This window comes from Nocardia violaceofusca NBRC 14427, assembly GCF_963869435.1.
Classification (GTDB): domain Bacteria; phylum Actinomycetota; class Actinomycetes; order Mycobacteriales; family Mycobacteriaceae; genus Nocardia; species Nocardia aobensis.
Map to the genome: position 1 here is coordinate 57,046 of NZ_CAWMPM010000039.1, position 47,644 is coordinate 104,689.

The window sequence follows — 47,644 nt, forward strand, 5'->3', positions numbered from 1 at the left end:
GTCGGACTCCTCACCGGTCGCCATCTTGACCAGCGGCGGCCCGCCGAGGAATACCTTGGAGCGTTCCTTGATCATGACGGTGTAATCGGACATGCCGGGAATGTAGGCGCCACCGGCGGTGGAGTTTCCGAAAACCAGTGCGATGGTGGGGATTCCGGCCGCGGAGAGCCGGGTGAGGTCGCGGAACATGCGACCACCCGGGACGAACACCTCCTTCTGCGTCGGCAGATCGGCACCGCCGGATTCCACCAGGCCGATCACCGGGAGCCGGTTCTCCAGCGCGATATCGTTCATGCGCAGGTTCTTGCGCAGCGTCCACGGATTCGACGTGCCGCCGCGCACGGTCGGATCGGGGGCCACGATCATGCACTCGACACCCTCGACGATGCCGATGCCCGCGATCACCGAGGCTCCCACGTGGAATTCACTGCCCCAGGCGGCCAGCGGCGCCAACTCCAGGAACGGCGAATCCTCGTCGATGAGCAATTCGATGCGCTCGCGCGCGGTGAGCTTGCCGCGCTTACGGTGGCGCGCCATCTTGTCCGGGCCGCCGCCCGCGATGTTCTTGGCGTATTCGGCCTCGACCTCGGCCAGTTTCTCGGTCATGGCGTCGGCGGCGGTGCGGTAGTCCGCCGAATTCGGGTCGATGGCTGTACGGAGAGTGCTCAAGATTGGTACCCCAATCGCTTGGCCGCGAGGCTGGTCAGGATTTCGTTGGTGCCGCCGCCGATGCCGAGGATGCGCACATCGCGGTAGTGGCGCTCCACCTCGGATTCGCGCATGTAACCCAGGCCGCCGAACAACTGAACCGCTTGGTGGGCAACCCATTCCGCGGTCTCCACGGCGGTGTTCTTGGCGAAGCACACCTCGGCGATCAGATCGGTTTCCCCGTCCGCCGCGCGTTCGGCCACGTGCCGGGTGTAGACGCGGGCGACGTCGATGCGCCGGGCCATCTCCGACAGCGTGTTCTGCACGGCCTGCCGGCTGATCAGCGGGCGGCCGAAGGTCTCGCGGTCGCGGCACCACCGCAGGGTCAGATCGAGGCAGCGCTGCGCATGCCCGTAGGCCTGCACCGCCAGCCCCACCCGCTCGCTGACGAAAGCCTGTGCGATCTGGGCGAATCCGGAGTTTTCGGCGCCCACCAGATTCGATACCGGCACCCGCACGTCGACATAGGACAGTTCGGCGGTGTCGGAGGCCAGCCAGCCCATCTTCTCCAGTTTGCGGCTGACCGTGAATCCCGGCCGATCCTTCTCGACCAGCAGCAACGACACCCCGGATGCGCCGGGGCCACCCGTGCGCACGGCGGTCACCACGTAGTCGGCGCGCACCCCGGAGGTGATGAAGGTCTTCGCGCCGTTGACCACGTAGTCGTCGCCGTCGCGCACCGCGCTGGTGGTGAGATGGCCGACGTCGGAGCCGCCACCGGGTTCGGTGATGGCCAGCGAGCCGATCTTCTCCCCCGCAAGAGTGGGCTTCACCCAGCGTTCGATCAGTTCCGTGTTGCCGGACGCGGCCATGTGCGGCACCGCGATACCGCAGGTGAACAGGGAGGCGAACAGTCCGCCCGAGCAGCCGGCGTAGTGCATCTCCTCGGCCACGATGGCCGCGTCGATCCCGTCTCCGCCCGCACCGCCGACCGCCTCCGGGAACTGGATGCCGAGCAGTCCGAGCGCACCGGCCTTCTTGTGCAGTTCACGGGGAATCTCACCGGCACGCTCCCATTCGTCCAGACCGGGCAGCACCTCGCGCTCGGCGAAACCGCGGACGGTAGCGCGTAATTCACGCCGCTCGGGCGTATCCCAGACACTGCTCACGGTAGTAACTCCACGGGTATGTCGATGTGGCGGGACCGCAGCCATTCGCCGAGTCCCTTGGCTTGCGGATCGAATCGGGCCTGGTAGGCGACGCCGAGGCCGAGCAGGTCCTCGACGATGAAGTTGACCGCCCGCAGGTTCGGCAGCACGTGCCGGGTGACGGTGAGCTTCGCGGTCTCGGGCAGTAGCGCCCGCAGCGTGTCGACGGTGAGGGTGTGCACCAGCCACCGCCACTGGTCGTCGGTGCGCACCCACACTCCGATATTGGCGTTTCCACCCTTGTCGCCGCTGCGGGCCAGAGCGATGGAACCGAGTGGGACACGGCGTGTTTCACTCGCCGGAAGCGGCTTCGGCAGCTCGGGTTCGGCCACCTCGTCCAGCTCCCGGGTCCGCGCGGGCGGGGCGATCGGCACGCGCGTTCCGTCGGGCAGTACCGCGGTGTGCGCGACCTCGGTCGCGTCGACATAGCCCGCGGTGTAGACGCCGTAGGGCGCACCGTTTCCGGGCGGGGTGGTCATGGTGAAGCCGGGATAGCTGGCCAGCGCCAATTCGACTGCGACACTGGAGAATGCGCGTCCCACCTTATTGGGATCGGAGTCGCGGACCACGCAGCGCAGCAGGGCGCTGGCCTGTTCCTCGGTCTCGGCGTCGGGACGGTCCAGCCGCGACAGCGACCAGTCCAGTTCGGCCGGGCGCACCGGCAGCCAGCTCTCCAATTGCCGCTGTGCCAGTGCGGCTTTGGCCTCGATGTCGAGACCGGTCAACACGAAGGTCATCTCGTTGCGGAAGCCGCCCAGGGTGTTCAGCGAGACCTTCAACCGCGGCGGCGGCGCCTCACCGGTCACGCCGCTGATCAGCACCCGGTCGTCACCGTCGGCGGCGAGCCGGATGCTGTCGAGGCGTGCGGTGACATCGGGTCCGGCGTAGCGCGCGCTCTGGATCTCGTACATCAGCTGCGCTTCGACGGTATCGACGGTGACCGCGCCACCGGTGTTCGCGTGTTTGGTGATGACGCTGCTGCCGTCGCGGCGGACCTCGGCGATCGGGAAGCCGGGACGGTCCGGATTCTCGATCTCGGTGAAGAACGCGAAGTTGCCGCCGGTGGCCTGGGTACCGCATTCGATGACGTGCCCGGCTACCACCGCACCCGCCAGGGCGTCGAAATCGTCTCGGGCCCAGCCGAAGTGGGCTGCCGCCGGTCCGACGACCACGGAGGCGTCGGTGACCCGGCCGGTGACGACGATATCGGCTCCGGCGTTCAGCGCCTCGGCGATACCCCACGCGCCCAGGTAGGCGTTGGCGGTCAGCGGTGCGCCCAAGCCCAGTTCCTGGGCGCGCGGGAGCAGGTCGTCTCCTTCGACGTAGGCGATCTTCGGTGTGAGGCCGAGCTTTTCGGCCACCTCGGCGATCCGCTGCGCCAATCCCGCCGGATTGAGTCCGCCCGCGTTCGCGACGATGCGCACGCCGCGCTCGAGCGCCAGGCCGAGGCAGTCCTCGAGTTGCCGGACGAAAGTCTTGGCATAGCCGAGGGAAGGATCCTTCATCCGGTCGCGGCCGAGGATCAGCATGGTCAGTTCGGCGAGATAGTCACCGGTGAGCACGTCGAGTTGCCCGCCCTCGAGCATCTCGCGCATCGCGCTCAACCGGTCGCCGTAGAAGCCGGAACAGTTGCCGATCCGGAGGACCTCCGGATCGACGCCGAGACTCGTCATCTGCGCGGCGCCTCCTCATGCGACGTGCCTGCCGCAGCGGCTGTGCTGCGTCGGGTTCCAGGTTCACATCGGGTACAGAAAAAATCAAGCCTGCGTGCTTGTTAATTGCCGAAAGCGCAGGTAGAAACTGCGCCGGCCGACCCGGCCGCTATCGCGAACCGGCCGAACCGGCCGGTGTCCGGTGCTCTCGAGCCACCGGGCAAGATGGCAGGGTGTCCAATTCCGTGATCGTCGTACTCCTGCTGGCCGTGGCCGGATTCCTGGTCGGCGGCGCCTTCACCATGTGGAAGAACTCCCGGGTGCTGTCGGTGATGCTGGGCGTCTGCGCGGTCCTCGCGGTCGTCGGCGTGGTCACCTGGTGGTAGACCGCCCGGCGCCTAGTCTCCGGCGAGGCGGAAGATGCGCATCCCCTCCGGAACGCCGTTGAGCGGTGCGGCGAACATGCTGCGCCGATAGGGCTTGGCCGCGACCTCGAGTTCCTTCAGCGTGCTCGGCTCCAGCGCTTCGAGAGTGGTCTCCGAGATCATCGTGTTGCCGTTGCCGCCGGCCTCCATCACCCGGGCGGCGATGGTGACGTCCACCCCCAGCCAGTCGCCGCCGATCTCGCGCGGCGTCCCGGTGTGCAGACCCGCCCGCATACGCGGCCGATATCCCGCCACCTCGACCCGGTCCAAGTTCTTCTTCGCGGTCAGCACCGCACGCACCGCACTGTCCGGGGAGGCGAAGACCGCCATCACCCCGTCGCCCATGCGCTTGACGACCTGACCGCCCCGATCGACGATCGGCGGTTCGATGGCTCGCGCCACCCGCCGCAGCAACTCCAGCGTCGCCTCGTCACCGGCCGACAGCGACCATCGCGAGAACGCCACGAGGTCGGTGAAGACCACCGTGATCTCCGCACTACCCTTCCCGCGGCCGACGCGCTCCAGCATGGCCTGCCAGACCTGCAGCGCGCCCAGACCGAGCTCCTTGGCCGCGCTGGGATTGTCGCCCACGATCTTGTCGGCCGCGCGGGCCACCGCCCGCGCACCGCCGGGCCCGGACAGCGACAGCGGGTCGCCGAATGCGGGATCGCCGGGCAGGCTCTCGCGCGCCTTGCGAATCACGCCGATGACGTCGGCGCGCTGATTGGCCGCGGCCATCAGCGAGGACAGCTGATCGGATCGGCGCCGGCCGAACGAGCGCAGGCGAGATTCGGCCTCGTCGGCCGGCGTGAGCGGAATCACGATCTCGACATCCGGATCGAGCCCGGGATCGACGCCGGATTCGGGCCGGTCGACCGGCAGCACCGTATCGGCTCGTGTCGTGTCGCCGTTTCGACGGTTGTCCGCACCGGAACCGGTCCCCCTTTTGCCCCGCCTACCGGCGGTGCCGTTGCGACGCGACCCCGAACCGCCCGTGCGGTTTCGCGCATCTCCGGGACGGGCTGCGCGGGACGCGTTTTCGCCGTCGCCGGAAGGTCTTTCGCTCACATCCCGAGCGTAGCCAATGATCGCCACCTGCCACCTCTCTATCGGACGGAGCGGGCACAGCGCTGGGTCCGCCGATGGATAACGTGTTGGTTGCCCGGCCGATGTTACCCACCGGCTCTTCCACACGGAAGGTCCAACGGGGCTGTTAACCAAGGCTTTGCACACAGCACACCGGCCTGATGCACAGCGCGAAACGGCTGCACATCAGGCCGGTGATCGTCACATTCGCCGGGCAGTGGCGGCTGTGACCGGGATAGCAGTCCCCCGACAGGACCGCCCTCCCGCTCCCGGGCTTCGCGAGGGTGAGCGCCCGGGAACGGGCAGGTATCAGGTTGTGGATCAGGCGTCGCGGCGGTCGACCACGATGAGCGCGGCACCGAAGACGACCGCCACGAAGACGATGAAGTAGACCAGCCCTCCCCACGGCCCCCAGTGCCAGTGCGCCGCGGAGGTGCCCTCCCCGAGGAACCGGTTGATGTTGGCGAAGGGCAGGAACGGCTGCACGCTGCGGCCGAAGCTGCCGAAACTACCGAGCAGCGTCTCGATCAGCAAGGGCCACAACACGATCAGCGAAATCGCCGCGGCCGACTGCCGCACCAGGGCGCCGACGCCGACCGACAGGATCACCGCCAGGAAGGCGTAGATCGCCAGTCCGTAGAGCGCGCGCCAATCGGCGTCGGAGTTCAGGCTCATCTGCCGCCCCGCATCGCCGGCCAGCGGTTTCGCGATGAGATAGGCCAGCAGACCCAGCACGAAGGTCAGCACCGCCGCGTAGGCGCCGGTCAGCAGGGCCTTGGTGGTGAGGACCAGGGACCGGTTCGGGGTCGCCTGGAAGGTGGTCCGGATGATGCCGAAGCGGTATTCACTGGTCACGGTGAGGGCGGCCATGATCATCAGAACCATGACGCCGAAGCCGGAGACACCGACCATGGCGCCGGCCGTGGTCAGCGTCGATTCGTTCTCATGGCCCATGCTGGCCCGCGAGACGCCCGCGATCAGGGCGGCCAGACCCAGGCCCAGCGCCACGACGATCGCCGAGCACCACCATGGTGACCGAGTCGAGGTGAGTTTGATCCGCTCCGCGGCGACGATACCCATCAGAGCGCACCTCCCATCGCCTGCTCGACACCCTCACCGTGGTACTGCACCGCACCTCCGGTCATCCGCATGAACGCCTCCTCGAGCGAAGCCTGTTGCGGCGCAAGCTCATACAGGGTGATGCTGTTCGCGCCCGCCAATTTGCCGATGGCGTCGCTGGTTTCCCCGACCACCACCAGCGCGGGGGCGGTGTCGGCCGATCCTTCCCGGTCGGCCGCGCTGCCGTCCTCGCGCACGGTCATCCCGTTCGAGGTGAGCAGGCTGCGCAGCTCGTCCAATTGCGGACTGCGCACCCGCACGGTCGATTCCGACGACTTCGCGATGAAGTCCTTGGTGTCGGTGTCGGCGATCAGTCTGCCGCGCCCGATCACGACCAGATGGTCGGCGGTCTGCGCCATTTCCGACAGCAGATGGCTCGACACCAGCACGGTGCGCCCCTCGGCGGCCAGCCGCTGCATGAACCGCCGGATCCACAGAATGCCCTCGGGGTCCAGTCCGTTGACCGGTTCGTCGAACAGCAGCACCGGCGGATCGCCGAGCAGCGCCCCGGCCAGGCCGAGCCGCTGCGACATGCCGAGCGAGAATCCGCCGGCCTTCTTGTCGGCGACCTCGGTCAAGCCCACCAGCCGCAGCACCTCTTCCACCCGGCCGGCCGGAATGTCGTTGGCGGCGGCCATCCAGCGCAGATGCGAGCGAGCCGACCGGTTCGGATGGACCCACTTGGCGTCCAGCAGGGCGCCGACCGCGCGCAGCGGATGATCCAGCTCGCGGTAGCGCTTGCCCTGGATGACCGCCGTCCCGGCCGTGGGCTGATCCAGGCCGAGGATCATCCGCATGGTGGTCGACTTACCGGCGCCGTTCGGGCCGAGGAACCCGGTCACCTTGCCGGGTGTGACCGTGAACGACAGGTTCTCGACGGCAACGGTCGCACCGAAGCGCTTGGTAAGACCTCTGCATTCGATCATGGGCACCAGTCTCCCCGAGAACGCGGCACGCGACCATCGCTCACAGGTCGCGAGTCCGGTCATCCTCGAGGATGAGGGGGACCCCTAGGGTCCCGGTGAGCTCACCCAGCCCCGACCTGGGGACATCCCCGTGTTCACACCGCGGGAGAGGAAGCCTGGGCCCAGAACCGCTTGGGGATACGCCCGGCGTGGCGGGCCAGGTGACCGGCCTGCACCGCGGCGGCCATCGCCGTCGCCATCCGGGCCGGATGCCGGGCACGGGTGACGGCGGTGGCCAGCAGGACGGCCGAACAGCCCAGTTCCATCGCCAGAGCGGCGTCGCTCGCCGTGCCGATTCCCGCGTCCAGCACGACCGGAACCCCGGCGGCCTCGACGATCATCTCGATATTGTGCGGATTGCCGATGCCCAGCCCGGTGCCGATCGGCGAACCGAGCGGCATGACCGCGGCACAGCCGGCATCCTCCAAGCGGCGCGCCAGGACCGGATCGTCGGTGGTGTAGGGCAGCACCACGAAGCCGTCGTCGACCAATTGCTCTGCGGCCGCGACCAATTCGATGGCATCCGGCAGCAGGGTGCGTTCGTCGGCGATGACCTCGAGTTTCACCCAATCGGTTTCCAGCGCCTCGCGCGCCAGCTGCGCGGTGAGGACCGCCTCGGCGGCGGTGCGGCAACCGGCGGTATTGGGCAGCGGGGCGATGTCGAGGCGTTTGAGCAGATCGAGCACGCCCGTTCCGCCCGCGGCGTCGATCCGGCGCATGGCGACGGTGGTCAATTCGGCACCGGAGGCGACCAGCGCCTCCTCGAGCACCGCCAGATTCTCCGCACCACCGGTGCCCATGATCAGCCGGGAGCCGAATTCGCGATCGGCGATGCGCAGCGGCTCGACCGGCCGCGATTCTGTGCCCGGAATGTCAGCCACCCTGCACCGCCGTCAGGACCTCGATCTCCCAGCCCCGGCCGACCGGCTCGTCCCACCGCGACTTCGGGAACAGTGAACCGTCCACCGCCAGGGCCACGCCGCGGCACGGCAGTTCCAGACGCTCGAGCAGTTCCCGGACGGTGAGCGGCTCCGCGAAGACGTGCTCGGTGCCGTTCACCGTGACGCCGACGGGAATCGATGGGGACGCGGAACTCGGTTGCGCGGTCACTGGTTACCTCCTGATGATGATGCGGGAGTAGCGGTTTCGGCGGTGGCGAAACGGTGCGGGTCGGCGGCCTTCGCCTCGGCGAGGACGTCGTCTGCCAGCAGCGCCGCCACCGCGTCGACGGTGATCGGTACGCCGAGAATGCCGTTGCGCCCGTGCCCGGTGGCGGCGATCACCCGATCCGAGAGCCATCCGATCAGCGGCAGATTGTCGGGGGTGCCGGGACGTCCGCCCGCGGCGGCCTCCGCCAGTTCGTATTCGCCGAGGGCCGGCCACACCGCTTCCGCGTCGGCGATCAGATCGCGGACCCCGGCCACGGTCACGGTGGTGTCGAATCCGGCCTCGTACTGCGTGGCCCCGACCACCAGGCCGTCGGCGCGCGGAACCAGATAAACCGGCCGGCCGTGCACCCGCGCGCGGATCACCGAGGACGGCGGCGGCGGAGTGCCCGAGCGCCGGCGCAACCGCAGGATCTCGCCCTTGACCGGGCGCACCGGCAGCTCCCACAGTCGCGCGCTGGCCGACCCCGCGGCCAGCACGATCCGGTCGTGGTCGAGTTCGTCCACAGCCGTCACGGGTGTGGGATCGATGTGCACACCGGCCTGTTCACATCCGCGGCGCAGGGCCGCGAGCAGCAGGCGATTGTCCACCGCCGGCTCGTCCACGGCCAGCAGACCGGCCCGGACGGTGCGCGAGAGCCCGGCCTCGGTCGCGCGGACCCCGGCCCGGTCGAGCACGCGCATCGCATATCCGTGGCCGGCGCAGAAGTCGGCGATCGTGCGCAGGTCGGCGGCATCGGCCGCGTCCAGTGCCAGGGTGAGGGTCTGCCGGGCCACGAAGACGTCCACCCCGGTGGCCTCTCGCAGCCGGGCGCCGAATTCCGGCCAGCGCCGCAGCGACGCCGCACCGAATTCGAGCAGGTCGTCCTCACCGGGCCAGCCCTCCGAGAGAGGAGCGAGCATGCCGCCCGCGACCCAGGACGCGCCGGACCCCACACCGGGATCGAGAATCGTCACCGACCAGCCCTGTTCGGCGGCCCGCCAGGCCACCGACAGACCGATCACACCCCCACCCACGACGGCCAGACTTCGCATCACTCCACCTCGCTCGGGTCCCGGACTCGCACGGACCGCGCCGTGCACGGCCGACACCGGGAAATCGGCGTTCCCGCGCGGCCGCCATCGCTGCGGGAATGCCCTCTTGTTTCGCCTCTCCACGGTAGCGCGGCTACGGTCGAAGCCGTGCAACCGTCCCAACCGCAACGCCCGATGGCACCGCGCGAACGCCTGGCCTCGGCCCGGCTCTACCTGTGCACCGACGCCCGGCGCGATACCGGTGATCTGGCCGCATTCGCCGAGGCGGCGCTCTCCGGTGGTGTCGACATCATCCAGCTGCGTGACAAGGGTTCGGCCGGCGAGGCGAAGTTCGGGCCGCTCGAGGCCGGCGCCGAACTCGGCGCGCTGGCCGAACTGAAGGCCGCCGCCCGCCGCCACGGCGCGCTCGTAGCGGTCAACGATCGCGCCGATATCGCACTGGCGGCCGGCGCCGATGTGCTGCATCTGGGCCAGGGCGATCTACCGCCCTGGTACGCCCGCCGGATCGTCGGGCCGGATGTGGTGATCGGCCGATCCACCCACAATCGCAACCAGGCCGGGCTCGCGGTCGTCGACGAGCACATCGACTACTTCTGCACCGGGCCGGTGTGGAATACGCCGACCAAACCGGGCCGCACCGCGGCGGGTATCGAGTTGGTGCGCTCGACCGCGGAGTCGCATCCGACCCGGCCGTGGTTCGCGATCGGCGGGATCGATCGCGACCGCCTGCCGGAGGTGCTCGCGGCCGGCGCCGACCGGGTGGTCGTGGTGCGTGCGATCACGGCGGCGCGCGACCCGCAGGCCGCCGCCCGCGAACTCAAACAGCGGTTGCTGGAGAACGCGGCGAACTGATACACAGCCGTACACATGGGGAGGACACGGCTATTCACATACGGCGTTCAGTCCAGTACCTGGTCCAGGGTCAGCACCAGCGTTTCCTCGTACTGCGCGTACCCACCGGATCCGTTCTCGCCGGATCCGTTCTCGCGCTGCGCGATCCGGGCGGTCGGCGCGGCGACATCGTGCGTGTCGAGCCACAGGAAGCCCCGATCGGCGAGGTCGATCGTGCGCGGCAGCACCGCCGCGATGGCGGCCGCCTCGGCCAGTCCGTCCAGTTCGAGCCGGGCCGCGGCCGCGCGCAGCCCGGGCCACGCGACGGCGAATCCGGGATGCAGCGGCCGGGCGTCGACCTCCTCCTCGGGGACCCACGCCAGTTCCGCGCTTTCGCGATTCGCGGTGGTCGCCAAGGTTTCCGACACATCGGCCACCACGGTGGTGTAGGTCCAGCCGGAGTCCGCGGTACTCGTCACCCGGCTGCCGCGCACCCGGACCGCCTCCGGATCGATTCCGGCTTCTTCCTGCGCCTCACGGACCGCAGCGTGCACGCTGGTCTCATGACTGTCGCGTGCACCACCGGGCAGCGCCCACGTTCCACCCTGATGGCTCCACGGCGCCCGGTGTTGCAGCAGCACCAATGCGCCGCCGCCCTGCCGGGGTGCCCGCAGCAGCAGTCCGGCGGCCCCGAACAGGCCCCACTGCCGCGTCCCATCGGGGCTTTCCAAGAAGCCGTCTCCGTCACCGCGCATGCTCCGCCTCGTCCCGATCCGCGCCGGCGTCCTGACCGCCGGCCTCCGGTACCGCCGTCGTGACCGACACATATCGGGCGGTACCGGTACGACCACAATAAGCTCAGTCCGCACAATGCAACCCGCTGAACGAACGGAGGTGGGCATGGCTCGAATCGGGCATTCGCAGCTCGACGAGCTGTCCCCGCGGGCCGCGGCTGCCGCCGTGCGCAGCCGGCTCGACGCGACCGATGTCCGCGCGTTCGCGCGCTCGTCCCCCGCCCGGCTGATCGCGCTGGGCCTGTTACTGCTCGGGCTGTGCCTGATCGCCGGCGCCGTCACCTCCGCAGAGGTGGGCCACCGCCAGCACGCCCTGGACTATCTGCTCGACGAGGCCGAACCGGACGCCAATTCCGCACAGCATCTCTACACCTCGCTGTCGGTGGCAGATGCCGCCGCAGGCACCGCCTTCATCTCCGGGGGGCTGGAGCCGAAACCGGTGCGCGATCGCTACGACCAGGCGGTCGGCGAGGCAGCGGCGGAGCTGGTGGCCCAGTCCGACAACGCCGGCACGCCCGGCTCGGTCACACCCGATGCCGACACCCGGCTGCGCACCGGTGTGGCCACCGAACTGCCGGTCTACACCGGCCTCATCGAGACCGCGCGCGCCAACAACCGCGAAGGCCATCCCGTCGGCGCCGCCTATCAGAGCGAGGCGTCGAATCTCATGCAGACCACCATGCTTCCGACCGCGCAGGAGTTGCAGGAGCACCGGTCCGCGGCGATCGCGGCGACCCAGCGCCAGCACGTGCGGCCGCCGTGGGCGGCGATCGTGCTGCCGATCCTGACGCTCGCCGCACTGGTGGCGGCGCAGTTCTATCTGGCCCGGCGCTGGCATCGAGTGCTCAACCCGGGTCTGCTGGTGGCCTCCGGCATTCTGCTGATCCTGCTGGCCTGGACGGTGATCGCCGGATCGTTCTCGGCGGTGGCGACCACCTCGGGACGCGACGACGGCGCGGTGCCGGGCGCCCAGCTGACCGAGAGCCGCATCCTGGCCCAGCAGGCGCGGGCGGCGGAGACGCTGAAATTGGTGCGCCGCGATGCCAGCGGCGACTACGACCACACCTACGACACCGCCACCGCACGGCTCGACGATCTGCTCACCCACTATCCGGGCGGCGCACCGGGCGCCGACGATGTGCGCAATGCGCATGCGGCACTGGGCCGTTGGCGTTCGGCCCATCAGCGGATGAACGACGCGCTGGGCCGCGGCGATTTCCCGGCCGCCACCGCGGTGGCGATCGGCGCGGATCCGGCGCAGGCCAGCGCGGCGGTCGACACCCTCGACAACGCGCTCGCCGCCGGTATGGGTGAAACGCGGAATACGTTGCGCGGGGAGATATCCGATGCCGCGCGGTCGCTGGATTTCCTGGCCCCGGGCGCACTCACCCTGGCCGCGCTGGCGGCGGTGTTCGTGGTGGCCGGGCTGTGGCCGCGTTTGAGGGAGTACCGATGAGAGCGAGGCGGGTCGCGGCAGCGACATTGGCGGCATCGGCCCTGCTGGCCGGCGGTTGCGGCGGTGCGCCGAGCGCCCCGCGCACCGGCGGCAGCGGCACCTACACCGAACCGCCACTGCCGGCCAATGCCGTTGTGACACAACCACAGTCGGCACCCGCCCCCGCACTCGAACCACAATGCGGTAATCCCACCGCCAGCCTGCGTCCCGGCGCCGATCACGGGCCCGCCCTCGACGCCGTCCGCGCGCGCGGGCGATTGCTGGTCGGGCTGGATCCCGGCAGCAATCTGTTCAGCTTCCGCGATCCGATCAGCGGCACCCTCGCCGGCTTCGATGTCGACGTCGCCGCCGAGATCGCGCGCGATCTGTTCGGCGATCCGCGCCGCATCGAGTACCGGATCCTCGGTTCGGCGGATCGTGAACGGGCACTGCAGGATCACAGCGTCGACGTGGTGGTGAAGACCATGACCATCACCTGCGACCGACGCCAGCGCGTCGATTTCTCCACCACCTACCTGATGTCGCATCAACGCGTCCTGGCGGTGAAGGGATCCGGCATCACCTCGATGGCGGATCTGGGCGGTAAGCGGGTCTGCGCGGTGGGCGGCACCACCTCGCTCGACCGGATTCGGCACATCCAGCCGACGGCCGCGATCATGACGGTGCCGACCTGGGCGGACTGCCTGGTGGTATTGCAGCAACGCCAGGTCGACGCGATCAGCACCGATGACGCGCTGCTCGCCGGGCTGGCGGCGCAGGACCCCTACGCCGAGGTGGTGGGCCCCGCCCTCAGTGACGAGCCGTACGGCGTCGGCGTTCCGAAGGGTAACGACGATATGGTCCGATTCGTGAACGCCACCCTGCAGCGGTTGCGCACCGACGGCACCTGGGATCGGCTCTATCAGCATTGGCTGGCGCCCGCGCTGGGCCCCGCGGCCGGACCGCCGGAACCGACCTATCGGGACTGATCCATGTCCGAGCACCACGACTTCCCCGAACCCGAGTACCCGCCGGCATCTCGCACGCCCGCACCGGAATCCGATGAGGATCCGACGACACCGCAGGCCCGCCACGACCCGGAATCGCCGGAGACCCGGAAAACTCCCGGGCCTCGGCAGATCCATGGGACGCAGCACATCCATGGAACTCAGCGCGCCGACCTGCCCACCGCCGCAACACCTTTCACCGTGTCGGATACCGCCGCGGCCACGGCCGGCACCGGCGGGCCCGACACCTCGTCGTATCCGAGCGAGCCGAGTCGCCCCACCGGACGCAGCGGGCGCACGGTCCGCTCCCGCCCCACGGTCCGTCGCCTGGGCGCCGGTCTGGTGCCGATTCCGGCTGTGCCGCAACTGGATCCGATGGTGGCGGTGCTCGCCGATCCGGTGGTGGCCGAGGGACGGCGGTACTGCTGGCGCTGCGGCCGGCCGGTCGGGCGCACGACGGCCGCACACGCCGCCACGGCCGTCGGCATCTGCGACAACTGCGGCGCACCCTACGATTTCCGCCCGTACCTGCGGGCCGGCGATCGCGTCGCCGGGCAGTACGAGATTCAGGGCTGTATCGCGCACGGCGGGCTCGGCTGGATCTATCTCGCGATCGACCGCAATGTCAGCGACCGCTGGGTGGTGCTGAAGGGCCTGCTGCACGGCGGGGATGCCGAGGCCCAGGCCGTCGCCGTGGCCGAACGCCAATATCTGGCCGAACTGGCCCATCCGAGCATTGTCAAGATCCACAACTTCGTCGAACATCCCGGTCCCGGCGGCTCGCCGATCGGCTACATCGTCATGGAGTACGTGGGCGGTCGCTCACTGCGTGATCTGCTCGACAGCCATCCGCGGCCGGAGCGGATGCCGGTGCCGGAAGCGATCGCCTACATCCTGGAGATCCTGCCCGCGCTGGAATACCTGCACGCGCTGGAACTGGCCTACAACGACCTCAAGCCCGACAACATCATGGTCACCGAGGATCAGGTGAAACTGATCGACCTGGGCGCGACGGCACCGTTCGACTCCTACGGAAATCTGTACGGCACCAAGGGTTTCCAGGCACCCGAGATCGCCACCACCGGCCCCACCGCCGCCACCGACATCTACACCGTCGGCCGCACCCTCGCGGTGCTGACCGTGAACATCCCGATGGTCGCCGGCCGCTACACCGACGGCATTCCGCATCCGGATGCCGAACCGGTCCTGGCTCGCTACGAATCCCTGCATCGGCTGCTGCTGACCGCGACCGATCCCGATCCGGACCGCCGGTTCCCGTCGGCCCGGGTGATGACCACTCAGCTGGCGGGTGTGCTGCGCGAGATCCTGGCCGCCGAGACCGGTACCGAACATCCGCAACTGTCGACGCTGTTCAGTCCGCCGCGCACCAGTTTCGGCACCGACGAACTGATCGGCCAGACCGATGTCTACGCCGACGGCGTGGTCCGCGGCAAGAACCTCACCGCCCGCGATATCGCCGCCGCCCTGCCGGTCCCGCTGATCGATCCGGCCGATCCGTCGGCCGCGCTGCTGGCCGGGACCGCGCACTCCGAACCGGAACACGCCCTCGACGCGGTGCGGGCCGCGCGGCGGCGAGCCGAGACCGCGCCGGGTGGTGCGCCGGACAGTTTCGCCGCCGAGGCCACCCTGGCCGAGGTTCGCGTCCACCTCGATCTCGACCAGCCGGCCGCGGCCCGCGAGCTGCTGGACAACCTGGACCACCTGGGCGAACACGATTGGCGCACCGACTGGTTCCAGGGCCTGATCGCGCTGCGCGAGCAGGACTACGAACGCGCCTACGACAGTTTCGACGCGGTGCTGTGTGCGCTGCCCGGTGAGATCGCGCCCAAACTCGCCATCGCCGCGACCGCGGAACTGGTTCTGCAACAGTGGGATTCGCCCGACCCCGCGCAGTGGCGGCACTGCGCCGAGAAGTTCTACGCCACGGTGTGGCGGACCGACCGCGGCGTGGTGAGCGCCGCCTTCGGGCTCGCGCGGCAATTGGCCGCCGACGGCCGGGTCGCCGCCGCGGTCGCGGCCCTGGACGACGTTCCCTCCGCCTCCCGCCACTACACCGAGGCGCGGCTGACCGCGGTCCTGCTACTGCTCACCGCACAACCCGCCGAGCCCGGTGATCCGGAGTCCGGGGACGTCGAGACACCGCAACCCGCACAGGTCGACGCCGATCGGCTGGAGGAGTCCACCCTGCACGTCGCCGCGGCACGGCTGCAGGCCCTGCCCGCCGCGGAACGCCGGGTCGCGCAGCTGCGGGTCCTGGTTCTGGGCACCGCGCTCGCGTGGCTGCAGGCCGGTCACCGCCCACAAGCGTCCGGCAGCACCCTGCTCGGGCAGCCGTTCACCGAACGCGGGCTGCGCCGCGGGATCGAATCCGGGCTGCGCGCGCTGGCCCGCACCGCCCCCGGCCGGACCCACCGGTACGCGCTGGTGGATCTGGCGAACGCGATCCGCGCCAAGAGCTGGTTCTGAGTCCGGTTCAGCCCACCAGCGCAGCGGCCGCCCGGGCGATGGCCAATTCCTCGTCGGTCGGCACCACCAGCACGGCGACCTCCGTGCCCGGCGGCGAAATATGGCGCGCCGCACGATCTTTCGCGGCGTTGCGCGCGGGATCCACCGCGATGCCGAAGCGTTCCAGGCCCGCCAGCGCATCGGCGCGCACCTGCGCGTTGTTCTCCCCCACTCCGGCGGTGAAGGTGATCGCGTCGACCCGGCCCAGATCCACCAGATAGGCGCCGATGTAATGACGCAACCGATGCACGTAGACGTCGTAGGCCAGCCGGGCCGCGGCATCCCCGGAATCGATCAGGTCGAACAGTTGCCGGAAGTCGTTGACCCCGGACAGGCCCTTGATGCCGGAGCGGCGGTTGAGCAGTTCGTCGATGCCGTCGATATCCAGCCCCGCGGTCCGCGCCAGATGCAGCGGAATGCCCGGGTCGATATCGCCGGATCGGGTGCCCATGACCAACCCCTCCAGCGGCGTCAGTCCCATGCTGGTGTCGACCGCCCGGCCGCCGCGAATCGCCGACGCCGAGGCGCCGTTACCCAGATGCAGGACGATCTGGTTGTGCGTGGCCGGGTCGCCGCCGAGCAGTTCCGAGACCCGCCCGGACACGTACTCGTGCGAGGTGCCGTGGAACCCGTAGCGCCGGACGCCGTGCGCGGCGGCGATCCTCGCGTCGATGGCGTAGGTCTTGGCGGCGTCGGGCAGTCCGTGGAAGAAGGCGGTGTCGAACACCGCGACCTGCGGTGTTTCGGGCAGCAGGTCGCGCGCGGAGCGGATGCCGGTGACGTTGGCCGGATTGTGCAGTGGCGCCAGAGCGGAGAGCTTGTCGATGGATTCCACCACGGCATCGGTGATCAGGGTCGGTTCGTAGAAGATCTCGCCGCCGTGCACGACCCGATGGCCGACCGCCGAGAGCCCCTCGCCGCTCAGATCGTGACCGCTGCGGGCGAACAGGTCGAACACCACCCGCAGACCCGCGGCGTGATCGGCGATCGGCCCGGTGTGCTCGAATTTCTTTCCGTCACTGTGATGTTCGACGGTCACCTCGTCCTCGGACACCGGTTCCCCGATGCGCGACACCAGCCCGGAGGCCGACACGTTCGCCGAAACCGGGTCCAGCAGTTGATATTTGATCGACGACGACCCCGAATTGATCACCAATACCTGCATCAGCCCTCCAGTGTCCTGCGGGGCACCCGCACCCGGTCGGCACAGCGAGCCGCTGCGCGATTGTCGCTCACCGTGCCTCCTGCTTCTGCGCCTGGATCGCCGTGATCGCCACGGTGTTCACGATGTCGGCCACCAGCGCTCCGCGCGACAGATCGTTGACCGGTTTGCGCAATCCCTGCAGCACCGGCCCGATCGCGACCGCGCCCGCACTGCGCTGCACCGCCTTGTAGGTGTTGTTACCGGTGTTGAGGTCCGGGAAGATGAACACCGTCGCGCGCCCGGCGACATCGGAATGCGGCAGTTTGGTGCTCGCGACCGTCGGTTCGATCGCGGCGTCGTACTGGATCGGCCCCTCCACCGGCAGATGCGGTGCCCGCCGATGCACCAGTTCGGTTGCGGCCCTGACCTTGTCGACGTCGGCGCCGGAGCCGGATTCGCCGGTCGAATACGACAGCATCGCCACCCGGGGTTCGATCCCGAACTGCCGCGCGGTGCGGGCGGAGGAGATCGCGATATCGGAAAGCTGTTCGGAGGTCGGATCCGGCACCACCGCGCAGTCGCCGTAGGCCAGCACGCGATCGGCCAGGCACATCAGGAACACACTCGACACCGTCGAGACGCCGGGTTCGGTCTTGATGATCTCGAACGAGGGCCGGATCGTATGCGCGGTGGTGTGCGCGGCGCCGGAGACCATGCCGTCGGCGATGCCCCGATACACCATCATGGTGCCGAAATACGAGATGTCGGCCATGAATTCGCGGGCCCGCTCGACCGTCATCCCCTTGTGCGCGCGCAGCCGCGCGAATTCCTCGGCGAACTCCGCGCGCAGCTCGCTGGTACGCGGATCGAGCACCTGGGCGGCATCGATGTCGACACCGAGTTCGGCCGCGCGGGCGCGCACGGTGGCCTCGTCACCGAGGATGGTCAGCTCCGCGATCTTGCGTTGCAGCACGCGCCCGGCCGCCCGCAGGATGCGATCGTCGTCGCCCTCGGGCAACACGATCCGGCGCGGATCGGCGCGCGCCCGTTCCACCAGCTGATATTCGAACATCTGCGGCGTGACCACCGACGGCACCGGAACTTCGATGAGATTCAACAGCTTCCGGCCGTCCACCCGCTGCTCCATCAGCGCCAAGGCGGTGTCGATCTTGCGCATACTGCTGAGCGAGACCCGCCCGCGGGTGTGCGCGGCGGCGCTGGCGGTGTCGAACGTGCCCAATTGCGTGGTGAGGATGGGCAGTTTCGGCTTGAGGCCCGCCATCAGGCGCGCGATCGCCGGATCCGGCAACATGCCGCCGTTCATGATGATGCCCGACAACGACGGAAATCCCTCCGCCTCGTGCGCGTTCACCAGCGACAGCAGGACGTCGGAACGGTCGCCCGGCACGATCACCGCGACGCCGTCGCTGAGCCGCTCGAGAATGTGCTCGGCGGTCATCCCGCCGACCATCACCTTCAGCGCCTCGCGCTGCAGCAGCTCCGGATCGCCCGAATAGACGGTGCCGTCGATGGCCTCGCACAGCTCGTTCATGGTCGGCGCGGTGAGCAGCGGCACCTCCGGCATCGTCCACGACGGACAGGGCAGCACACCCATCGCGTCCCGCACGTCTTCGAGCCGCTCGGGATCACAGCGGTTGACGATGATCGCCATCAGCTGGGCGTGCTCGTGTTCGAGTTCCGCTTCGCAGACCCGGGCGACCTGCACGACCTCGTCGGGGCTGCGCCCGGCGCCGCGCAGCACCAGCAGCACCGGCGCGCCGAGGTTGACCGCGATCCGGGCGTTGTAGCGCAGTTCGCTCGGCCCGGCGACATCGGTGTAGTCGCTGCCGACCACCACCACGGCGTCGCAGACCTTGGCGACCTCGTGGAACCGCATCACGATCTCGCTGATCGCGGCGTCGGGATCGGCGTGCACCTGCTCGTAGGTGACCCCGACCGCCTGCTCGTAGTCGATATCGGCGGTGCAGTGTTCGAGCAGCAGCTCGAGAATGTAGTCCCGGCCGTGGTTGGAGCGGGTGATCGGCCGGAAGACGCCCACCCGCGGCGTCGTCGCCGAGAGCATCTGCAACATGCCCAGCGCCACGGTGGATTTGCCGGTGTCACCTTCCAGTGACGCGATGTACACGGTGGACGGTGCGGGTTCGGCCATGGTCCCGAGCTTAGTGAGCGGATATCCGCCGGAGGTCGCACCTACTGCCGGTTGCCGACGAAATCACAGCCGGTCGTATGCGCGGCCGCGGCCGACACCCATCCGTGAGGCGCGGCCGGTGCGGTGTTCGGAGTGACCACAGCTGCCCGGACCGGGCACGACGACCGCGCCGTGACGGCGACCGGACCAGAGGGATGAGCGTTGCGGACATGGGTCTGCGTCTTCCGAGCATTCAACGGCTCACATTTCGTCCGTAATGTCGGCACCATGCGACTCGGCACCTTCCTCCCCACGTCCACCCCCGATCCCCAGCGGCCGATCCTCGGCGATGTCGGCGCCGCGGCGCGGTTCGCCGAGGAGGTCGGCCTCGATTCGGTGTGGTCGACCGACCACCTCGTCGCCAGCGCGCCGATTCTGGAGAGTTCGGTCACGCTGGCGACCGCGGCCGCGGTGACCGAACGAATTCACATCGGCTACGGCGTGCTGCTGCTCGCACTGCGCCCGGCCGCGTGGGCGGCCAAACAGGTGAGCGCACTGCAGTACGTCTCCGGGAATCGGCTCTTGCTGGGCGTCGGCACGGGCAATCCCGCCCACGGCGATATCGGCTGGCGCGCGGCCGGGTTGCCGTTCGCCGACCGGGGCCGGCGCACCGACGAGAATCTGCGCGTGCTGCCCGATCTGATCGCCGGCCGCCCCGCCGTGCTGCCGGACGGCACCGAGGTCACGCTCGCCCCCGGCGCGACGGTTCCGCCGATTCTGGTGGCCGGCGACGGACCGCGCGCCCGGCGCCGCGCGGCCGAATTCGCCGACGGCTGGCTCGCGATCGGCCTCGCCCCACAGGAAGTGGTCACCGCCACAAAGGAATTGACCGAATCCGCCGCCACGTTCGGGCGCAGCACACCCACCGTCTCCGTCGTCACGCCGCTTCCCGCCGACCTCGGCGAGGCCCGGGAACTGTTCGACGCCTACGCCGAGGCGGGCGTCGACCACCTGCTCACCGCACCGCGTGACGGTGACTGGCGCAAGGGATACGAATTCGTGGCCGCGGTCCGGCGGTAAACGCGCTCACCCGCCCGCGCGACCCCGGCCCGAGCCCTAGGATCACTGTCCATGACGGCACAGTTTCCGGATCGGCAGTGGGGTTCGCGGACCGGTCTGCTCGGGCGAACCGCGAGCGCGTTCGCCGCGACGAAATTCGGTTCGCTCGTGGTGCGCACCCTCACGCCGCTGGATCGGAAAGTGTTGCAGCGCACCGGTGCTCGCTACACCGTGCTCGGCCCGATCGGCGCCCCGATCGTCCTGCTCACCACCATCGGCCGCACCTCCGGGCAGCCGCGCACCTCACCGCTGCTGTACGTCCACGACGGCGACACGCTGTACGTGATCGGCAGCAACTTCGGTCAGGCCCGCCATCCTGCCTGGACCGCCAACCTGCTGGCACATCCTGAGGCGACGATAACCCTTGCGGGACAGAGCATTCCGGTGCACGCCCAGCTGGTCGAGGATCCGGAGCGTAAGCAACGGATCTTCGACCGGTTCGTGGAGACGACCGAGGCCTATGCCGCCTACCGCAGCCGGACGACGCGTGATCTGCGCATCTTCGCCCTGACCAAGGCGTGAGGGTTTCACACGATCCGGCTGTGGGCCAGATACACCCGGCCGGCGAAGGTACGGATCGGGCTGCTGCCGAAGTCGAGTGACCACACCGGTTGCTGATTCTTCCCGGCCGCGACGACCGTGATCGCGCCCTGACCGCCACGCGCGACGGTGACCACCCTCGTTCCATCGGTGGCCCAGGGCACCTGGTTGTCCGGCAGTACACCGCCCTCGGCCGTGTACGCGTCGAACCAGGCGTAGGCGAGCTTGTATTTGTTCTCGAGATAGTCGGAGCCGGTTTCCGCGGTGGTGTCCCAGCGAATCAGTATCTTGCTGCCGATTCCGGCGACCGACACACCGTGGCTGTAACCGGCTTCCTTCGGCAGTTGCCTGGACCAGAGCATGGATCCGGTCGCGGGATCGAAGGCGGCGAACATGCCGCGGTTCGTCAGCACCGGCAACGCGGGTGCGGTGTCCGGTTCGGAGTAGCGCTTGTCATTGCCGTTCGGCGCCGGATCGTCACCCTGGGTGGCATACGGCTGGCTCGCGACGACCCGCCAGCCGGGACCGGCGCTCGCGCGCTTCGTTCCGTCGAGCGCGAAGAAGTCCGCACCAACCGCGAATCCGCCGGAGTAAGCCAGCCAGTCCGGAGCCCACACGCTATGAGGCTGAACATGGTCCGGAGCCACCTGATACACGACCTTGCCGGTTTCGATATTGCGCAATTCGAAGCCGGCCTTCGAGAACGGATCATCGGACACGGGGTTCTTCTGCAGTGACAGCACACCGCTCCCGTGGACCAGACCCGCTTGGATGCCGTCGGCCCGCCAGCGCACGGTGCCGGTGACGTCCGCGGCGAGGACCGAACCCGTCGCGGCACCTTTGCGCTCCGGTTCGAATGTGGCGAACGTTTCTCCCGCGGAGACGATTTCGGTGGCGGCCGGCAAACGACCGGAGATCACACCCGTCTGCGTATCGATGAGCAGCGTCGCGTAGGAATCCGAATTCACGTCCCGGGTCCCGGCGGCACTGTCCCCGGACTCCGTACGGCAGCCCGCGTAGCGGCCCGAGGCCGTGAACACGCACTCGGCGTAGGAGATGTACCCCACACCGACGCTGTGCAACAGCGCCCCCGACTCCACATCGACGATGTCGAGTGTCTTGGTGCCGTTGTAGAACACCACCTTGTCCGTGCCGCCGATCGGGAGCGCCCACCCGTCGGCCGACCACCGCTTCCCGGTGGGTTCGGCACTGAGATCCGGGCTCTGCGGAGTTACCGAGATCCGGGCCAGCGCCCGGGCCGCATCGGTCGGTCCGACCTCGTCCGGCCCGCTCGCGTGCAGCACGAATGCCGTCACCACCGCAACGACGGCAACCACGGCCGCTACCGTGCCCACCGCCGCCCACATCGTCCGCGGCCCACCGCCACTGCCGCGCTGCGATGGCGGCAGCGCGGCGCCGGAGACGACGGTCGGGCCCGCGGCGTCCGATCCGTCGAGCGCCGGCACGGGCTGTCCGGCGAGCACGGTCGCGATCGCCGCCTGCGGGTCGTCCGGCGGTTCCGCAGGGGTGGCCCGCAGAGCCGCGCCGAGCGCCGTCGCGAACTCCGAGGACGACGCGAACCGATCCGCCGGCCGCTTCGCCATCGCTCGCGCGAGGACCGCGTCCACGTCCGGATGCAGGTGCGGACGCGCCGTCCGCACGCTCGGTGGCGTGGCCGTGGCGTGCCGGGTGACGACCACGACGGGATTGGCGTCCGCGAACGGCGCGTCACCGGTGAGCACGTGAAAGATGGTGCAGGCCAGCGAATACTGATCACTGCGCCCGTCCAGCCGTTGCGCGCTCAACTGTTCCGGCGACGCGTAGTTCAGGGTGCCGATCATGACCCCGGTTCCGGTCAGATCGGAGGCGCCCGCGGCGTGACGGGCGATGCCGAAATCGGTGAGCAGAACGTCACCGTCCCGGCTCAGCAGGATGTTCGCCGGTTTCACGTCCCGGTGCACCAAACCCTGCGCATTCGCGCGGTCCAGTGCTCCCGCGACGGTTTCCGCGATCCGGATCACCTCGTCGATGCCGAACGGTCCGGTCGCGGCCAGTCGCCGGGCGAGATCGACGCCGTCGACCAGTTCCATCGCGATCCACAGCCGGCCCTCGTACTCGCCGCGGTCGTACACCTTCACGATCGCCGGATGCGACAGACTCGCCGCCAGATCGGCCTCGCGCTCGAACCGCGCCCGGTATTCCGGATCGGCCGCAAACTGCGCCGGTAGTACCTTCACCGCGTCCGACCGCGGTAACCGCGGGTGCCGGGCGACGTAGACCTCACCCATTCCACCGGCGCCGAGCACCCGTTCGATCCGGTAGCCGGCGAACAACTCCCCCGAATACAGCATTACTCCTCCTCGCCGTCAGCACCCTACCGAGTCGGCCCTGCCTGCGAGGGACGGACGGGCCCGGCGGAATGGGTCCACGGGAAGGCTCGGAGCGCTCGCAGTCTCCGATGGTCCAACCGCCGGAGCGCAATATTGCTGCGTTCCAAGAATTTACGCGGCGAGTCCGACTCGCCTGCTGAGTTCCTTCACACTGCCGCCGACTGGTCACTACTGATCGTGCCCAATTCGGCCCATCTGCGCGGCCGCGTCCCGAACGGGACGGCGCCTATGCGCCCGACGACGGCCACCGCGCGAACCCCCTGGCGGAGCAATCATGAAAACTACTTTGCCGCAACGCCTTCCACGTGCAGCAGCGACACCGACACCGGACTGGTCCGCGTGTACCACGCAGCTGAACAGACTGCTCGCCGCCCTGCGGGCCTGGCAGCCGCGCGCAGTGCCGCCCGCACCTCCCACCGAGCAGGAATGGCGGTGTTCGCGGCGACCGTTACGGCTGGGTGGCCCGACCGAGATCCAGATCGATGTCGAACGGAACGGTGACGTGGAGACGATCGTGGTGTATCCCCGTGGGGGTGTACTTCCCGGTCGCCGGGTCGAGTTCGTACACGTAGACGACCGCGCGACCATCGACATTCTCCACACGCCAGAAGTGTGGAATACCGGCCTCGGCGTACAACTGCGGCTTTCGCTTGCGGTCACGTTCGACCGAGTCGGGGGAAACGACTTCCACGACAAGGGTGACGTCGGATGGCTTGTAGGCCGTTTCCTCGAGATTCGTCGAGGCGGCCGCATCGACAACCATCACGTCGGGTTCCGGCCGTTGCCGACTCCCCAAGGTGACAGTCATCTCCCGTAGCACGACCAGATGTTTCGGCGCTCTGCGCTTCAGCTCCCCGCGGAGGAAGTCCACAACACACATGTGAAACAACTTCTGCGGCCTCACGAAAACGAGGCTCCCGTCGATCAGTTCGGTATGCGGGGGCAGATCGGGTAGCCGGTCGAGATCTGCGGCGACGTAGCCTTCGGGCGGCGGAATCGGCCAGCCCGGAGACGGCCGGTCGCCCATAGGCATCGCGTCCGCTGTCATCTGGTCCCTCGCTCTGCGCATGCTGATCGACTGACCCGACAAGTATGCCACGCAACCGGCCGTGACCTGTGAATACGCAATCAGTCCTCGATGGTTTCCGCGCCGGGCCGGACGGGTTTCGCCGACCCGGCGCGGCGGCTCAGAGTGCGCGCAGGCGCGGTGCCAGGTCGCGCGCGAACAGGTCCAGGAAGCGGCGCTGGTCGTGGCCGGGGGCGTGGAAGACCAGGTGGTTCAGCCCGGCGTCGACGTAGGGCTTGATCTGCTCGACGGCCTGGTCCGGATCGCTGGCGACGATCCAGCGCTTGGCGATCTGCTCGATCGGCAGCGCGTCCGCGGCGGCCTCCATCTCGATCGGATCGGTGATCGAATGCTTCTGCTCGGCGGTCAGCGACAGCGGCGCCCAGAACCGCGTATTCTCCAGCGCCAGTTCGGGATCGGTGTCGTAGGAGATCTTGATCTCGATCATCCGGTCGATGTCGCCGAGCGTGCGGCCCACCTTCTCCGCACCCTCGGTCACCGCCGGCATCAACTTCTCGGTGTAGAGGTCCATCCCCTTGCCCGAGGTGCAGATGAAACCGTCACCGGCCCGGCCCGCGTACCGGGCGACCACGGGCCCGCCCGCGGCGATGTAGACCGGGATCCCGGCCGGCGGCACGTCGTAGATCGAGGCGCCGACCGTGGTGTAGTACTGACCCTCGAAGTCGACCCGGTCACCGCTCCACAGCGCGCGCATGAGATCGACCGATTCGCGCAGCCGGGCGAAGCGCTCCTTGAACTCCGGCCACTGGCCCTTGTAACCGGTCGCGATCTCGTTGAGCGCCTCCCCGGTGCCCACACCCAGCATGATCCGCTCCGGGTACAGCACCCCGAGAGTCGCGAAGGCCTGCGCGATCACCGCGGGGTTGTAGCGGAAGGTCGGCGTCAGCACCGAGGTGCCGAGCTGGATGCGGGAGGTCCGCTCACCGACCGCGGTCATCCAGGCCAGCGAGAACGGCGCATGACCACCCTTGTGCCGCCAGGGCTGGAAGTGATCGCTGACGGTCGCGCTGTCGAGGCCGTGTTCTTCGACCAGAACGCCGAGCTCGACGAGCTCGCGTGGTCCGAATTGTTCTGCCGACGCCTTGTATCCCAGCTTGAGATCACTCACTGCGCCACTCCTGTTCGCCGTCACGTGCGTGCTTGGGCCGGCTCCCGGGTGGGAGACGACCGCGTCGACCGAGTGCAGCGCTGGACGGGTGTCCCGAAATTCCTGTCCCGAAATTCGACAGCGCGGCAAGCTGCGGTCGCATTCGACCATAACCAGTGCGAATTCTGCGACCGCCGCGCGTACGCACCTACCGGAACGTCACCTCACCCTCGGCAATAGCCCACAATTGGCTCGTGACTGCCGACAGTGAACCGATTCTGTCCTACCTGACCGATATGGACGGCGTGCTGGTGCACGAGGACCACCTCATCCCCGGCGCCGATGCGTTCCTGACGGAGCTGACCGAGCGTGAGATTCCGTACCTGGTCCTGACCAACAACTCCATCCGCACGCCGCGCGATCTCCAGGCCCGCCTGCGCCGGATCGGGCTGGACATCCCGGCCTCCTCGATCTGGACCTCGGCGACCGCCACGGCCACCTTCCTGAACGAGCAGCGTCCCGGCGGCACGGCGTACGTGGTCGGCGAATCGGGGTTGACGACCGCCCTGCACGAGATCGGCTATGTGCTGACCGACAGCGATCCGGATTACGTCGTCCTCGGCGAGACGCGGACCTATTCGTTCGAGGCGATCACCACCGCGATCCGGCTGGTCGAGCGCGGCGCCCGGTTCATCGCCACCAATCCCGACCCGACCGGGCCCTCGCGCGAGGGCGTGCTGCCCGCGACGGGTTCGGTGGCCGCGCTGATCACCCGGGCCACCGGGCGCGACCCGTACTACGTCGGGAAGCCGAATCCGCTGATGATGCGCTCGGCGCTGCGGCAGATCGGCGCGCATTCACAGTCGGCGGTGATGATCGGCGACCGGATGGACACCGATGTGATCGCCGGACTCGAGGCGGGGATGCGCACAGTGCTGGTGACCTCGGGGATTTCCACCCGGGCCTCGGTGGAACAGTTCCCGTACCGGCCGACCGTGGTGATCGATTCGGTGGCCGATCTCGTGGGCCGCACCGGGAATCCGTTCGCGGTCTGAGCGCAAAAGTCCGGCCGGCGCACCGTCCGGACGCCGGCACGGTCGTTCCCCGGCGCCGCAGTCCATCAGTCCGGACTTGTGCCGCGATCCCCGGATTCCAGCGCTTCCAGCGCGGCCGACAGATCGCCCAGCGCGTCCACCACTTCGGCGAACCGCCGCGAACCCAATTGTTGCGCAAGCTGTTTCGCCATGACGGCATGGTGCGGGGTGATCCGGCGGACCGCCGCGTAGCCCGCGTCGGTGATCGCCACCAGCTTCGCGCGGCGATGTGCGGGGTTGGGCCGGTATTCCGCGAAACCCTTGTCCACCAGCAGGTCTGCGATGCGCTGCACGCTCTGGCGGGTGATGCCCATCTCGCGCGCGATGCCCGATACCGGCAGCGGTTCGTGCAGCACCGCGCCCAGCACCTGCCACCAGGCCGCGGTGATCTCCGCCGGTTTCGCCAATTCCTCTGCGATCGTGAGGAATTGGCCGTTCAGCTTGAAGGTCGTGATCGCCGCCGCGGAGAACAGTTCGGCATCACCCCGACTCATGCCGGCTCGACCGCCGCGGCCTGCAGGGCGAAGAACCCGCTCGGATCCCGGTCCGCGTAGAGCCGATACCACGCGTCCAGGACGGCCGGCTCGAACAGGTCCAGCCGCGCGAAGATATGCCGCGCGAAGTCGATCGGCGCGATACCACTCGCGGTGATGAGATCGCCGTCGGTCACGGCCGGTTCGTCCACGAAGTGTTCCGCTCCCGAATATCCGGTCGAGACAAGGTTTTCCGCGGCGTTGCCGGTGTGCGGGCGAGCATCGAGCAGGCCCTGGGTCGCCAGTCCGTAGGTCGCCCCGCAGATCGCCGCGACGGGCACGCCGGCCTTCAGAAAGTCCGCCGCCGCCTGGGCGAACGGCGCGAGTTGCCCGTCCTCCCAGATATCGGCGCCGGGCAGGATTAGCATCGCGCTGTCGCCCGGCGAGAGCTGATCCAGAGTCAGATCGGGAAGCACGCGCAGCCCGCCCATCGAGGTGACCGGCTCGGCGGTGGCGCCGACCGTGCGGATCTGCCAGCTTCCCGGTTCGCGCTGCATCAGTGGGCGATTGATACCGGCCGTGACGTAGCTCGGCTCCCAATCGGCGAAGGTGTCGTACACCGCGATATGAACCGTTTTACTCATGACAGTATGCTGTCATAATTGACAGCATACTGTCAATGGTTTCGGTGTCAGCTCAGCGCCTGCGCCAGATCGCCGAGCAGATCCTCCACATCCTCGAGTCCGATCGAGATACGCAGCACCCCGTCGGTGAGACCGACAGCCGCACGGCCTTCGGGACCCATCGCCCGGTGCGTGGTGGTCGCCGGATGCGTGATCAGGGTCTTCGCGTCGCCGAGGTTGTTGGAGATGTCGACGATGCGCAGCCGGTTCAGCACCTCGAAGGCGCGCTTCTTGCCCTCGCCGGCGCCCGCGGCGAGTTCGAAGGTGACCACGGTGCCGCCGCCGGACATCTGCGAGGTCGCCAGCTCGTGCTGCGGATGCGAGGTGAGGAACGGGTACTTCGTCCAGGCCACGCCCGGATGCCGTTCCAGGAACTCGGCGACGGCCAGCGCGGACTGCGTCGATTGCCGCACCCGCAGCGGCATCGTCTCCAGCCCCTTCAGCAGGGTCCAGGCGTTGAACGGGCTCAGCGCCGGGCCGGTGTGGCGCATCAGATTCTTGACCGGTCCATTGATGTAGTCGCCGGTGCCGAGGATCGCACCGCCGAGCACCCGGCCCTGTCCGTCGATGTGCTTGGTGCCCGAATAGACCACCACATCGGCGCCGAGGTCGAGGCTGCGCTGCAACAGCGGCGTCGCGAACACGTTGTCCAGCACGACCTTCGCACCGGCGGCATGAGCCAGTTCGCTCACCCGCCGCACGTCGACGAGGGTCTGCATCGGATTCGACGGGGTCTCGAAGAACACCGCGGCCGTCGGCTGCGAGAGCGCCCGCTCCCACTGGCCGAGATCCTCACCGTCGACGAAGACGGTTTCCACGCCCCAGCGCGGCAGGATCTCGTTGCACACCACGAAACAGGAACCGAACAGGCTGCGCGCGGCCACCAGCCGATCGCCCTGCCCGAGCAGCGCCGCCAGCGCGGTGAACACCGCGGACATCCCGCTGGCGGTGGCGAAACACGCCTCGGCGCCCTCGAGCAGCCGCATCCGCTCCTCGAACATCGCGACCGTCGGATTGCCGTAGCGGGAATACACGAAATGCTCGATATCGCCGGTGAAGGCCGCTTCGGCCGCCTCCGCGCTCTCGTAGACGAATCCGGACGACAGATACAGCGCCTCGGAGGTCTCCTCGAAACCGGAGCGGCGCAGCCCGCCGCGCACGCCCAGGGTCGCCGGACCCACGCCCTCGGGCAGCGGCCGATCGAATGCACCGCCGGTGATCATGACTGCCTCCACGAAAAGAATTGCCGCACAACAGATCCGCTCACGACTGCCGCCACGGCAGGCCGAGTGCGCGCCAACCCGCGCCACCACGATGCCCCTCGGCATCCAGCGGACCCTCGAAACCCTCGAGCACGTTGTAGGAGGGTGCGAAGCCGGCCGCCGTCGCCGCCGTCGCCGCACCGATCGAACGCTGCCCGGACCGGCACAGGAAGATCACCGGGGCATCGCTGTCGCCCGCGCGATCGGCCAGCACCTGTTTCAACTGCTCCACGAACGCGGGATTGGGCGAGCCGGTGCCGTCGACCCATTCGATGAGGGCGGTCGGCCGCTCGATCGAGGTGGTGTCGGGCACACCGACGAATCGCCATTCGGCCTCGGTGCGCACATCCACCAGCACCGCATCCGGATTGTCGCGCAACAACTCCCACGCCTGCCCAGGCGTGATGTCACCGGCGTAGCTCACTTGTCGAACCTCCTACGGAATCCGCACTTGCCGCGTCCGGTCGGACCGCGGCCAGGTCGTCACCCGGAGCACCCCACCGCGGAGGAGGGTTGCCGACCAGCTAGCCGGGGCTTGCCGCTGGTACTCATGACCTGAACCGAGAATGCCTGGTCACAGGCCCGATTGTCAAACATCGACGGCGACGGCTCAGGGGTTGCCGCACACCAGCCAGGTGCCGTTCTCACGGCCGAAATTCCAGTTCGCCGCGGTCTTGTGCCCGTCGATCTGGCTGGTCACCGAGGCCGTGGCGTGGTCGCCGTCGATGTGCACCGCGTCGACTCCGGCGATCTCCACCTTCTTGCCGACGGAGCCGGCGCCCAGCGGAGACTTCTTCTCGTCGAAGCCCGCGCATTCGGTGGTCTTGCGCCGGTCGGCATCGGAATCGCTTCTCGCCGTGGCGAAGTTGCGCGCCGCGATGGCCACCCGGTCCGGATCTGTGAGATTGTTCTCAGCCGGGCGGGTGACTCCGAGGATCACGACGGCGAGCACCGCGAGAACGGCGATGGCCGCGGCGATCAGGAACGGCGTCGCCGATCGCGTGGTGTCGCGCTGATCGATCGAGGTAGCCGGATCATCGCCCCGGGGGTCGCTCCGGCCGGCCGGATCGCTGTCACTCATGGTGCGATCATCCCCGGTGGGCCGAAGTGTCGAAGATCACGCCCGCATTTTCGCGCGGATACCGGGAATAGCGGCGGTGTGTGCCACCGATAGAATCACCAGAACTCCGGCCACATCCGGTGCACGGATCGGGAGAGCTCCGCGCGGCAACGAGGCAGCATCGGCGGAGCAGTCGGGCAGGGCCCGGCCCGCACGTCAACTTAGCCTAAGCTAAGAAGGACGGCTGACAAGACGAGAGTTTCGACCAAAGGTGCGCGTAGAAATGACCGAACACGCTGGAACGAAGAGCGGCGCGGGCGACCGCCCACTGCGCATCGCGATCGTCGGTGCCGGACCGGCCGGAATCTACGCCGCCGACGCGCTGATGAAGTCCGATGTCGAGGCGAGTATCGACCTCTACGAGCGCATGCCTGCCCCGTTCGGTCTCATCCGCTACGGCGTCGCGCCCGACCACCCGCGCATCAAGGGCATCATCACCGCCCTGCACAAGGTGCTCGACAAGCCGCAGGTGCGCCTGCTCGGCAATATCGACTACGGCAGCGACATCGACCTCGAGGACCTGCGTCGCTTCTACGACGCGGTGATCTTCTCCACCGGCGCCAACGCCGACCGCGCCCTGGGCGTGCCGGGTATCGAGCTCGACGGCAGCTACGGCGCCGCGGACTTCGTGTCCTGGTACGACGGCCACCCGGATGTGCCGCGCACCTGGCCGCTGGACGCGGAGAAGGTCGCCGTCCTGGGCGTGGGCAACGTCGCGCTCGACGTGGCCCGCGTACTCGCCAAGACCGGTGACGAACTGCTGCCGACCGAGATTCCGCCGAACGTCTACGAGGGCCTGCGCAACAACAAGGCGCTCGAGGTCCACGTCTTCGGCCGCCGCGGTCCCGCGCAGGCCAAGTTCACCCCGCTGGAGCTGCGCGAACTCGACCACTCGCCGACCATCGAGGTCATCGTCGATCCGGAGGACATCGACTACGACGAGGGCTCCGAGGCCGCCCGCCGCCACTCCAAGCAGGTCGACATGGTCTGCAACACCCTCGAGCAGTGGGCCATCCGCGATGTCGGCGACCGTCCGCACAAGCTGTTCCTGCACTTCTTCGAGTCCCCGGCCGAACTGATCGGCGAGGACGGCAAGGTTGTCGGCCTGCGCACCGAGCGCACCACCCTGGACGGCACCGGCAACGTCAAGGGCACCGGAACCTATAAGGACTGGGACGTCCAGGCCGTGTACCGCGCCGTCGGCTACCTGTCGCAGAACATCCCGCAGCTGCCGTTCGACGACCAGGCCGGCACCGTGCCCAACGAGGCCGGGCGCGTGCTCGTCGACGAGGGCGCCGACGGCGCCGCCCGCTACCTGCCGCAGACCTACGTCACCGGCTGGATCAAGCGCGGCCCGGTCGGCCTGATCGGCCACACCAAGGGCGATGCCAACGAGACCATCGCCTGCCTGCTCGACGACGCCGCCTCCTTCACCCCGGCCGCCGAACCCGATCCCGAGGCCGTGACGAAGTTCCTCGAGGACAAGGGCATCCCGTTCACCACCTGGGCCGGTTGGTACCGCCTCGACGCCCACGAGCGGTCGCTCGGCGAGCCCGAAGGCCGCGAGCGGGTCAAGGTCGTCGAACGCGAGGACATGCTGCGCGCCAGCGAGCCGCACAAGGTCTGAACACCACACCGGATCCGCATTCGTCACCGACCTGAGGCATGCTGATCACGTGTTCGATTCACACGTTCACATCATCGACCCGCGGTTTCCGCTGGTCGAGAATCAGGGCTACCTGCCGGAGCCGTACACCATCGGCGACTACCGAAAGCGCATGGCGCACTTCGATGTCGACGGTGGTGCGGTGGTGAGTGCGTCCTTCCAGGGCACCGACTCCACGTTCATGATCGCCGCGCTGGCCGAACTCGGGCCGAACTGGGTCGGGGTGATCAATCTGCCCTCGGACGTCACCGACGAGCAGATCATCGAGCTGGACCGGGCCGGAGTGCGGGCGATCCGGTTCAACCTCAAGCGCGCCGCGGTCGACATCGTCACGCTGACCATGCAGGCCGTGCGCGCCTATGAACTGGCCGGATGGCATGTCGAGCTCTACATCGACGGATCGATGCTGGGCTCGCTGGAACCGGTCATCTCCAAACTGCCGGCGCTGAGCATCGACCATATGGGCATGTCCGACGAATGCCTGCCCTATCTGCTGAATCTGGTGGATCGCGGGGCCCGGGTGAAGGCCTCCGGGTTCGGGCGGGTGTCGATGGATGTGGAATCGGCGATGCGGCGGGTGCACGCGGTGAATCCGGGTGCGCTGATGTTCGGTTCCGATCTGCCGGGCAACCGGGCCGGGCGGCCGTTCCGCGATGCCGATATCGAGATCATCGGCCGGGCCGTCGGCGCCGATATGTACCGGGTGCTCGAGGACAACGCCCGTGCCTGCTACCGGCTGCCGGTGAAGGTGCGCTCGGCCGAGGATCCGGTACCGACGCTGCCGATTCCGCGCGCCGAACCGCCGACGCTGCGGCTGCGCCGCTCGGAACTGCCGCAGCCGCCGAATCGCACTCAACCACCGAACCGTAACCAGCCACCGGACCGGACCCGACCGCTGCGGATCATCGAATAGCCGCCTACACCGCACCCGGATGCCGTGCGTCACATCCACCGCTTATTGTCGTAGTGTCAACACCGGCGCGCGCCGCCGGTCGCAGGATCGACGACGAACCGAGGTAGGGCGTGAGCACTTCATCCACCACCACCGGGCAGGGCCCACTCGCGGGCATCAAGGTTCTCGAGCTGGCCGGAATCGGCCCCGGCCCGCATGCGGCACTGCTGCTGGCCGATCTGGGCGCCGATGTGGTGCGCGTGCAGCGTCCCGGGCAGCTGCCGGGATTCATGGAACGGCCGCAGTGGCGGGGACGCACCATCGTCGAGGCGAATCTCAAGGACCCTGCCGATATCGAGAAGGTGCTGGGCCTGATCGACAAGGCCGACGTGCTGCTGGAAGGTTTCCGGCCCGGCGTCACCGAGCGGATGGGCCTGGGCCCGGACGTCACCCTCGAGCGCAACCCGCGCCTGATCTACGGCCGGATGACCGGATGGGGACAGTTCGGCCCGCTGGCCGACCGCGCCGGCCACGACATCAACTACATCTCGCTGACCGGTGTGCTCAATGCCATCGGCCGCAAGGGTGAGCGCCCGGTCCCGCCGCTGAACATGGTCGGCGACTTCGGCGGCGGTTCGATGTTCCTGGTGATGGGTGTGCTCTCCGCACTGGTGGAGCGGTCCATCTCGGGCAAGGGCCAGGTGATCGACGCCGCGATGATCGACGGTGCGCTCTCGCTCTCGCACATGATCTGGGGTATGCGCGGCATGGGTCTGTGGTCGGACGAGCGCGGCACCAACCTGCTCGACACCGGTATGGCCTTCTACGACACCTACGAGACCTCCGACGGTAGATACATGGCCGTCGGCTGCATCGAACCGCAGTTCTACGCCGAATTCCTGAAGGGGCTCGAGATCGACCCCGAAGGCCTGCCGATGCAGCTCGACCCCAACGGCCAGGACCAGCTGCGCAAGCTGTTCACGGAGAAGTTCAAGACCAGGACCCGCGACGAATGGGCCGCGATCTTCGACGGCACCGACGCCTGCTGCACCCCGGTGCTGACCTTCACCGAGGCCATCGAGAACGGCCACATCACCGCCCGCGAATCGCTGGTCGAGATCGACGGCGTGGTCCAGCACGCCCCGGCCCCGCGCTTCTCCCGCACCCAGGCCGGCACCCCCACCCCGCCGCCGTCGGCCGCCACCGCCATCGACGAGGTGTGGGCGAACTGAGTTCACCGCGGGCGCGGGTCCACGCGGATCTGCGCCCGCTCGGCGAGTCGCCGCACCGGGAGCGCGACGACTTCACTCCCCGGCCCGGCCCTGCGGCGCGCCGCATCCACGCTCCCACCGGGCGATCTCACAACCTGTCGGTATACCCGCTGGATCCGGTTGCGGCCGTTCGGTCTTCACCGCATCCCGCCCTGATACGCGAGGCATTACAGTAATTTCATGCCTCGCAACTGGCCGATGATCGAGCGTGGTGGCGAATTGGGGTCGATTCGCGCCGCGTTGACCGGCACCGAATTCGTCGGCGCGATCCTGACCGGCGACGCGGGAGTGGGTAAGACGACCCTGGCGCGGCAGGCGACGGCCGCGGTGGGCGGCAGTGTGCGCTGGGTGGCGGGCACCGAGTCCGCACGCAGTATTCCGCTCGGAGTGTTCGCACATATGGTCGGTGTGTACACCGCGCACGACCCCGTCACGTTCATGGCCGCCGCCCGGGAGGCGCTGCTGGCCGACGGCGACACCATCATCGGCGTCGACGACGCCCACCTGCTGGATCAACTCTCGGCAACGCTGTTGTTGCAGTTGGCTATCGACAAGGCCGCGCGGATCGTCTGCACGGTGCGCAGCGGGGTGCCGGTACCGGATGCGGTGACCTCGCTGTGGAAGGACGGGCATCTGCTGCGGATCGACCTCACGCCGTTCTCCGAACCGCAGAGCGTCGAACTGGTCGAATCCATGCTGGGCGGACAGCTGGAGGGGTTCACCGCCAATCTGATGTGGGAGTCCTCCGGCGGCAACGCCCTGTTCCTGCGGCATCTGGTGGAGGGTGCGCTGGAGGCGGGCACGCTGCGTCAGGTCAACGGGGTGTGGCAGCTGCGCGGGCGGGCGGCGGTGACCTCGGAACTGGCGGCGCTGCTGGAGGATCGCGTCGAACAGCTGCCGGAGTCGGTGCTGCGCGTGCTGGAGTTGCTCACCTTCTGCGAGCCCATCGATCTCGACGTCCTGGCCGAACTGGCCGGTGAGGACGCGGTCGAACACGCCGAAACCCGCGGCGTGATAAGGATCGTCGAGAACGGGCACCAATTGCTGGTGCGCTACAACCACCCGCTGTTCGGTGAGGTGATCCGGCGGCGTCTCGGCATCGCCTCGGCGCGCCGGCTGCGGGGCCGGTTGTATTCGTCGCTGCGGGAACGGCCCATCAAATCCGCCTCCGATCGCATCCGGCTGGCCGAATTGGCCTTGGACAGTGACAAATCCGCGGATCTGGAATTGTTCGAGGCAGCCGCGGCCGACGCGATCGGGCTGGCGAACATCCCGCTCGGTGAGCGGTTCGCGCGGGCGGCCGTGGAGCGTCGCGGCGGGGTCGAGTCCGCGGATCTGCTGGCGCGCGCACTGCTGTGGCAGGGACATCGCATCGAGGCCGAACGCACGCTGGCCAGTTTCGATCCGGACCAGTTGAACGAGGTGCAGCTGGCTCGCTGGGGCAGCACCCGCGTCTCGAATCTGTTGTGGGCCATGGGCGATGCCGATCGCGCCGACGAGGTGCTGTCGCTGGTGCGCAGCCGGGTCCGGCATCCGAAGATCGTGTTGACGTTGCAGGGCTTGGCATCCGCCTGCGAGGTGAACGAGAACCGTTTGGAGGAGGCTTTCACCGACGCCGAGGCGGTGATGTCCACACCGGACGCACCGGCCTGGGCGGTGTGGTGGGCGTCGTTCGGCGGCGGTCTGGCGCTGGCGCTGATGGGTCGCGGTGCGGCCGCGCGTGAATACACCCTGCGCGGCCATCAGGTCGAGGAGCAGGTCGACGGGCCGACGCGATTCATGTCCGCGCACGCGGAAGTGCTGGCGCTGACCTTCACCGGTGAACTGGAGGCCGCACGGCGCTGCGCCTCCGGCTATTTCGGCTATTCGGCGCCGGGACAGTACCTGGCCTGGGGACTGTCGAAGATCCTGCAGGGCACCGTCGACGTGGCGCAGGGCCACTTCCCGGAGGGCGTCGAGAATCTCGAACAGGCGCTCGCGGCGCTGACCGCCGAGGGCGCCGCCGCGTGGATGTTCCCCGCGAGAATCCGTCTGGCCGAGGCATATTCGGCCCTGGGCCGCGCCGCGGAAGCCGCCGAGACGATCGCCGAGGCGCGACTGCGCGGCGGCCGGCACAGCGCGGTCTACGAACCGCAGCTCGAAATCGCGCGCGCATGGCAGGCCGCCGCCGAAGGCACCGTCGCCCCGGCCGTCCGGCTGGCCATCGGAGCCGCCGACGCCGCGGCCCGTTCCCATCAGCATGCGATCGAGGCCATGGCCCTGCACACCGCGGCCCGCTTCGGCGACCGCAATGTCGCCGGTCGGCTCGCCGATATCGCCGCGCGGATCGACGGCGCGCTGGTGCAGGTGCAGGCTCGCCACGCCGTGGCGGTCGCCTCCCAGGACGGGCCCGGATTGGACGCTGCCGCAGCCGAATTCGAGCGGATGGGTGCCCTGCTCTCGGCCGCCGACGCCGCCGCGCAGGCCGCCTCGGTGCACGAGCGGCACGGCGATCGCCGCCGATTGCTCGAATCCGCCGCGGCGGCCAATCGCCTGGCCGCGGCCTGCGGCGGCGCGAGCACGCCGGCGCTTCGGCAATCGGCACAACCACTTCCGCTCACCGCGCGCGAACGCGAAATCGCCAACCTGGTCGCGGCCGGGCTCAGCAACCGGCAGATCGCGGACCGGCTGACCGTCTCGGTGCGGACCGTCGAGGGCCATCTCTATCGGGCCTGTATGAAGCTCGATGTCACCGATCGCGAGGCACTCGCCGATCTGATGCGCGGCGAGCCGCCCCGAGGCAGACAGCGCTGACCATCATGCGGGCGCCCGATCATGGTGAGACGGCACGGATCACAGGATTCGGCACTGCACACCCGGCCTGGTGTCGATTACGATGCTCGCGGCGGCCGTGGTCGCCGCACAGGCAGGCTTGCTGACGAGGGTGGTGCTCGGCGTGATCCGTCGAAATCGGTATCTGATCACGGGTATTCGGGTCGCGATGGCGGCGGTACCGCTCGCGGTGGCCCTCGGATTCGCCGGTACGGCGGCGGCGACCGGCCCGGTTCAGCCCGGTGTCACCACCCCGGATGCCCCGGCGCCCTCCGACGAGCCGGCGGAATTGCGTTCCGCCTCACCACAACACGTACCCACGCCGCAATCCGCGCCCCGGGCCGCGCCCAAGCCGGAGCCGAAGCCGAGCGAACCGCCGGCTCCGCGGGAAGTGCGCGTGGGCGATTTCAGCGCGCCGGTGCCCGATGCCGTCCCGGATGCGGTGGTCGACGGCGTCAACCGAGCCAACGACGGCATTCAAGGCGCGATCAACCCCAACGCCGAACACAAGTAGCTCGCGGTCACCGGTCGGCGCCCTTGTGCCGCTGGTAATAACGGGCGACGCGGGCCCGGTTGCCGCAGCGTTCCGGAGAACACCACTGCCGCCGAGGATGGGCGGGCAGAAACAGCAGGACGCAGTCGTCGGCGGCGCATTGCCGCACGCGAGCGATGGACGGGTCGGCGAGCAGATCCACCGCCGCGTCGGCGAGCGCGGCGGCCACGTGCGTACCCGGCTCCCCGAGGCGCCGCACGGTCGCGGTGAACCCGCCCGCACCCCATTCCAGCGTGCGGATCGCCGGCGCGGCGGCTTGCGCGGCGGTCAGACCGTCCAGCGCGGCCGCCGGCGGGACCCGCTCGGCCAGAAGAGCTTCGAGTATTCGCGCGGTGTGATCGCGGACGGCGTGTACCGCAGCCAGATCGGCCGCGGTCGCGTCGCCGGGTAGCCCGGACAGACGCCCGGCTTGCAGGTCCAGCCAGCGCGTCAGCTGTTCGGGGGTCTGCAGCAGGTCGCCGTCCGCGGGCCGGGTGTTCACCAGGTCCAGGGCCGGCGGTTCTCCGATCAGCGGTTCACTCACCCACTAATGGTATCTCGCCATATTGACGCATTAGGTTCGGCCGGCTAGAACTAATGCATCCCTACGGAGATAAGGCATGTGACATCATGATCGAAGTGACCGAAGTGCGGAATCGGCGCGTCGAAGTGGAGGGCGTCGAAGTCTTCTATCGCGAATCCGTGCCCACTCGCGCGGACGCTCCGGCGCTGCTGCTGTTGCACGGCTTCCCGTCGGGGTCGCACCAGTTCCGGCGTCTCATCGACGTGCTGGGCAGCCGGTATCATCTGATCGCCCCGGACTGTCCCGGCTTCGGGAATACCGTGGCGCCGGCGGATTTCGACTACACCTTCGATCGTCTCGCCGATATCACCGAGGCATTCGTGCGGCAGCTCGACCTGACCCTGTTCGCGATGTACGTCTTCGATTTCGGCGCGCCCGTCGGTTACCGCATCGCCACTCGTCATCCCGAGTGGATCACCGGCCTGGTGGTGCAGAACGGCAACGCCTACGAAGCCGGATTGTCCGCCGGGGCAAGGGATTTCATCGCGCTGCGACCGGAGCAGGAAGGAGCCGACGACATCATCGGCCAACTGCTCACCCTGGACGGCACCCGCGGCCAATACGAGCAGGGGGTCGCGGATACGAGCCGGCTCGCTCCGGAGAGCTGGATGCTGGACCAGAGTTATCTCGACCTACCCGGCCGCACCCGAGCGCAGCTGTCGCTGGCCTACGACTACCACTCGAATGTGGCCCGCTACCCCGAATGGCAGGCCTGGCTGCGCACGTACACCCCGCCGGCGCTCATCGTCTGGGGTGCGAACGACCCCTTCTTCCCAGCCCCCGGCGCCGACGCGTACCTCGCCGATCTACCCGATGCCGAGCTGCACCTGTTCGACACCGGCCATTTCGCCCTGGAAACGCATCTGCGCGAGATCGCCCCGCTCATCGCCGATTTCCTCGATCGGCTGCCCGCCTCGCAATAGCCCGGCGGCGTCTAGAACAGGGTCGGTTCGCCGAATCCCGAGGTGCGCTCGATTTCGAGCAGCCGGGCCTTGGTCACGATGCCGCCCGGCGCGGAGAAGCCGTGCAGTCCGTGGTCGGCCGCCAGCACGCGGTGGCAGGGCACGATCAACGGAATCGGATTGCGGCCCAGGGCTTGTCCGACGGCCTGGGCCGCGCCGGGCGCCCCGGCCCGCGCGGCGACCTCGCCGTAGGTGAGTGTGTGCCCCGGGCCGATGGCGCGCGTGATGTCGTAGACCGCGCGATGGAATTCCGGCTGGGCGCGGTAGTCCACCGGAATCCACCGCAGATCGTCGAGCTCCCCGGTCAGATGCGCGCGAATGGCCCGGATCGCCTCGGCCATCCCGTCCGACGGCTCGACGACGCGCACCCGCTCGGCGGCGATCGCGTCCACACCTCGGCGCAACATGCCGGCCGTGAGGGCACCGGCATCCGAGGCCTGTTCGGAGGCCGAAGGCCGAGCGGTCTCGGGACCGCGGACGACGACTTCCGGCAACTGGAACCGCACGACGCCGTCATCGGTCCACCCCATCGCGCATCGGCCGATGGCGGTATCGAATTCGGTCACCGAGACCGAGGACAGCTTGCCCGCAGACATACCCCACAGTGTGCACCGAGGGTCCGACATCCCCGGCAGTTGCAGTCCAGTACCACTCGACTGGACTGATGCCGCTCCGGCGGTCAAGGCAGCACAGGCGGTCGAGTCGCCGACCGGTCCCGTGCCACACAGGTCTGCCGATCCCGCAGCGCCGCGAGATCTCGGGCCGGATCGCGACACTCCACCTCGCGCAGTGACCAATCCGCCATCGGCGCGTTCGGGCGATACCGCTCGAAGAGTGCGACGACCCGGCGCCCGGATCCGGTGGCATAACGATAGGCGGCCAGAAGAACGACCGCGACGACCAGCAGAGCGGCGAGACCCGAGAACATGAGTCCAGCCTGCCCGCATCTGGACTTGAATCAAATAGCCACTACCCGGATACTGGCCCCTATGGCGATACGCGTGATCAGTGCGGCCACCCTCACCCGCGACCTGGGCCGCTGGCGGCACGACGAATCCGGCGCCGCTCGCCGCGGCGCGCGCCCGGCATATCTGGCGCTCGCGGAGAGTATTCGCCTGCTGATCCACGACGGCCGGGCCCCACTGGGGATCGCCCTGCCGAGCGAACGCGATCTGGCGACCGCGCTGGGCGTCAGCCGTACCACGGTCACCTCCGCGTACGCGCTGCTGCGCGAGCATGGTTATCTGATCAGCCGGCAGGGCTCGCGCAGCACAGTGGCCCTGCCCTCCGACGTCGCACACGACGGCACCAAACCGGCCCGCAGCATTCTGGCGGTGATGTCGCCGACGGCACAGCCCACCATCGACCTCACCTACGCCGCGATGTCGGCGCCCCCGCAGATGAACGACGCGTATTCCGCCGCGCTGCAAGGACTTCCGATCTACCTGGGCACTCACGGTATGGATCCGGTGGGCGTACTGCCGCTACGGGAGATGCTCGCGCGCCGCTACACCGAACGCGGCCTGCCCACCGAACCGGACCAGATTCTGGTGACTCTCGGTGCGCAGCACGGACTTCGGCTGTTGCTCAACGTGCTCACCGCACCCGCCGAACGCGTCCTGATAGACCACCCGACCTATCCCAATGCGATCGAGGCGATCCGCGACGTCGGCGCCCGGCCGGTCCCGGTGCCGCTGCGCCCCGAACAACCGGAGGCCGCCTGGGATCTCGACGGAATCCGCAGCGCCGCACGGCAAACCGCCGCCAGTACCGCCTACCTGGTACCGGACTTCAACAATCCGACCGGCCTGCTGATGAGCGCCGACGCCCGCGCGGAACTGGCCGCGATCGCCCGCGAGACCCGCATGACGGTGATCGTCGACGAGTCCATGGTCGACCAGCAGCTCGACGGCGAAACACCCCCTCCGGCAGCCGCTTTCGCGCGCGGATCGGAAATCGTGACGATCGGATCGGCGTCCAAGTCGTTCTGGGGCGGCCTGCGCGTCGGCTGGATCCGGGCCAACCAATCGCTCATCGCGAAACTGCTCGGCACCCGGTCCACGGTGGACCTCGGCACGCCGGTGATGGATCAGCTGGCCACCGGCTATCTGCTCGACCATGCGGACGTGATCCTCGAACAACGCCGCGAACAGCTGCACAGCCGTCGCGCCGCCCTGCTCGAGGCCCTGGCCGAGGAACTGCCCGACTGGCAGGTGAGTCCCGGCCGCGGTGGTATGTCGATCTGGGTGCAACTACCGGCTCCCGTCTCGACCGCCCTCGCCGCCACCGCGCCCAATCACGGTGTGCTGCTCGCCGCCGGGCCCCGCTTCGGAGTCCAGGGCGCGTTCGAACGGTTTCTGCGAATCCCGTTCACCCACACCGAATCCGATCTGCGGGTGGCGGTGAAGTCGATCGCGGCGACCTACGCGTCGCTGACCCCGCACGCCACCGAACCGTTGGCGCCGCTCACCTGCTACTGAGCCCGAACGTTTTCGCTACTTCAAGATGTCGTGACGGACGATCGTCTCGTCGCGGCCGGGTCCGACGCCGATGCAGGACACGCGGGCGCCGGAAAGCTCCTCCAGCCGTTCGACGTACGCGCGCGCGTTGGCCGGCAGATCCTCGAAGCTGCGGGCCCCGGAGATGTCCTCCCACCAGCCCGGCATCTCCTCGTAGATGGGCTTGGCGTGGTGGAATTCGGTCTGCGTGGTGGGCATCTGCTCCACCCGCTCACCGTCGATCTCGTAGGCCACGCAGATCGGTACCCGGTCCAGGCTCGACAGCACATCCAGTTTGGTGAGGAAGTAGTCGGTGATGCCGTTGACCCGGGTGGCGTAGCGCGCGATCACCGCGTCGAACCAGCCGGTGCGGCGGGCGCGGCCGGTGGTCACGCCGACCTCGCCGCCGGTCTTGGCGAGATATTCGCCGGACTGGTCGAACAGTTCGGTCGGGAACGGCCCGGAGCCGACGCGCGTGGTGTAGGCCTTCAAAATGCCGAGCACCGTGGTGATCTTGTTGGGTCCCACGCCCGCGCCCACCGCGGCGCCACCGGAGGTGGGATTCGACGACGTCACATAGGGATAGGTGCCGTGGTCGACGTCGAGCAGGGTGCCCTGGGACCCCTCCAGCAGAACGGTCTCGCCGTTCTCCAGGGCCTGGTTGAGCAGCAGCCGGGTGTCGCTGATGCGGTGTTTGAAGCCTTCGGCCTGATTCAGCACCTCGTCGACCACCTGCTGCGGGTCGAGTGCGCGCCGGTTGTAGATCTTCACCAGCACCTGGTTCTTGAATTCCAGTGCGGCTTCGACCTTCTGGGTGAGGATCTTCTCGTCCAGCACATCGGCGACGCGCACGCCCACGCGGGCGACCTTGTCCTGATAGCAGGGGCCGATGCCGCGTCCGGTGGTGCCGATCTTCTTGTTGCCCAGGAAGCGTTCGGTGACCTTATCGATGGCCACGTGGTACGGCATGATCAGGTGCGCGTCCGCCGAGAGCAGCAGCCGGGTGGTGTCCACCGAGCGCTGTTCCAGTCCGGCGAGTTCGTCGAGCAGCACACCCGGATCGATGACCACACCGTTGCCGATGACATTGGTGACGCCCGGCGTCAGGATTCCGGACGGGATGAGATGCAGCGCGAAATTGTCGCCGTTCGGCAGGACCACCGTGTGACCTGCGTTGTTGCCACCCTGGTAGCGGACCACCCACTGGACGCGGCCACCGAGCAGATCGGTAGCTTTGCCCTTACCCTCGTCGCCCCACTGGGCGCCGATCAGCACGATTGCCGGCATGGGAGTCTCCTACGGTGTCGACGCGCAGCATCGGCGACGCTGCAGCTACCTGCCGTTGCAGAGCCCGATGACGGCGCTCCCGAGGCCCGTCGCTCGCGCCATGTGGCGGTGGCCGGAGGGACAGTCTAGTGGACACAATTCGTGCCCTAACCAGCCACCTCCTCCCCCGCGCGCCGCAGCGGAGAGCGCGCCGACCGCCCGAGCCGATTACAGTGGCCTGCGGAGGCGTCCCGGCAGGGGTGCGCCCGGTAGGCAGCGAGGGCGATGGCGTTGGCAGGTCCGAGGAGGGTGTTCGGCAGTTGAGTACTCATGTTCTCCGCTGCAACGGCGCTCCCGTGCCCATCGCGCTCGCGTCGCTGCCCACTACCCAGACCACGGCGATCCCCGAGACCGGCGAACTGGACGAACTGCTTCCGGTGCTGGCGGCCGACAACCAGCCGCGACTGATCGTGCTGGGCGAGGACGCCGGTCTGGCCGCGGTGCTCACCCATCTGCTGCGCACCGAACGGCTGGCCGTCGAGATCGGTTACGTGCCGGTGGATCGCACCTACGGTTCCCGCGCCTATCAGACCGGGACGGGCTCGCACGCCGCCAAACGCGCGCTGGAGGGCCGGCCCGAGCCGACCCCGCTGATTCGTGACGAGACCGGTACCGTCCTGGTCGGCCGGGCCACGATCACCGGCCGCGACGGCGGCAAACTCGAGGGTGAGGCCTACGTCGACGAAGTCCGGTTGTTCACCGGAAAGGTTGCGGCACTGCATGTTTCGCCGACGCTCGAGATGCCCGGCGTGCGCGCGACGGTGCAGCGCGGCTGGGGTAAGAAGCGCTGGGTGGCAGGCCGTGCCGTACAGCTGGGTTCACCGGGCGCCGCGGTGACCCGCGACGGCATCGCCGCCGATCGCACCGTGCCGCGGTCGAGTTTCTACCGTCATCACGAGCCCTGGCTGCTGGTGCGATGACCTATTCCTTCCCGGCTCGGCGCGTAGTGCGGTACGGACGACGGCCCCGGAGGCGGCAGCTTGCGTAACCACGTAGGGGCCCGGGAGTACCGCCGGGGGATCAGCCCGAGTCCGATCTTCTTGCTGATCGTCGTGATCACCGCCCTGGGCGGAGCGTTGGCCTGGGATGCCGATCCGCTGTCCACCCGGGCCAAGGCCGGCGTCTTCGTGTTGGTGGTGGCGGGCTGGATTCTCAGCGTGTGCCTGCACGAATTCGGCCACGCGTACACGGCGTACCGAGCCGGGGACCGCGAAGTGCAGATGCGCGGATACCTGACGCTGAATCCGGTGAAGTACAGCCATCCGCTGCTGTCGATCGCACTGCCGATCTTCTTCATCGCGCTGGGCGGGTTCGCGCTGCCCGGCGGCGCGGTCTATCTGAATACGCAGAACTTCTCGACACGCACCCAGCGCGCGATCAGCGCGGCGGGTCCGGCGGTCAACGCGTTGTGCGCGGTGGTGCTGCTGGTGATCGTCCGGTTCGCCGGCTCCACCCACGACCACGCCGCCTTCTGGTTCGGCCTGAGTTTTCTGGCATTTCTGCAGATCACCGCGACGATTCTGAATCTGCTGCCGATTCCCGGAACCGACGGCTACGCGATCGTGGAGCCGTCGCTGAGTTATCAGACCCGGCGTTCGCTGGATCAGGTGAAGCCGTTCGGACTGCTGCTGTTGCTCGCGATTCTGTGGGTGCCGGAGCTCAATCGGGTGTTCTTCGATGCCGTCTACTGGGTGTTCGAGCTCTCGGGCGTGCCGTCGGACTGGGCGGCCATCGGTAGTTATCTGACCCGCTTCTGGACCTGACACGTGAGTTTTCGGCGGGCGCGCCCGATTCCGGTTCGATTCGCCGGCGAACGGGAACCGGGCGGCCCTCTTCGCGACGGAGCGCCCGCCCCCTACGCGGTCGGCCGCACACCAAAACGGCCGCACGTCGCATCCGTCGCGAAGTTTCCGACCGCGCCACCCCTCGTCGACGCGGTCGAGACAAACGTACGATCCGCGCCGGCCCGCGACACGAGTAGTCGACTACCCGATTCGAACGCGGTGGCCGTGCGCAGCCGGGCCCGGCGACCTCGCGGAACGCTCGGCGACTACTGGTACCGCCGTGTCGTCAATCCTGCGGCGCCACATAGGGGTTCTGCACGGTGGGCGGCAGCAGCGCGAGCGCCGACAGGCGTTTGATCCCGCAGACCTGCATCAGATCGACCACGATGGAACGCAATTGGGCGAAGACCACGAGCGAGGACAGGCCGGCGCCTTCGACCAGATCCTTGGTCGCGCCCTTCGCCACTCGCCGCAGGACGCGCGTCGCCTCGGCGGCATCGGGCTGTTCGCCGGGTTCGGCAACCATGTAGCGGCGCACCACTTCCACCGCCTGCCCCAGTTCTTCGACCTCGGCGATCATTCGGGGATCGAGGATTTCGTCGTCGCGGACCAGGGTCAGGGCGCGGCGCAACAACACTCGGGTATTGCGCACGGCATTGTCGAGCGGGTCTACCGCCGCGCGGATCGCTTCCAGCCGCGGCCGGGAATTCCAGTACAGCGGCGAGATCCGGCTGACCTCGCGGCCGCCCTCCACCGCATTGCGCAGACCGTCGATCTGCGGTTGCGTACCGCGCACGGAATGCAATGCGTCGCGGACCTTGTCGGCATTCTGCTCGTGCAGGCCGTCAGCGCATTCGGTCAGCGCCGCAGCCAGGACGGTGAGGATATCGGCGGCCTGCTGCCGGGCCCGGCGCACCGGGTGCAGCGGAATCGCGGCCACCACCACGACGCCGACGAACCCACCGACCAGCGCGTCGACCATACGGTTGAGACCTCCGCCGGTATGCGGCGGCATCAACGTGGCGACCAGCACCGCCGAACTGGCGGCCTGCATCGGGATGACCGCACCTCTGTCGAGAAATACCGCGATCGCCATCGCCACCCCGACGACGAGCGCGATCTGCCACGCACCGGTTCCGACCTGTCCGATGAAGAAGTCGCCGATCCCGATCCCGACGGCCACACCGCCGACGAGTTCCACGGATCGGCGCAGACGCGCGCCGAACGACACGCCGATCGAGATGACCGCGGCCATCGGCGCGAAGAACGGTTGTGGATGCCCCACCAACCGGTGGGCGACGAACCAGGACAGGGCCGCGCCCACCGCACACTGGAAGATCGGAAGCGCGGATCGGCGCAGACGTACCCATCCATTGCGCATGCGCTGTCTACCGCTGTCGCGAACCGCATCGACGGTGATGGCGGTCGCGAACCGTTCCGTGCCGGCCAGTCTCAGTCCAGACCGAGTTCGGCGGCGGCGCGGGGATCGCAATCCTCGAGCAAATCCAGGCAGCGGGCGTATTCGTCGCTCTCGCCGATGGCCTGGGCGGCCCGGGCGAGCGCGCCGACCGCACGGAGGAAGCCCTGGTTGGGTTCGTGGCTCCACGGCACCGGGCCGAAGCCCTTCCACCCGTTGCGGCGCAGCAGGTCCAGGCCACGGTGGTAGCCCGTGCGGGCGAAGGCGTAGGCCGCCACCACATCGAGGGTCACCTCGGCCTGGCCCTCGGGCGCGCCCACGATGCCGGCGCGGTCGAGCGCATCCTCGGCCAGCTGCGCCCAGGCCACGGAGGCCGTCGGATGCGCGGCGGCGACCTGGACCGGGTCCTGATTGTCGAGCAGGGCCTGTTCGGCTTCCGTGTTTTCGGGAAGCAATACCGGCTGCGGTCCGAGCAGATCACCGAAGGAGGTCATGGGCTTCATTGTGCACCGCCACCGCACCGGCTCGCCGGGCAGCGGGTGCGCCGGGCCCCGTCGGGCCCCGGTCGGCGATGGCGAGCCCTTATATGGTTGCGCGTCTGCCGCCTCCTACGCGCCCCGACCCCATTAGGCTGGCCGTCTGAGACCGACAGTCGACGACCGACAGCCGATAGTGAGCAAGGGGTAGCGCGTGTCCGACCCGAACGACGATCAGAAGCCGCACCAGGGCGCCTCCGGCGACCGCCCGCGTCAGGCTGCATCCGGTGCGGGTCCGGACGGACCGGCGAAGCTCGGCGCCCAGGGCGGGCCCACACCCGGCCGCGAACCGGACACCGGCGCCCCGGACCGTACCCAGCGCATCTCCCGGGACCAACTACCCGGTGCCGCCCCCACCGCGCCCATGCCGTCACCCTCGGCGCAGACCCGGGTGATTCGCGCACCGGGGGCGAAAAACGGTTCGGCCCAGGCGAACTCCGGCGCGGGTGACAAGTCCGGTGCAGGCGCTCCGGGCGCGAGGTCCGGCGGTTCCGGTACTTCCGGTTCCGGCAAGCCGGCCGCCGGCGCGCCCGGCTCGAAGGCGAGCGACGGTGGCGAACCCGCCGAGCCGGCCGGTGCCGAGAAGGACGCCGCCGGAAAGGCGGGCACTGCGGCGAGCGGTGCAGCGGCGGGCGAAGCGGAGACGGTCGCCATCCCCAGGCGCGCGGAAACCGGCAACAAGCCCGAGAAACCCGGCAAGGCTCCCACCTCCGAGGACTCCGGCAAGTCCGACGCCGCGACCGGCACTGCCGGATCCTCCGGATCTGCCGGATCCGCCGCCACGAACGGCCCGGCGACGACGAACGGCCCGGCCGCCGCACCCGATACCGAGCGCACCACGAAGGGCGCGAAGCCTGCGGGTGCCGCGAAGGCAGGGGGCGCCGAAGGTGCCGCAGCCGGTCAGGGCGCCGCCCCTGCCGCGGGTGCCGCCGCGCCGGGCTCGAAGGCGCCGGACGCTGCCGCGAACGAGAACGGTGACGGTACCGACGATTCGAAAACCGTTGCACTGCCCAAGGTTTCGTCTGACAAGGGTGGCGAGAAGACCACGAAGTCCGGCCCGGCGCAGCAGGCCGGCGGCGCGAACGGCGATCGGGACACTACGGTGCCGGACGCGAAACCCGAAGCGCCACAAGACGTTCCCGCGATATCGAACCCGTCCGACGACGCCACGACGATCCTGCCGATCCAGCAGCCCGATCCGGCGGTCACCGAGAAGCTTCGCGCCACGCCGCCGGGAGCCGGCCAGAGCGGTCCGAAACGCCCTGGGGCACAGGGCGGACCGGGCGGTGAGCAGGGCGCGCCGGGATCGCGGGGGCCGGGC

44 protein-coding genes and 1 riboswitch (1 of these 45 cut by a window edge) are annotated in these 47,644 nt (G+C 68.8%); of the genes, 18 read left to right on the top strand and 26 right to left on the bottom strand.

Annotated elements, in window-relative coordinates:
* The 3 genes in view from AC5592_RS29145 to AC5592_RS29155 are tightly spaced (each overlapping or abutting the next) and all read right to left on the bottom strand, a layout consistent with a single transcriptional unit that may run on beyond the window.
* On the bottom strand, positions 1-669 hold the start of the coding sequence (locus AC5592_RS29145; protein ID WP_063066063.1) for an acyl-CoA carboxylase subunit beta. The gene continues 936 nt to the left of window position 1, outside the view; the window shows 669 of its 1,605 coding nt (coding positions 1-669); the start codon lies at positions 667-669; the stop codon falls past the left edge of the window.
* On the bottom strand, positions 666-1,817 hold the full coding sequence (locus tag AC5592_RS29150) for an acyl-CoA dehydrogenase family protein (protein ID WP_036506364.1): 1,152 nt from the start codon (positions 1,815-1,817) through the stop codon (positions 666-668). The genes AC5592_RS29145 and AC5592_RS29150 overlap by 4 nt, the downstream gene beginning before the upstream one ends.
* On the bottom strand, positions 1,814-3,529 hold the full coding sequence (locus tag AC5592_RS29155) for an acyclic terpene utilization AtuA family protein (RefSeq protein WP_063066064.1): 1,716 nt from the start codon (positions 3,527-3,529) through the stop codon (positions 1,814-1,816). The genes AC5592_RS29150 and AC5592_RS29155 overlap by 4 nt, the downstream gene beginning before the upstream one ends.
* A 212-nt stretch (positions 3,530-3,741) precedes the next feature.
* On the opposite strand from AC5592_RS29155, the gene AC5592_RS29160 reads away from it, so the two are divergent.
* A complete protein-coding gene (locus tag AC5592_RS29160; protein ID WP_167332006.1) occupies positions 3,742-3,894 on the top strand; it encodes a CG2302 family histidine operon protein in 153 nt (50 codons plus the stop codon).
* 12 nt (positions 3,895-3,906) lie between these two features.
* Here the strand turns inward: AC5592_RS29160 and AC5592_RS29165 are convergent, their stop codons facing one another.
* From AC5592_RS29165 to thiO, 6 genes are all read right to left on the bottom strand, one after another.
* On the bottom strand, positions 3,907-4,818 hold the full coding sequence (locus AC5592_RS29165; protein WP_371507527.1) for an adenylate/guanylate cyclase domain-containing protein: 912 nt from the start codon (positions 4,816-4,818) through the stop codon (positions 3,907-3,909).
* Between the two features lie 522 nt (positions 4,819-5,340).
* Complete coding sequence (locus AC5592_RS29170; RefSeq protein WP_036506370.1) at positions 5,341-6,099, bottom strand: ABC transporter permease; 759 nt, start codon at positions 6,097-6,099, stop codon at positions 5,341-5,343.
* The gene (locus AC5592_RS29175) at positions 6,099-7,064 is read right to left on the bottom strand and encodes an ABC transporter ATP-binding protein (protein WP_036506373.1); all 966 of its coding nucleotides are present in this window, start codon (positions 7,062-7,064) and stop codon (positions 6,099-6,101) included. The genes AC5592_RS29170 and AC5592_RS29175 overlap by 1 nt, the downstream gene beginning before the upstream one ends.
* A gap of 134 nt (positions 7,065-7,198) precedes the next feature.
* Complete coding sequence (locus AC5592_RS29180) at positions 7,199-7,975, bottom strand: thiazole synthase (protein WP_157122303.1); 777 nt, start codon at positions 7,973-7,975, stop codon at positions 7,199-7,201.
* A 1-nt stretch (position 7,976) separates the two neighbouring features.
* Complete coding sequence (gene thiS / locus AC5592_RS29185) at positions 7,977-8,213, bottom strand: sulfur carrier protein ThiS (RefSeq protein ID WP_063012958.1); 237 nt, start codon at positions 8,211-8,213, stop codon at positions 7,977-7,979.
* Positions 8,210-9,304, bottom strand: a complete 1,095-nt coding sequence (thiO, locus tag AC5592_RS29190; RefSeq protein WP_063066082.1) for a glycine oxidase ThiO — start codon at positions 9,302-9,304, stop codon at positions 8,210-8,212. Before thiO ends, thiS begins: the two co-directional genes overlap by 4 nt.
* 147 nt (positions 9,305-9,451) lie before the next feature.
* On the opposite strand from thiO, the gene thiE reads away from it, so the two are divergent.
* Positions 9,452-10,156: a thiamine phosphate synthase gene (thiE, locus tag AC5592_RS29195; protein ID WP_030516618.1), complete on the top strand. Its 705-nt coding sequence runs from the start codon at positions 9,452-9,454 to the stop codon at positions 10,154-10,156.
* Positions 10,157-10,203: 47 nt separating this feature from the next.
* Here the strand turns inward: thiE and AC5592_RS29200 are convergent, their stop codons facing one another.
* A complete protein-coding gene (locus AC5592_RS29200) occupies positions 10,204-10,890 on the bottom strand; it encodes an NUDIX hydrolase (RefSeq protein ID WP_083871321.1) in 687 nt (228 codons plus the stop codon).
* A gap of 145 nt (positions 10,891-11,035) precedes the next feature.
* Here AC5592_RS29200 and AC5592_RS29205 point away from each other — a divergent pair, with 145 nt between their 5' ends.
* Genes AC5592_RS29205 through AC5592_RS29215 form a run of 3 tightly spaced genes read left to right on the top strand, consistent with a single transcriptional unit; the run spans position 11,036 to position 15,858 of the window.
* A complete protein-coding gene (locus AC5592_RS29205; protein ID WP_036506379.1) occupies positions 11,036-12,385 on the top strand; it encodes a GlnX family signal transduction membrane protein in 1,350 nt (449 codons plus the stop codon).
* On the top strand, positions 12,382-13,353 hold the full coding sequence (locus AC5592_RS29210) for a glutamate ABC transporter substrate-binding protein (RefSeq protein ID WP_063066066.1): 972 nt from the start codon (positions 12,382-12,384) through the stop codon (positions 13,351-13,353). Before AC5592_RS29205 ends, AC5592_RS29210 begins: the two co-directional genes overlap by 4 nt.
* A gap of 3 nt (positions 13,354-13,356) precedes the next feature.
* Positions 13,357-15,858: a serine/threonine-protein kinase gene (locus AC5592_RS29215; protein WP_084507368.1), complete on the top strand. Its 2,502-nt coding sequence runs from the start codon at positions 13,357-13,359 to the stop codon at positions 15,856-15,858.
* Between the two features lie 7 nt (positions 15,859-15,865).
* Here the strand turns inward: AC5592_RS29215 and AC5592_RS29220 are convergent, their stop codons facing one another.
* Positions 15,866-17,062, bottom strand: a complete 1,197-nt coding sequence (locus tag AC5592_RS29220) for an acetate/propionate family kinase (RefSeq protein ID WP_036506425.1) — start codon at positions 17,060-17,062, stop codon at positions 15,866-15,868.
* Between the two features lie 67 nt (positions 17,063-17,129).
* Positions 17,130-19,211 carry a phosphate acetyltransferase gene (gene pta / locus AC5592_RS29225; RefSeq protein ID WP_036506427.1) on the bottom strand — a complete coding sequence of 694 codons (2,082 nt, stop codon included), beginning with the start codon at positions 19,209-19,211 and terminating at the stop codon, positions 17,130-17,132.
* Between the two features lie 267 nt (positions 19,212-19,478).
* On the opposite strand from pta, the gene AC5592_RS29230 reads away from it, so the two are divergent.
* Together AC5592_RS29230 and AC5592_RS29235 are read left to right on the top strand one after the other, a co-directional pair.
* Positions 19,479-20,270, top strand: coding sequence for an LLM class flavin-dependent oxidoreductase (locus tag AC5592_RS29230; protein WP_063066067.1), 792 nt, complete (start codon positions 19,479-19,481; stop codon positions 20,268-20,270).
* 51 nt (positions 20,271-20,321) lie between these two features.
* A complete protein-coding gene (locus AC5592_RS29235) occupies positions 20,322-20,831 on the top strand; it encodes a nitroreductase/quinone reductase family protein (protein ID WP_036506431.1) in 510 nt (169 codons plus the stop codon).
* Between the two features lie 5 nt (positions 20,832-20,836).
* On the opposite strand, the gene AC5592_RS29240 is transcribed toward AC5592_RS29235, so the two are convergent.
* The 3 genes from AC5592_RS29240 to fgd all read right to left on the bottom strand — a co-directional run bounded on the left by AC5592_RS29240 (position 20,837) and on the right by fgd (position 25,434).
* Positions 20,837-23,200, bottom strand: a complete 2,364-nt coding sequence (locus AC5592_RS29240; protein WP_063066068.1) for a serine/threonine-protein kinase — start codon at positions 23,198-23,200, stop codon at positions 20,837-20,839.
* A 487-nt stretch (positions 23,201-23,687) separates the two neighbouring features.
* Positions 23,688-24,287 carry a Uma2 family endonuclease gene (locus AC5592_RS29245; protein ID WP_198163963.1) on the bottom strand — a complete coding sequence of 200 codons (600 nt, stop codon included), beginning with the start codon at positions 24,285-24,287 and terminating at the stop codon, positions 23,688-23,690.
* Between the two features lie 139 nt (positions 24,288-24,426).
* Positions 24,427-25,434 (bottom strand): glucose-6-phosphate dehydrogenase (coenzyme-F420), encoded by a 1,008-nt coding sequence (gene fgd, locus AC5592_RS29250; protein WP_063066069.1) that lies wholly within the window; start codon positions 25,432-25,434, stop codon positions 24,427-24,429.
* Between the two features lie 275 nt (positions 25,435-25,709).
* On the opposite strand from fgd, the gene AC5592_RS29255 reads away from it, so the two are divergent.
* Positions 25,710-26,468 (top strand): HAD-IIA family hydrolase, encoded by a 759-nt coding sequence (locus AC5592_RS29255; RefSeq protein WP_051043370.1) that lies wholly within the window; start codon positions 25,710-25,712, stop codon positions 26,466-26,468.
* A gap of 65 nt (positions 26,469-26,533) precedes the next feature.
* Here AC5592_RS29255 and AC5592_RS29260 read toward each other — a convergent pair whose 3' ends face one another.
* The 5 genes from AC5592_RS29260 to AC5592_RS29280 form a co-directional block, all read right to left on the bottom strand.
* Positions 26,534-27,001: a MarR family winged helix-turn-helix transcriptional regulator gene (locus AC5592_RS29260; protein ID WP_036506436.1), complete on the bottom strand. Its 468-nt coding sequence runs from the start codon at positions 26,999-27,001 to the stop codon at positions 26,534-26,536.
* A complete protein-coding gene (locus tag AC5592_RS29265; RefSeq protein WP_063066070.1) occupies positions 26,998-27,624 on the bottom strand; it encodes a type 1 glutamine amidotransferase family protein in 627 nt (208 codons plus the stop codon). The genes AC5592_RS29260 and AC5592_RS29265 overlap by 4 nt, the downstream gene beginning before the upstream one ends.
* Before the next feature lie 47 nt (positions 27,625-27,671).
* A complete protein-coding gene (locus tag AC5592_RS29270; RefSeq protein ID WP_063066071.1) occupies positions 27,672-28,886 on the bottom strand; it encodes an O-succinylhomoserine sulfhydrylase in 1,215 nt (404 codons plus the stop codon).
* A gap of 40 nt (positions 28,887-28,926) precedes the next feature.
* A complete protein-coding gene (locus tag AC5592_RS29275) occupies positions 28,927-29,349 on the bottom strand; it encodes a rhodanese-like domain-containing protein (RefSeq protein WP_036506441.1) in 423 nt (140 codons plus the stop codon).
* Positions 29,350-29,367: 18 nt separating this feature from the next.
* A riboswitch (SAM riboswitch) is annotated at positions 29,368-29,481 on the bottom strand.
* 54 nt (positions 29,482-29,535) lie between these two features.
* Positions 29,536-30,006: an Rv0361 family membrane protein gene (locus AC5592_RS29280; protein WP_036506443.1), complete on the bottom strand. Its 471-nt coding sequence runs from the start codon at positions 30,004-30,006 to the stop codon at positions 29,536-29,538.
* A 262-nt stretch (positions 30,007-30,268) separates the two neighbouring features.
* On the opposite strand from AC5592_RS29280, the gene AC5592_RS29285 reads away from it, so the two are divergent.
* The 5 genes from AC5592_RS29285 to AC5592_RS29305 all read left to right on the top strand — a co-directional run bounded on the left by AC5592_RS29285 (position 30,269) and on the right by AC5592_RS29305 (position 37,199).
* Positions 30,269-31,672: an FAD-dependent oxidoreductase gene (locus AC5592_RS29285; RefSeq protein WP_063066072.1), complete on the top strand. Its 1,404-nt coding sequence runs from the start codon at positions 30,269-30,271 to the stop codon at positions 31,670-31,672.
* Positions 31,673-31,721: 49 nt separating this feature from the next.
* Positions 31,722-32,624 (top strand): amidohydrolase family protein, encoded by a 903-nt coding sequence (locus AC5592_RS29290; RefSeq protein WP_036506445.1) that lies wholly within the window; start codon positions 31,722-31,724, stop codon positions 32,622-32,624.
* A 110-nt stretch (positions 32,625-32,734) separates the two neighbouring features.
* On the top strand, positions 32,735-33,835 hold the full coding sequence (locus tag AC5592_RS29295; protein ID WP_063066073.1) for a CaiB/BaiF CoA transferase family protein: 1,101 nt from the start codon (positions 32,735-32,737) through the stop codon (positions 33,833-33,835).
* A gap of 219 nt (positions 33,836-34,054) precedes the next feature.
* Positions 34,055-36,667, top strand: a complete 2,613-nt coding sequence (locus AC5592_RS29300) for a LuxR C-terminal-related transcriptional regulator (RefSeq protein ID WP_036506450.1) — start codon at positions 34,055-34,057, stop codon at positions 36,665-36,667.
* Between the two features lie 70 nt (positions 36,668-36,737).
* Complete coding sequence (locus AC5592_RS29305) at positions 36,738-37,199, top strand: hypothetical protein (RefSeq protein WP_157122301.1); 462 nt, start codon at positions 36,738-36,740, stop codon at positions 37,197-37,199.
* Positions 37,200-37,206: 7 nt separating this feature from the next.
* On the opposite strand, the gene AC5592_RS29310 is transcribed toward AC5592_RS29305, so the two are convergent.
* Positions 37,207-37,761 carry a CGNR zinc finger domain-containing protein gene (locus AC5592_RS29310; RefSeq protein WP_063066074.1) on the bottom strand — a complete coding sequence of 185 codons (555 nt, stop codon included), beginning with the start codon at positions 37,759-37,761 and terminating at the stop codon, positions 37,207-37,209.
* Positions 37,762-37,856: 95 nt separating this feature from the next.
* On the opposite strand from AC5592_RS29310, the gene AC5592_RS29315 reads away from it, so the two are divergent.
* A complete protein-coding gene (locus AC5592_RS29315) occupies positions 37,857-38,723 on the top strand; it encodes an alpha/beta fold hydrolase (RefSeq protein ID WP_232329600.1) in 867 nt (288 codons plus the stop codon).
* 11 nt (positions 38,724-38,734) lie between these two features.
* Here the strand turns inward: AC5592_RS29315 and AC5592_RS29320 are convergent, their stop codons facing one another.
* Positions 38,735-39,358, bottom strand: coding sequence for a methylated-DNA--[protein]-cysteine S-methyltransferase (locus AC5592_RS29320; protein ID WP_063066076.1), 624 nt, complete (start codon positions 39,356-39,358; stop codon positions 38,735-38,737).
* A gap of 83 nt (positions 39,359-39,441) precedes the next feature.
* Positions 39,442-39,690, bottom strand: a complete 249-nt coding sequence (locus AC5592_RS29325; RefSeq protein WP_063066077.1) for a hypothetical protein — start codon at positions 39,688-39,690, stop codon at positions 39,442-39,444.
* Between the two features lie 61 nt (positions 39,691-39,751).
* On the opposite strand from AC5592_RS29325, the gene yczR reads away from it, so the two are divergent.
* Positions 39,752-41,242 (top strand): MocR-like transcription factor YczR, encoded by a 1,491-nt coding sequence (yczR, locus tag AC5592_RS29330; RefSeq protein WP_063066078.1) that lies wholly within the window; start codon positions 39,752-39,754, stop codon positions 41,240-41,242.
* 15 nt (positions 41,243-41,257) lie between these two features.
* Here the strand turns inward: yczR and AC5592_RS29335 are convergent, their stop codons facing one another.
* Complete coding sequence (locus tag AC5592_RS29335; RefSeq protein WP_036506461.1) at positions 41,258-42,547, bottom strand: adenylosuccinate synthase; 1,290 nt, start codon at positions 42,545-42,547, stop codon at positions 41,258-41,260.
* Between the two features lie 335 nt (positions 42,548-42,882).
* Between AC5592_RS29335 and AC5592_RS29340 the strand changes: the two genes are divergently transcribed.
* Both AC5592_RS29340 and AC5592_RS29345 read left to right on the top strand, forming a co-directional pair.
* A complete protein-coding gene (locus tag AC5592_RS29340; RefSeq protein WP_232329601.1) occupies positions 42,883-43,506 on the top strand; it encodes a hypothetical protein in 624 nt (207 codons plus the stop codon).
* Positions 43,507-43,566: 60 nt separating this feature from the next.
* Positions 43,567-44,349 carry a site-2 protease family protein gene (locus tag AC5592_RS29345; RefSeq protein WP_036506466.1) on the top strand — a complete coding sequence of 261 codons (783 nt, stop codon included), beginning with the start codon at positions 43,567-43,569 and terminating at the stop codon, positions 44,347-44,349.
* 307 nt (positions 44,350-44,656) lie between these two features.
* On the opposite strand, the gene AC5592_RS29350 is transcribed toward AC5592_RS29345, so the two are convergent.
* Together AC5592_RS29350 and AC5592_RS29355 are read right to left on the bottom strand one after the other, a co-directional pair.
* Complete coding sequence (locus AC5592_RS29350) at positions 44,657-45,751, bottom strand: FUSC family protein (protein ID WP_036506469.1); 1,095 nt, start codon at positions 45,749-45,751, stop codon at positions 44,657-44,659.
* 71 nt (positions 45,752-45,822) lie between these two features.
* A complete protein-coding gene (locus AC5592_RS29355; RefSeq protein ID WP_036506471.1) occupies positions 45,823-46,281 on the bottom strand; it encodes a DUF3151 domain-containing protein in 459 nt (152 codons plus the stop codon).
* 196 nt (positions 46,282-46,477) lie between these two features.
* On the opposite strand from AC5592_RS29355, the gene AC5592_RS29360 reads away from it, so the two are divergent.
* Positions 46,478-47,644: hypothetical protein (locus tag AC5592_RS29360; protein ID WP_371507530.1), on the top strand; the 1,167-nt coding region annotated here is incomplete at its 3' end.

What these genes read in the sequence shown, in the direction of transcription:
- AC5592_RS29230 (WP_063066067.1), top strand. Translation starts at nt 19,479, where the DNA reads ATGCGACTCGGCACCTTCCTCCCCACGTCCACCCCCGATCCCCAGCGG.
- AC5592_RS29320 (WP_063066076.1), bottom strand. Translation starts at nt 39,358, where the DNA reads ATGTCTGCGGGCAAGCTGTCCTCGGTCTCGGTGACCGAATTCGATACC.
- AC5592_RS29200 (WP_083871321.1), bottom strand. Translation starts at nt 10,890, where the DNA reads ATGCGCGGTGACGGAGACGGCTTCTTGGAAAGCCCCGATGGGACGCGG.
- AC5592_RS29260 (WP_036506436.1), bottom strand. Translation starts at nt 27,001, where the DNA reads ATGAGTCGGGGTGATGCCGAACTGTTCTCCGCGGCGGCGATCACGACC.
- AC5592_RS29335 (WP_036506461.1), bottom strand. Translation starts at nt 42,547, where the DNA reads ATGCCGGCAATCGTGCTGATCGGCGCCCAGTGGGGCGACGAGGGTAAG.
- AC5592_RS29240 (WP_063066068.1), bottom strand. Translation starts at nt 23,200, where the DNA reads ATGCTGTATTCGGGGGAGTTGTTCGCCGGCTACCGGATCGAACGGGTG.
- AC5592_RS29235 (WP_036506431.1), top strand. Translation starts at nt 20,322, where the DNA reads ATGACGGCACAGTTTCCGGATCGGCAGTGGGGTTCGCGGACCGGTCTG.
- AC5592_RS29265 (WP_063066070.1), bottom strand. Translation starts at nt 27,624, where the DNA reads ATGAGTAAAACGGTTCATATCGCGGTGTACGACACCTTCGCCGATTGG.
- AC5592_RS29325 (WP_063066077.1), bottom strand. Translation starts at nt 39,690, where the DNA reads ATGTTCTCGGGTCTCGCCGCTCTGCTGGTCGTCGCGGTCGTTCTTCTG.
- thiO (WP_063066082.1), bottom strand. Translation starts at nt 9,304, where the DNA reads ATGCGAAGTCTGGCCGTCGTGGGTGGGGGTGTGATCGGTCTGTCGGTG.
- AC5592_RS29300 (WP_036506450.1), top strand. Translation starts at nt 34,055, where the DNA reads ATGCCTCGCAACTGGCCGATGATCGAGCGTGGTGGCGAATTGGGGTCG.
- AC5592_RS29220 (WP_036506425.1), bottom strand. Translation starts at nt 17,062, where the DNA reads ATGCAGGTATTGGTGATCAATTCGGGGTCGTCGTCGATCAAATATCAA.
- AC5592_RS29285 (WP_063066072.1), top strand. Translation starts at nt 30,269, where the DNA reads ATGACCGAACACGCTGGAACGAAGAGCGGCGCGGGCGACCGCCCACTG.
- AC5592_RS29270 (WP_063066071.1), bottom strand. Translation starts at nt 28,886, where the DNA reads ATGATCACCGGCGGTGCATTCGATCGGCCGCTGCCCGAGGGCGTGGGT.
- AC5592_RS29280 (WP_036506443.1), bottom strand. Translation starts at nt 30,006, where the DNA reads ATGAGTGACAGCGATCCGGCCGGCCGGAGCGACCCCCGGGGCGATGAT.
- AC5592_RS29215 (WP_084507368.1), top strand. Translation starts at nt 13,357, where the DNA reads ATGTCCGAGCACCACGACTTCCCCGAACCCGAGTACCCGCCGGCATCT.
- AC5592_RS29350 (WP_036506469.1), bottom strand. Translation starts at nt 45,751, where the DNA reads ATGCGCAATGGATGGGTACGTCTGCGCCGATCCGCGCTTCCGATCTTC.
- AC5592_RS29205 (WP_036506379.1), top strand. Translation starts at nt 11,036, where the DNA reads ATGGCTCGAATCGGGCATTCGCAGCTCGACGAGCTGTCCCCGCGGGCC.
- yczR (WP_063066078.1), top strand. Translation starts at nt 39,752, where the DNA reads ATGGCGATACGCGTGATCAGTGCGGCCACCCTCACCCGCGACCTGGGC.
- AC5592_RS29255 (WP_051043370.1), top strand. Translation starts at nt 25,710, where the DNA reads ATGGACGGCGTGCTGGTGCACGAGGACCACCTCATCCCCGGCGCCGAT.
- AC5592_RS29355 (WP_036506471.1), bottom strand. Translation starts at nt 46,281, where the DNA reads ATGACCTCCTTCGGTGATCTGCTCGGACCGCAGCCGGTATTGCTTCCC.
- AC5592_RS29210 (WP_063066066.1), top strand. Translation starts at nt 12,382, where the DNA reads ATGAGAGCGAGGCGGGTCGCGGCAGCGACATTGGCGGCATCGGCCCTG.
- AC5592_RS29155 (WP_063066064.1), bottom strand. Translation starts at nt 3,529, where the DNA reads ATGACGAGTCTCGGCGTCGATCCGGAGGTCCTCCGGATCGGCAACTGT.
- AC5592_RS29175 (WP_036506373.1), bottom strand. Translation starts at nt 7,064, where the DNA reads ATGATCGAATGCAGAGGTCTTACCAAGCGCTTCGGTGCGACCGTTGCC.
- AC5592_RS29245 (WP_198163963.1), bottom strand. Translation starts at nt 24,287, where the DNA reads ATGACAGCGGACGCGATGCCTATGGGCGACCGGCCGTCTCCGGGCTGG.
- AC5592_RS29170 (WP_036506370.1), bottom strand. Translation starts at nt 6,099, where the DNA reads ATGGGTATCGTCGCCGCGGAGCGGATCAAACTCACCTCGACTCGGTCA.
- pta (WP_036506427.1), bottom strand. Translation starts at nt 19,211, where the DNA reads ATGGCCGAACCCGCACCGTCCACCGTGTACATCGCGTCACTGGAAGGT.